General features: G+C 64.3%; 44 protein-coding genes and 1 pseudogene (1 of these 45 running past the window's edge). 18 read left to right on the top strand and 27 right to left on the bottom strand.

The features are described 5' to 3' along the window. Positions 1-3510 carry the 3' portion of a DEAD/DEAH box helicase gene (locus NGM28_RS21105; protein WP_252091303.1) on the top strand. 765 nt of this gene lie to the left of the window's left edge, so 3510 of the gene's 4275 nt are visible here — the last part of the coding sequence; the start codon falls outside the window, past its left edge; the stop codon is at positions 3508-3510. Between the two features lie 83 nt (positions 3511-3593). Here NGM28_RS21105 and NGM28_RS21100 read toward each other — a convergent pair whose 3' ends face one another. After that, positions 3594-3851, bottom strand: a complete 258-nt coding sequence (locus NGM28_RS21100; RefSeq protein ID WP_240064692.1) for a type B 50S ribosomal protein L31 — start codon at positions 3849-3851, stop codon at positions 3594-3596. 178 nt (positions 3852-4029) lie between these two features. Between NGM28_RS21100 and NGM28_RS21095 the strand changes: the two genes are divergently transcribed. Continuing rightward, positions 4030-5649, top strand: a complete 1620-nt coding sequence (locus tag NGM28_RS21095; protein ID WP_252091302.1) for an FMN-binding glutamate synthase family protein — start codon at positions 4030-4032, stop codon at positions 5647-5649. A 176-nt stretch (positions 5650-5825) separates the two neighbouring features. On the opposite strand, the gene NGM28_RS21090 is transcribed toward NGM28_RS21095, so the two are convergent. After that, positions 5826-7244 carry an amino acid permease gene (locus NGM28_RS21090; RefSeq protein ID WP_240064690.1) on the bottom strand — a complete coding sequence of 473 codons (1419 nt, stop codon included), beginning with the start codon at positions 7242-7244 and terminating at the stop codon, positions 5826-5828. A 426-nt stretch (positions 7245-7670) separates the two neighbouring features. Between NGM28_RS21090 and NGM28_RS21085 the strand changes: the two genes are divergently transcribed. The 3 genes from NGM28_RS21085 to NGM28_RS21075 all read left to right on the top strand — a co-directional run bounded on the left by NGM28_RS21085 (position 7671) and on the right by NGM28_RS21075 (position 12319). After that, on the top strand, positions 7671-10793 hold the full coding sequence (locus NGM28_RS21085) for a transglycosylase domain-containing protein (RefSeq protein WP_252091301.1): 3123 nt from the start codon (positions 7671-7673) through the stop codon (positions 10791-10793). Positions 10794-11018: 225 nt separating this feature from the next. After that, positions 11019-11561: a PadR family transcriptional regulator gene (locus NGM28_RS21080; RefSeq protein ID WP_240064688.1), complete on the top strand. Its 543-nt coding sequence runs from the start codon at positions 11019-11021 to the stop codon at positions 11559-11561. Next, on the top strand, positions 11558-12319 hold the full coding sequence (locus NGM28_RS21075) for a siderophore-interacting protein (protein WP_252091300.1): 762 nt from the start codon (positions 11558-11560) through the stop codon (positions 12317-12319). Before NGM28_RS21080 ends, NGM28_RS21075 begins: the two co-directional genes overlap by 4 nt. A gap of 79 nt (positions 12320-12398) precedes the next feature. Here the strand turns inward: NGM28_RS21075 and NGM28_RS21070 are convergent, their stop codons facing one another. Both NGM28_RS21070 and NGM28_RS21065 read right to left on the bottom strand, forming a co-directional pair. Next, positions 12399-13031 carry a Pr6Pr family membrane protein gene (locus tag NGM28_RS21070; protein ID WP_240064686.1) on the bottom strand — a complete coding sequence of 211 codons (633 nt, stop codon included), beginning with the start codon at positions 13029-13031 and terminating at the stop codon, positions 12399-12401. Beyond that, the gene (locus NGM28_RS21065) at positions 13031-13252 is read right to left on the bottom strand and encodes a VF530 family protein (RefSeq protein ID WP_011532490.1); all 222 of its coding nucleotides are present in this window, start codon (positions 13250-13252) and stop codon (positions 13031-13033) included. The genes NGM28_RS21070 and NGM28_RS21065 overlap by 1 nt, the downstream gene beginning before the upstream one ends. A gap of 237 nt (positions 13253-13489) precedes the next feature. On the opposite strand from NGM28_RS21065, the gene NGM28_RS21060 reads away from it, so the two are divergent. The 4 genes from NGM28_RS21060 to NGM28_RS21045 all read left to right on the top strand — a co-directional run bounded on the left by NGM28_RS21060 (position 13490) and on the right by NGM28_RS21045 (position 24937). Further along, complete coding sequence (locus tag NGM28_RS21060) at positions 13490-15547, top strand: TonB-dependent receptor (protein ID WP_252091299.1); 2058 nt, start codon at positions 13490-13492, stop codon at positions 15545-15547. A 223-nt stretch (positions 15548-15770) separates the two neighbouring features. Further along, positions 15771-20906, top strand: coding sequence for a SpvB/TcaC N-terminal domain-containing protein (locus NGM28_RS21055; RefSeq protein WP_252091298.1), 5136 nt, complete (start codon positions 15771-15773; stop codon positions 20904-20906). A 241-nt stretch (positions 20907-21147) separates the two neighbouring features. Further along, on the top strand, positions 21148-22494 hold the full coding sequence (locus NGM28_RS21050) for a carbohydrate porin (protein ID WP_252091297.1): 1347 nt from the start codon (positions 21148-21150) through the stop codon (positions 22492-22494). A 31-nt stretch (positions 22495-22525) separates the two neighbouring features. Next, entirely contained in the window at positions 22526-24937 is a 2412-nt protein-coding gene (locus NGM28_RS21045; RefSeq protein ID WP_252091296.1) for a glucose/quinate/shikimate family membrane-bound PQQ-dependent dehydrogenase, read from the top strand. Between the two features lie 98 nt (positions 24938-25035). On the opposite strand, the gene pcaC is transcribed toward NGM28_RS21045, so the two are convergent. The 9 genes from pcaC to pcaR all read right to left on the bottom strand — a co-directional run bounded on the left by pcaC (position 25036) and on the right by pcaR (position 34843). Then, positions 25036-25428 (bottom strand): 4-carboxymuconolactone decarboxylase, encoded by a 393-nt coding sequence (pcaC, locus tag NGM28_RS21040; protein WP_011532485.1) that lies wholly within the window; start codon positions 25426-25428, stop codon positions 25036-25038. A 10-nt stretch (positions 25429-25438) separates the two neighbouring features. Next, positions 25439-26230 (bottom strand): 3-oxoadipate enol-lactonase, encoded by a 792-nt coding sequence (gene pcaD / locus NGM28_RS21035; RefSeq protein ID WP_252091295.1) that lies wholly within the window; start codon positions 26228-26230, stop codon positions 25439-25441. A 12-nt stretch (positions 26231-26242) separates the two neighbouring features. Then, positions 26243-27595, bottom strand: coding sequence for a 3-carboxy-cis,cis-muconate cycloisomerase (locus tag NGM28_RS21030; RefSeq protein WP_252091294.1), 1353 nt, complete (start codon positions 27593-27595; stop codon positions 26243-26245). Positions 27596-27604: 9 nt separating this feature from the next. After that, positions 27605-28894, bottom strand: a complete 1290-nt coding sequence (locus tag NGM28_RS21025; RefSeq protein WP_252091293.1) for an MFS family transporter — start codon at positions 28892-28894, stop codon at positions 27605-27607. 220 nt (positions 28895-29114) lie between these two features. Continuing rightward, the gene (gene pcaF / locus NGM28_RS21020; protein WP_252091311.1) at positions 29115-30320 is read right to left on the bottom strand and encodes a 3-oxoadipyl-CoA thiolase; all 1206 of its coding nucleotides are present in this window, start codon (positions 30318-30320) and stop codon (positions 29115-29117) included. Further along, positions 30317-31096: a CoA-transferase subunit beta gene (locus NGM28_RS21015; protein WP_252091292.1), complete on the bottom strand. Its 780-nt coding sequence runs from the start codon at positions 31094-31096 to the stop codon at positions 30317-30319. Before NGM28_RS21015 ends, pcaF begins: the two co-directional genes overlap by 4 nt. Next, the gene (locus NGM28_RS21010; protein ID WP_240064679.1) at positions 31093-31953 is read right to left on the bottom strand and encodes a CoA transferase subunit A; all 861 of its coding nucleotides are present in this window, start codon (positions 31951-31953) and stop codon (positions 31093-31095) included. Before NGM28_RS21010 ends, NGM28_RS21015 begins: the two co-directional genes overlap by 4 nt. Before the next feature lie 266 nt (positions 31954-32219). After that, entirely contained in the window at positions 32220-33566 is a 1347-nt protein-coding gene (gene pcaK / locus NGM28_RS21005) for a 4-hydroxybenzoate transporter PcaK (protein ID WP_252091291.1), read from the bottom strand. Positions 33567-33973: 407 nt separating this feature from the next. Next, the gene (gene pcaR, locus NGM28_RS21000; RefSeq protein WP_240064677.1) at positions 33974-34843 is read right to left on the bottom strand and encodes a pca regulon transcriptional regulator PcaR; all 870 of its coding nucleotides are present in this window, start codon (positions 34841-34843) and stop codon (positions 33974-33976) included. 584 nt (positions 34844-35427) lie between these two features. On the opposite strand from pcaR, the gene NGM28_RS20995 reads away from it, so the two are divergent. After that, positions 35428-35637 carry a hypothetical protein gene (locus NGM28_RS20995; RefSeq protein WP_252091290.1) on the top strand — a complete coding sequence of 70 codons (210 nt, stop codon included), beginning with the start codon at positions 35428-35430 and terminating at the stop codon, positions 35635-35637. A gap of 300 nt (positions 35638-35937) precedes the next feature. After that, positions 35938-37410, top strand: a complete 1473-nt coding sequence (locus tag NGM28_RS20990) for an inorganic phosphate transporter (RefSeq protein WP_011532474.1) — start codon at positions 35938-35940, stop codon at positions 37408-37410. 146 nt (positions 37411-37556) lie between these two features. Here the strand turns inward: NGM28_RS20990 and NGM28_RS20985 are convergent, their stop codons facing one another. Next, a complete protein-coding gene (locus NGM28_RS20985; protein ID WP_252091289.1) occupies positions 37557-39032 on the bottom strand; it encodes a helicase HerA-like domain-containing protein in 1476 nt (491 codons plus the stop codon). A 172-nt stretch (positions 39033-39204) separates the two neighbouring features. Between NGM28_RS20985 and NGM28_RS29035 the strand changes: the two are divergent. Next, positions 39205-40221 (top strand): annotated as a pseudogene (locus NGM28_RS29035) (HAMP domain-containing protein); the annotation flags it as partial. Positions 40222-40314: 93 nt separating this feature from the next. Further along, positions 40315-41079, top strand: coding sequence for a methyl-accepting chemotaxis protein (locus NGM28_RS29030; protein WP_373694313.1), 765 nt, complete (start codon positions 40315-40317; stop codon positions 41077-41079). A 147-nt stretch (positions 41080-41226) separates the two neighbouring features. Here the strand turns inward: NGM28_RS29030 and NGM28_RS20975 are convergent, their stop codons facing one another. Further along, the gene (locus tag NGM28_RS20975) at positions 41227-41418 is read right to left on the bottom strand and encodes a hypothetical protein (RefSeq protein ID WP_252091288.1); all 192 of its coding nucleotides are present in this window, start codon (positions 41416-41418) and stop codon (positions 41227-41229) included. A gap of 15 nt (positions 41419-41433) precedes the next feature. Next, a complete protein-coding gene (gene purU / locus NGM28_RS20970; protein ID WP_252091287.1) occupies positions 41434-42285 on the bottom strand; it encodes a formyltetrahydrofolate deformylase in 852 nt (283 codons plus the stop codon). Positions 42286-42583: 298 nt separating this feature from the next. Here purU and mvaT point away from each other — a divergent pair, with 298 nt between their 5' ends. Further along, on the top strand, positions 42584-42961 hold the full coding sequence (mvaT, locus tag NGM28_RS20965; RefSeq protein WP_240064674.1) for a histone-like nucleoid-structuring protein MvaT: 378 nt from the start codon (positions 42584-42586) through the stop codon (positions 42959-42961). Positions 42962-43033: 72 nt separating this feature from the next. Here the strand turns inward: mvaT and sbcB are convergent, their stop codons facing one another. The 3 genes from sbcB to NGM28_RS20950 all read right to left on the bottom strand — a co-directional run bounded on the left by sbcB (position 43034) and on the right by NGM28_RS20950 (position 45397). Further along, a complete protein-coding gene (sbcB, locus tag NGM28_RS20960) occupies positions 43034-44464 on the bottom strand; it encodes an exodeoxyribonuclease I (protein ID WP_240064673.1) in 1431 nt (476 codons plus the stop codon). 62 nt (positions 44465-44526) lie between these two features. Continuing rightward, complete coding sequence (locus tag NGM28_RS20955) at positions 44527-44886, bottom strand: PilZ domain-containing protein (protein WP_240064672.1); 360 nt, start codon at positions 44884-44886, stop codon at positions 44527-44529. A 124-nt stretch (positions 44887-45010) separates the two neighbouring features. Then, a complete protein-coding gene (locus NGM28_RS20950) occupies positions 45011-45397 on the bottom strand; it encodes a tol-pal system YbgF family protein (RefSeq protein ID WP_252091286.1) in 387 nt (128 codons plus the stop codon). Between the two features lie 320 nt (positions 45398-45717). Between NGM28_RS20950 and pyk the strand changes: the two genes are divergently transcribed. Next, positions 45718-47172, top strand: a complete 1455-nt coding sequence (gene pyk / locus NGM28_RS20945) for a pyruvate kinase (RefSeq protein ID WP_240064671.1) — start codon at positions 45718-45720, stop codon at positions 47170-47172. Positions 47173-47270: 98 nt separating this feature from the next. On the opposite strand, the gene NGM28_RS20940 is transcribed toward pyk, so the two are convergent. Continuing rightward, positions 47271-48191 carry an iron-sulfur-binding ferredoxin reductase gene (locus tag NGM28_RS20940; RefSeq protein WP_252091285.1) on the bottom strand — a complete coding sequence of 307 codons (921 nt, stop codon included), beginning with the start codon at positions 48189-48191 and terminating at the stop codon, positions 47271-47273. Positions 48192-48478: 287 nt separating this feature from the next. Here NGM28_RS20940 and NGM28_RS20935 point away from each other — a divergent pair, with 287 nt between their 5' ends. Next, positions 48479-50002, top strand: coding sequence for a fumarate hydratase (locus NGM28_RS20935; RefSeq protein WP_240064669.1), 1524 nt, complete (start codon positions 48479-48481; stop codon positions 50000-50002). 76 nt (positions 50003-50078) lie between these two features. On the opposite strand, the gene NGM28_RS20930 is transcribed toward NGM28_RS20935, so the two are convergent. The 7 genes from NGM28_RS20930 to NGM28_RS20900 form a co-directional block, all read right to left on the bottom strand. Further along, on the bottom strand, positions 50079-50669 hold the full coding sequence (locus NGM28_RS20930; protein ID WP_252091284.1) for a GNAT family N-acetyltransferase: 591 nt from the start codon (positions 50667-50669) through the stop codon (positions 50079-50081). Between the two features lie 167 nt (positions 50670-50836). Further along, positions 50837-51415: a DJ-1/PfpI family protein gene (locus NGM28_RS20925; protein WP_240064667.1), complete on the bottom strand. Its 579-nt coding sequence runs from the start codon at positions 51413-51415 to the stop codon at positions 50837-50839. A gap of 81 nt (positions 51416-51496) precedes the next feature. Continuing rightward, positions 51497-52654, bottom strand: coding sequence for a phospholipase D-like domain-containing protein (locus NGM28_RS20920; protein ID WP_240064666.1), 1158 nt, complete (start codon positions 52652-52654; stop codon positions 51497-51499). 1 nt (position 52655) lies between these two features. Beyond that, on the bottom strand, positions 52656-53237 hold the full coding sequence (locus NGM28_RS20915; protein ID WP_240064665.1) for a YceI family protein: 582 nt from the start codon (positions 53235-53237) through the stop codon (positions 52656-52658). A 44-nt stretch (positions 53238-53281) separates the two neighbouring features. Further along, complete coding sequence (locus NGM28_RS20910) at positions 53282-53578, bottom strand: amidase (RefSeq protein WP_240064664.1); 297 nt, start codon at positions 53576-53578, stop codon at positions 53282-53284. After that, positions 53575-54651 (bottom strand): serine hydrolase domain-containing protein, encoded by a 1077-nt coding sequence (locus NGM28_RS20905; protein WP_252091283.1) that lies wholly within the window; start codon positions 54649-54651, stop codon positions 53575-53577. The genes NGM28_RS20910 and NGM28_RS20905 overlap by 4 nt, the downstream gene beginning before the upstream one ends. A 146-nt stretch (positions 54652-54797) precedes the next feature. Beyond that, positions 54798-55685 (bottom strand): acyl-CoA dehydrogenase middle domain-containing protein, encoded by an 888-nt coding sequence (locus NGM28_RS20900; protein WP_252091282.1) that lies wholly within the window; start codon positions 55683-55685, stop codon positions 54798-54800. Between the two features lie 144 nt (positions 55686-55829). On the opposite strand from NGM28_RS20900, the gene olsB reads away from it, so the two are divergent. Both olsB and NGM28_RS20890 read left to right on the top strand, forming a co-directional pair. Further along, complete coding sequence (gene olsB, locus NGM28_RS20895; RefSeq protein ID WP_240064661.1) at positions 55830-56585, top strand: L-ornithine N(alpha)-acyltransferase; 756 nt, start codon at positions 55830-55832, stop codon at positions 56583-56585. Continuing rightward, complete coding sequence (locus tag NGM28_RS20890; RefSeq protein ID WP_252091281.1) at positions 56585-57367, top strand: lysophospholipid acyltransferase family protein; 783 nt, start codon at positions 56585-56587, stop codon at positions 57365-57367. The genes olsB and NGM28_RS20890 overlap by 1 nt, the downstream gene beginning before the upstream one ends. Positions 57368-57671: the final 304 nt, after the last annotated feature.

Raw genomic sequence — 57671 nt, 5'->3', positions numbered from 1 at the left:
GCAGTGATGGCCACCGATGTCTGGAACCTGGTCTACGACCGCCTCGCCGCCCTGGCCCGCGAGCACCGCACCACCCTGGTGTTCGTCAACACCCGGCGCCTGGCCGAGCGCCTGACCCGCCATCTGGGTGAGCGCCTGGGCAACGACGCCGTGGCCGCGCACCACGGTAGCCTGGCCAAGGAACATCGGCTGGCTGCCGAACAACGGCTCAAGGCCGGTGAGTTGCAGGTGCTGGTGGCCACCGCCTCGCTGGAGCTGGGCATCGATATCGGCGAGGTCGACCTGGTCTGCCAGATCGCCTCGCCCGGGTCGATCGCCGCGCTGCTGCAACGGGTCGGGCGCTCCGGCCACCAGGTCGACGGCGTGCCCAAGGGGCGCCTGTTCCCCACCTCGCGCGACGAGCTGATCGAATGCGTGGCACTGCTCGACTGCGTGCGCCTGGGTGAACTGGACGCGCTGCATGTCCCGCACGCACCGCTGGATGTACTGGCCCAGCAGATCGTCGCCGAAGTCAGCAATCAACCCTGGGCCGAGGCGGCGCTGTTCGACCTGTTGCGCCAGGCCACGCCTTACACCGACCTCGACGCGCGCCATTACCAGGCCCTGCTGCGCATGCTCGCCGAAGGCTACAACGGACGCCAGGGCGTACGTAGCGCCTACCTGCACCGCGACGCGGTGAGCGGCACGCTGCGCGGGCGCCGGGGCAGCCAGCTGACCGCATTGACCAGCGGCGGCACCATCCCGGAGACCGCCGACTACGCGGTGCTGCTGGAACCCCAGGCGCTGAACATCGGCAGCGTCAACGAGGACTTCGCGATAGAGAGCATTGCCGGCGATATCTTCCAGTTGGGCAATGCGTCCTACCGCATCCTGCGGGTCGAACCCGGGCGTGTGCGTGTGGAGGATGCCCATGGCCTGCCGCCGACCATCCCCTTCTGGCTGGGCGAGGCGCCCGGGCGTAGCGATGAACTGTCCGCCGCCGTGGCACGCCTGCAGGCACGGATCGACGCGCATCTGCAACAGGGGGGTACCGACCAGGTGCTCGCCTGGTTGCAAGCCGACTATGTACTGGACGAAGACTGTGCCCGCCAACTGCTCGACTACCTCGGTCGCACCTGGCAGGTGCTGGGTGCCCTGCCCTCGCAGCAGACCCTGGTGATGGAACGCTTCTTCGATGAGTCCGGCGGCACCCAGCTGATCATCCACTCACCCTACGGCAGCCGAATCAACCGCGCCTGGGGCCTGGCCCTGCGCAAGCGCTTCTGCCGCACCTTCAACTTCGAACTGCAGGCGGCGGCCAGCGAAGACGCCATCGTACTGTCGCTGTCCACCAGCCACAGCTTCGCGCTGGATGAGGTATGGCGCTACCTCAACAGCCGCACGGCAGAACCGATCCTGGTCCAGGCCCTGCTCGACGCCCCGCTGTTCGGCGTGCGCTGGCGCTGGAACGCGGCGGTGGCCCTGGCCTTGCCGCGCTACGTGGGCGGACGCAAGGTCGCGCCGCAGATCCAGCGGATGAAGAGCGAGGACTTGGTGGCTGCAGTGTTCCCCGACCAGATCGCCTGCCTGGAGAATATCGTCGGCGAGCGGCAGATCCCCGACCATCCACTGGTCGAACAGACCCTCGACGACTGCCTGCACGAGGCCATGGACAGCGAAGGCTGGCTGGCCCTGCTGCGGCGCATGGAGGCCGGCCAGGTGCGCCTGCTCAGCCGCGACCTGCCGGCCCCCTCGCCGCTGGCCTCGGCGATCCTCAACGCCCGCCCCTACACCTTCCTCGACGATGCCCCGCTGGAAGAGCGGCGCACCCAGGCGGTACTCAACCGGCGCTGGAACGAAGTGAGCAGCCGCGACGATCTCGGCGCGCTGGACGCCGACGCCATCGTCGCCGTGCAGGCCGAAGCCTGGCCGCAACCGGTCAATGCCGATGAAATGCATGAGGCGCTGATGAGCCTGGGGGTGATCAGCCAAACCGAGGAACAGGCCAACCCTGGATGGAACACCTTGCTGGAAGCGCTCTGCAAGAGCGGACGCGCCTGCCGCTTGCAACACCTGTGGCTTGCCCGCGAGCGTCAGAGCCTGGTCATGCCGCTGTATCCCGCCACCCAACCTCAACCCTGCCTGCCACTGCTGCCAGGCTTTGACCAGCACTACACGCCAGACAGCGCATTGGCTGAACTGCTGCGCGCGCGCTTGAGCGGTTTCGGCCCGCTGACCCTGGCACAGATCAGTGCACCACTGGGGCTGGCACCCGGCGACTGCGAGCAAGCCCTCGCTCGCCTGGAAGGCGAAGGCTACGTGTTGCGTGGTCACTTCAGCCCTGGCCAAGGCGAACTGCAATGGTGCGAGCGGCACCTGCTCGCACGTATCCACCGCTACACGGTCAAGCGCCTGCGCCGGGAAATCGAGCTGGTGAGCCTGCAGGACTTCATGCGGTTTCTGTTCGACTGGCAGCACCTGGCGGGTGAAACTCGTCTGCGCGGCCCCCAGGCAGTCGATGAAGTGCTGGGCCAACTGCAGGGCTACCCGTGCGCCGCCGCAACCTGGGAAGCCGAGCTGCTGCCGGCACGGATCAAGGACTACAGCCCACACTGGCTGGACGATGCCTGTCGCAGCGGCCAGTGGGCGTGGAGCCGGCTGGCGACCACGGCCTCGGCCACCACCCTGGGCAGCACGCCGCTGGTGCTGTTGCCGCGCGAGCACCTCGGGCTGTGGCGCAGCCTGGCTCCGACAGCCGATCCCGATCAACTGGGTTCACGGGCGCAACGGGTACTGCAAACCTTGCAAGAACAGGGCGCTCTGTTCTTCGACGAACTGGCCCATGAGGCTCATCTGCTACCCACTGAGCTTGAGGCGGCCCTGCAGGAGCTGGTAGGTGCCGGGCTGGCCAGCGCCGATGGTTTCAGTGGCCTGCGCAGCCTGATCACACCGGCGGCCAAGCGCAGCCCACGCAACAGCCGTCGCGGGCATCCGCCCCTGTCCAGCAGCATGGCCCACGCCGGGCGCTGGGCCTTGTTGCGTCGGAGTGCAGCCTCGGTGGACGAAAGCCAGCGCCTTGAACATGTGGCGCGCAGCCTGCTGCGTCGCTATGGCGTGGTGTGCTGGCGTTTGCTGGAACGTGAAAGCGATGTGCTGCCGCCCTGGCGTGAATTGCTGCGCTGTTATCACCGGCTGGAGGCTCGTGGTGAGATTCGCGGCGGGCGCTTTATCGCCGGGTTGGCCGGCGAGCAGTTCGCGTTGCCGGAGGCTGTGGGGTTGTTGCGACAGGTGCGCAGGCGGGCAGTGGATGGCGCGCTGGTGATGGTCAGTGCCTGCGACCCGTTGAACCTGGTCGGGGGTCTGTTGCCGGGGAGCAAGGTGCCGGCGGTGGGAGGCAATCGCTTGCTCTATCGGGATGGCGTGGCGGTGGCCAGCCGGGTAGCGGGCCAATACCAGTATCTGGTCGAAGCGCCGGCAACCGAGCAAGCACAATGGCATCAACACCTGCTGCGCCAGGCGCCGCCCCTGTAGGAGCGGCTTCAGCCGCGATCACCCGCAAAGCGAGTGCCACACACCGCGCCGCCTGATTCGCGGCTAAAGCCGCTCCTACAGGTTCAGCGCGTGGCCTGGAAGCCGGCAAAGCGCTTGTTGAACCCGGCGACACGCCCTTCCACCGTGGTCTTGCGTTGCTGCCCGGTGTACACAGGGTGCGAGGCACTGGACACATCCAACGCCACATAGGGGTAGGTCTGGCCATCGCTGTGCACCTGGGTGCGATCGGTGTCGACGGTCGAGCCGATCAGGAAGTAGACATCGGCGGCGGTGTCGTGGAACAGCACGGGACGATAGGTAGGATGGATGCCTGCTTTCATGGTGGAGCCTCCTCGGAGTCGAATTGATACTTTATAACATACTATATTGCGAATGATTTTCGATACCCGATTTTTCATATTCGCGCCCCCCTCGAAACTGGCAATGCGTCGCCCAACCGGGCTATGGTCGGGCCTTGCCAGGCCCTGAGCCTGACCGAGCCATCCGCAAGGAACCCGTATGAGCCTGTCACTTCTCAGTCGCTACGCCTTCTTCGCCGCCTGCGTGCTGTTCACCCTCGCCAGCCTGCCATTCCTCGAGCACGACTGGCTGTGGCCCTTCACTTTGGCCACCGGGGTACTCAGCCTGATCGGCGTGTTCGACCTGCTGCAACAGCGCCACGCAGTACGCCGCAACTACCCGATCCTCGGCAATATCCGCTACCTGGTGGAAGGCATCCGCCCGGAAATCCGCCAGTACCTGCTGGAAGCAGACAGCGACGCCCTGCCCTTCTCCCGCGCCCAGCGCTCGCTGGTGTACGCCCGGGCCAAGAACGAAGCCTCGGACAAGCCCTTCGGCACGCTGATCGATGTGTACGAGTCGGGCTTCGAGTTCATCGGCCATTCGATGCGCCCGGCGCCACTGGCCGACCCGGCGAGCTTCCGCGTCACCGTCGGTGGCCCGCAGTGCACCCAGCCGTATTCCGCCTCGATCTTCAATATTTCGGCGATGAGCTTCGGCTCGCTCAGCGCCAACGCCATCCGCGCCCTCAACCAGGGGGCCAAGCTGGGCAACTTCCACCACGACACCGGCGAAGGCAGCATCAGCCCCTACCACCGTGAACACGGCGGCGACCTGGTGTGGGAGCTGGGCAGTGGCTATTTCGGTTGCCGTACCCCCGACGGGCGCTTCGACCCCGAGCGCTTCGCTGCCCAGGCGCAAACCCCGCAAGTGCGCATGATCGAAATCAAGATGAGCCAGGGCGCCAAACCTGGCCATGGCGGCATCCTGCCCAAGCACAAGGTCACGAAGGAGATCGCCGAGACCCGTGGCGTGTTGATGGGCGAAGACTGCATCTCGCCATCACGCCACAGCGCGTTCTCCAACCCCATCGAGATGATGCAGTTCATCGCCCAACTGCGCGAGCTGTCCGGCGGCAAGCCAGTGGGCTTCAAGTTCTGCCTGGGCCACCCGTGGGAGTTCATGGGCATCGCCAAGGCCATGCTGGAGACCGGCATCCTGCCCGACTTCATCGTCGTCGACGGCAAGGAAGGCGGCACGGGCGCCGCGCCGGTGGAGTTCACCGACCATATCGGCGTGCCGCTGCGCGAGGGCCTGCTGTTCGTGCACAACACCCTGGTGGGGCTGAACCTGCGCGACAAGATCAAGCTGGGGGCCAGCGGCAAGATCGTCAGCGCCTTCGACATCGCCAGCGTGCTGGCCATCGGCGCCGACTGGGCCAACTCGGCGCGCGGCTTCATGTTCGCCATCGGCTGCATCCAGTCGCAGAGCTGCCACACCAACAAGTGCCCGACCGGCGTCGCCACCCAGGACGCCCTGCGCCAGCGCGCGCTGGTGGTGCCGGACAAAGCCCAGCGGGTGCTCAACTTCCACCACAACACCTTGCGTGCGCTGGCCGAGATGCTGGCCGCGGCGGGCCTGGAGCATCCCGCGCAGCTGGAGGCCAAGCACCTGGTACGGCGGATCTCGGCGACCGAGATCAAGCTGTTCTCACAGATGCATGTGTTCCTCAAGCCGGGGGAGTTGCTGACCGGCGAGGTGAACGGGCAGTTCTATTCGCGGATGTGGCAGTTGGCGCGGGCGGACAGTTTCGAGCCGCACAGCGAAGCGGCGGCCTGATGGTATTTTGTTTCAACAGATCGCTGTAGGAGCCGGCCTTGCCGGCGAACACCGGCGCAGCCAGGGCCATTCACCGCGGCGCCTGGTTCGCCAGCAAGGCTGGCTCCTACAGAGGGCAAGCTTCCGCGATCATTGCCCCAAAAACGAAGCCCCGGCACTGGCCGGGGCTTCGTTCTTCAGGAGGCGGTACTCGCCACACTTTGCGCCTCTTTCGGCGCCAGGCGGAAGCTGTAGTACAGCGCCGTCAGCAGCACCAGGAACGCCGGGCCGATGTACAGGGCCACGCGGGTATCCTCGAAGTACGCCATCAAGCCCACCACCAGCACCAGGAACGCCAGCGCCAGGTACGAGCTCAGCGGCCACAGCCACATGCGGTACTTCAGCGCGTTGCGCTCGGCAGTGGACAACCCTGCGCGGAACCTCAGCTGCGCCAGCAGGATCATCACCCAGGTCCAGATCGCGCCGAAAGTGGCGATCGAGGTCACCCAGACGAACACCTTCTCCGGCACCAGGTAGTTGGCCAGCACGCCCAGCAGCAGCGCGCCGATCGACAGCAGCAGCGCATTGCGTGGCACACCGCTCTTGGAGGTACGGGCAAAGGCGGCCGGGGCCTGGCCGTTCTGCGCCAGGCTGTAGAGCATGCGCCCGGTGCTGAAGATGCCGCCGTTGCACGACGACAGCGCGGCGGTGATCACCACGAAGTTGATGATACCTGCGGCGGTCTTGATCCCCAGGCGCTCGAAGGTCATCACGAACGGGCTGCCCTGGCTGCCGATCTCGCTCCACGGGTAGATCGACAGGATCACGAACAGCGCGCCCACGTAGAACAGCAGGATGCGCCAGAACACCGAGCCGATGGCCTGGGGGATGGTCTTCTGCGGGTTGCGCGCTTCGCCGGCGGTCAGGCCGATCATCTCCACGCCCAGGTAGGCGAACATCACCATCTGCAGCGACATCAGCACGCCGGTCACGCCGTTGGGCATGAAGCCGCCGTTGCTCCACAGGTTGGAGATGCCCATGGCCACGCCATCGTTACCGAAGCCGAAGGCGATGATGCCGATGCCACCGAGCACCATGGCGATGATGGTGACGATCTTGATCAGGGCGAACCAGAATTCGAACTCGCCGAACGCCTTGACCGCGATCAGGTTGATCGCGCCCATGCTGCCCAGGGCCATCAGCGCCCAGATCCAGCGTGGCACGTCGGGGAACCAGATGCCCATGTAGATGGCCACCGCGGTGATTTCGGCGACACAGGTCACCAGCCACAGGAACCAGTAGTTCCAGCCGGTGAGAAAGCCCGCCAACGGGCCAAGGTAGTCTTGCGCATAGCGGCTGAAGGAGCCGGCGACCGGGTTGTGCACGGCCATCTCGCCGAGGGCGCGCATGATCACCAGGATGGCCAGGCCACCGATGATGTAGGAGAGCATGATGGCAGGGCCGGCCATTTCGATGGCCTTGGCCGAACCGAGGAACAGCCCGACGCCGATACAGGCACCGAGGGCCATCAGGCGGATGTGCCGTTCGCCCAGTTCACGCTTGAGCGGGCCGCCCTGGGCGGTCTCGCCATGGGCAGGATGGTTGCCGACTGGCATAGCAATACAACCTCATTTTGTTATTGGATTTGACCTTCGTGCGGCACCGGCCACGCCGATAGGCGGGGCGTCGTCTTGCCGGGCAGCCTTGTGGGCCGGCCCGCCCACCGTGCGCGTCAGGCGCCGGCAGGGCGAAGGGGTCGAGCAGTATAGGAAGCCATTTGCAGGGCTTTTCACTATATACAGCAGGAAATTTGGCGAGACTCCTCAGGCAAAAAGCCTCGAACGGAGTGGCATCTTCGTCTCGTTCCACCCATTCGCAGGAATGGGGCCGATACCATAGCAACATTGCCGAAGAATGGAAGTCACACCAAAGGCGCATGTCTGCACTGCTTTTTCGAGGCTTCCCACAAATTTTTCACCAACTCCGGCCATTGTCTAAGCTTCAGACAAGCAAGACGAAAATACCTGGCCGGACTCAAGACTATGGGCGCACTGTGGCAATCGGAACCAACCAGAACGGAAGCACCCAAGGCACCCCAGGCTGAAGCCCCTTTGCAAAAATCCCCCCGCCAGCGCCGCCTGTGGTGGCGGCTGATCCTGCTTATCCTGATCGTGGCCATGGTGGCCGTGGGCTTCGCCGCCTGGGACGAGATCCAGACCTCGCGCCTGCAATCGCGCGAGTTCAGCAAGCTGGCCAGCACCCTCACCTACCAGCTCGAGCCCGGCCCCAGCGACGCCATCGTCTACCCCGGCGACGGCCCGTTCGACAAGCGCCTGGGCTACAGCGCGCTGGGCGAGTTCCTGCCGCGGCTGCTCAAGCGCGACTACCTGATCAACCAGCAGGTACGCTTCTCGCCCGCCTTGATGAACTACACCGACCATGGGCTGTTCGTACCCTATGTGGAGAAGATCCAGGCCGGCCTGTCGATCACCGACTGCCGTGGCGACATGCTCTACCAGTACAACTACCCGCAACACCTGTACCCGAACTTCGCCGCGATCCCGCCGGTGATGGTCAACAGCCTGCTGTTCATCGAGAACCGCGAGCTGCTCGACCCGAAGGACCCGCAGAACAACCCGGCGGTGGACTGGCCACGCTTCGCCAAGGCCGCCTACAGCCAGGTGGCCAAGTACCTGGCCCTGCCCGGCCAGTCGGCCGGTGGCAGCACCCTGGCGACGCAACTGGAAAAATACCGCCACTCACCCGACGGGCTGACCGTGTCCGGCGCCGAGAAGATTCGCCAGATGATCTCCGCCAGCGTGCGCGCCTACCAGGGCGGGCCGGACACCACCGAGGCGCGTGAACGCATCGTGCGCGACTACCTCAACAGCGTGCCGCTGTCGGCGGTGCCCGGGCATGGCGAGGTGCACGGCATGGCCGAGGGGCTGCGGGTGTGGTACGGCGCCGATTTCGACCAGGTCAACCAGGCGTTGGTGGCCACCACGACCGACGAGAAGAGCATGGCCGAACGCGGCCTGGCCCTGCGCCAGGTACTGTCGCTGATGATCGCCCAGCGCCGCCCCTCGCATTACCTGTCCAAGGGCCGCATCGAACTGGCCGAGCTCACCGATTCGCACATCCGCGTGCTGGCCGCCAACGGCATCATCGACCGCCCCCTGGCCGACGCGGCACTGGCCAGCAAGGCGATCTACCGCGACTGGGTGGCTCAGCCGACCATCGTGCCAATCATCACCAACAAGGGCATCAGCCTGGCGCGCAACCGCATGGCGGCCATGCTCAACCGCCCGCTGTACGACCTCGACCGCCTTGACCTGTCGGCCACCAGCACGCTGCAGGCCGACCTGAACGTGCAGGTCAGCCAGTACCTGAAGAACCTCGCCGACCCAGCCTTCGCCGCGCAGATGGGGCTGATCGGCGAACGCCTGCTGACCAGCAAGACCACCGACCAGGTGAGCTACAGCTTCACCCTGTTCGAGCGCACCGCCGATGGCTCGCGGGTGCGGGTGCAGACAGACAGCACCAACCAGCCCTTCGACATCAACGAAGGCAGCAAGCTGGAGCTGGGCTCCACCGCCAAGCTGCGGGTGCTCACCACTTACCTGGAGATCATCGCCGAGCTGCACGACAAGTACGCCGGCAAGCCCGCCGCCGAATTGAAGAAAGTGCCGGTGGCCGAACTCGACCGCATCACCCAATGGTCGCTGGAATGGCTGATGCAGAACAGCAAGAACCAGAGCCTGGACGCCATGCTCGACGCGGCGCTGGAGCGCAAATACTCGGCCAACACTGGCGAGGCGTTCTTCACGGGCGGCGGCATGCATGTGTTCAACAACTTCCGCAAGGAAGACAACAACCGCAACCCGACGCTCAAGGATGCCCTGCGCGAATCGATCAACCTGCCCTTCATCCGCCTGATGCGCGACCTGGTGCGCTACGTCACCTACCAGCAGCCGTTCAACCGGGAACCGCTGCTCAGGGATGACAGCGACCCGCGGCGCCAGGAGTACCTGGCCCGCTTCGCCGATCGCGAAGGCACCAACTACATGATGCGGTTCTGGAAGAAGTACCAGCGCAAGACCTCCCAGCAGCGCCTGGACACTTTCCTCGACAGCCTGCGCGTCACTCCGCAGCGCCTCGCCGCCGTGCACCGCTACCTGTTCCCCGAGGCCGGGCAGGAGACCTTCAACGCCTTCGTGCGCGCCCACAGCAAGGGCGACAAGATCGCCATGGCCAAGCTCACCGACAGCCGCCTGGTGGAAATGTACGAGGCCTACGGCCCAGGCAAGTACGACCTGCCCGACCAGGGCTATATCGCCAAGGTCCACCCGCTGGACCTGTGGATGCTCGGCTACCTGCTGAAAAACCCCGGCGCCTCGCTCAAGGACACCCTCAACGCCAGCCGCTTCGAGCGCCAGGAGGTGTACAGCTGGTTGTTCAAGAGCCGCCACCAGGGCGCCCGCGACAGCCGCATCCGCACCATGGTCGAGATCGAGGCATTCACCGACATCCACCAGCGCTGGAAGCGCGTGGGCTACCCGTTCGACCACCTGGTGCCGTCGCTGGCCACCGCCATCGGCAGCTCCGGCGACCGCCCCGCCGCGTTGTCCGAGCTGGTCGGGATCATTCAGAACGACGGCGTGCGCCTGCCGACGCTGCGCATCGACACCCTGCACTTTGCCCAGGGCACTCCGTATGAAACCCAACTGATCAGCGACCCGGACCGTGGCCAGCGGATTCTCCCGGTCGAGGTCGCCCGGGCGCTCAAGGGCGCCATGTCGCAAGTGGTCGACGCCGGTACCGCGCGACGCATCTCCGGCAGCTTCAAGTTGCACGATGGCACGCCACTGGTGATGGGTGGCAAGACCGGCACCGGCGACAACCGCATCGAGAGCTTCGGCGCCGGCGGCCGGCTGATCGGTTCGCGCTCGCTGAACCGCACCGCGACCTTCGTGTTCTACCTGGGCGACAACCACTTCGGCACCCTCACCGCCTTCGTCCCCGGCCGCAGCGCCGAGGCCTTCACCTTTACCTCGGCACTGCCGGTGCAGGTGCTCAAGGGCATGGCGCCGATCCTCATGCCCTACCTGGAGCCCGGTAACCCCAATGCCTGCAAGGCCCCGCAGGTGGCAGCGGCACAACCTTGAGCCATGTCCCTGTAGGAGCCGGCTTGCCGGCGAACCGTTGCATGCCTCGGAATGCGATGGGGCGCGGTTCGCCAGCAACGCTGGCTCCTACAGGGGGGTTGTAGACCCAGCAGCACAGATCGAACAGCTTTTTAGATGATAATCATCCGCATTTTAGGACTTGTCTTTAGATATATCTTGAGTAATATCTTTCGATATATCTAATCAGACAGAGCCCCCAACACCATGCGCGACCACGCCCCCCACGATCCCTTCGAACGCCGCCCCGGCCGGGGCGAGCGCGGCCCGCGGGTCTTCGCCCCCGGCGACCTGAAACTGCTGATGCTGTCGATGCTGGCCGACCAGCCCGGCCACGGCTACGACCTGATCCGCCAGATCGAAAGCCTGTTCGACGGCAGCTACAGCCCCAGCCCCGGGGTGATCTACCCGACCCTCAGCTACCTCGAGGAAGCCGAGCTGGTCACCGGCCAGATCCAGGGCAGCAAGCGCCTCTACGCCATCACCGACGCCGGCCGTACGGCCCTCGCCGAGCAAGCCGTGGCCCTCGACGGCGTGCGCATGCGCATCGAAGTCAGCAAACGCGCCCTGCGCGGCCATGACCGCCCGCCGGAAATCCACGAAGCCGTGGGCAACCTGCGCCACGCCCTGCACATGCACAGCGGCCGCTGGACGCCCGAAGAGATCGAGCGGGTCCGCACCCTGCTCAACGACACCGCCAAGGCCATCGCCTCCGGGCCGGCCGCGACCGTTATGGAGAACACCCCATGAGCGACACCATCCACCGCGTCAACCACGAGATCCGCCAGCGCCACCTGCAGGTGCTGCGGGTCACCGACCTCACCCCGCGCATGCGCCGGATCACCCTCGGTGGGCCGGAGCTGGCGGGCTTCGCCAGCATCGGCAGCGACGACCACATCAAGCTGCTGTTCGCCGCCACGCCTGAAGAGCAGCAGGCCATCGACGCCCGTAGCCTTGGCCGCGACGGCGGCGCCCGGCCGACCATGCGCGAGTACACGCCACGGCGCATCGACCTGGCAGGCAATGAACTGGACATCGATTTCGTCCTGCATGGCGACGGCCCGGCCTCCACCTGGGCGGCCCAGGCGAAGCCCGGACAAACCCTGGACATCGCCGGCCCCCGGGCCTCGATGGTGGTGCCGGACATTTTCGACAGCTACCTGTTGATCGGCGATGAAACGGCGATCCCGGCGATCGCCCGGCGCCTGGAAGCATTGCCGGCGGGCCGACAGGTGCTGGCGGTGATCCAGATCGAGGATGAGCAGGAACGCCAACCGCTGGTGAGCAAGGCGCAGGTCGAGGTGATCTGGGTGCGCCGACACGAGGAAGACCTGCTGGAGCGGGTGCGCCACCTGGCGCTGCCACAGGGCCGGCTGTATGGCTGGGTAGCGCTGGAGAAGGCGCTGACCCGCCAGGCCAAGGCATTGTTGCTGGAAAAAGGTGTGCCGGAAGACGCCCTCAAAGCCGCCGCTTATTGGCGAGCTGATGGCACCGCCGAGGACGAATAAACACCTCGCCCATCTGTGGGAGCCAGCTTGCTGGCGAACCGTTGCAACCGAGGTGTCCGGTTCGCCAGCAAGCTGGCTCCTACAGGTCAGCGGCGCGGCGCCAGCGATCCAGACCCAGCAGCACCAACCCGATCCCCCAGAACCCCGCCAGCACCGCCAAAGCATTGAGCAGCACCTGCCCATACCCCAAGCGCGCCACATCGACGAACGGGTACGGATACACCCCGATCTCATGGCCACGCAGCAAGACGAACCCGAAGTACAACGCCGGGTACAACGCCCACGCCGCCAGGTGCCAAAGCCGCAAACGCCCCTTGGGCACCTCGAACCACCAGTACAGGACAAACAGCACCGGCATCACATCGTGCAGCAGTTCGTCCGCCAGCCACTGCCAGCCCTCGGGCTGCCACAGGTGCCGCAGCAACAGGCTGTAGGCCAGCGCCACCAGCACGATGCTGGCGGCCACGCATGAACTGACCGGCGCCGAAAGGAAAAACCGCCTGGCCGCCGACTCGCGGCCGAACGCGGCATGGCTCAGCACCGCGGCCACCAGGGTGTTGCTGAGCACGGTGAAATAACAGAACAGATTGACCAGCCCGCCCACCAGGCTGGCCTGCTCCTGCCACCGCGCCAGCAGCACCAGGTACAGCTGGATCGTCAGCCCCGTCCAGCCCAGGACGGCCGCCAGCGTCAGCCAGGGGCGGCGCGGCATCAGCCTTTGCGCTGCAGCTTCACATACAGCTGCTCGACCTTCTCCCGCGCCCAGGGTGTCTTGCGCAGGAAAGTCAGGCTCGACTTGATGGTCGGGTCGCTCTTGAAGCAGCGGATGTCGATGCGCTCGGCCAGGCCCTGCCATTGGTAGTGCGCCACCAGCTCGGTGAGGATCTGCTCCAGGGTCTTGCCGTGCAGCGCGTTGTGTTGGGCCGTGCTCATGCCAATGCTCCAGGTTCGGGAAGGTGCGCACATTACACAAGTGTAGGAGCGGATTCATCCGCGATGCGCCGCGCGAGCGGCGCTCGATCATGCAGCCTGCTCAGTACATCGGTGGACGCATCGCGGATAAATCCGCTCCTACAGGTGAAAATGACTGGCGAGCACAGAAAGCATTATGCTGAAATAGATACGTTATAAAGTAACAATAACGTTATCTGCCAAGGAACGTCACTCCCCATGCTGTGCTCCCCTCTGCGCCTCTCCCCCCTCGCCGCCGCGCTGTGGCTGGCCTCCACGTCCAGCCAGGCGGTCGAACTGCAACCCCAGGTCATCACCGCCAACCCGTTGGGCAATGCTCAACTGGCCGCCCCGAGCACCGTCCTCGAAGGCGACAGCCTGCTGCAACAGCAGCACGGCAGCCTCGGCGAGACCCTCAACAAGCAACCCGGCGTCGCCTCCACCTGGTTCGGCCCCGGCGCCAGCCGCCCGGTGATCCGCGGCCTGGATGGCGACCGCATCCGCATCCTGCGCAATGGCGTCGGCGCGCTCGATGCCTCGTCGCTCTCCTACGACCACGCCGTGCCCCTGGACCCGGTCAACGTCGAGCGGGTCGAGATCGTCCGCGGCCCGGCCGCCCTGCTTTACGGCGGCAATGCCATCGGCGGTGTGGTGAATACCTTCGACAACCGCATCCCCGATTCGCCCATCGACGGTATCCATGGCGCCGGCGAACTGCGCTATGGCGGCGCCGACACCACCCGCAGCAGCGCCGGCAAGCTGGAGGCCGGCAATGGCGCATTCGCCTTGCACCTGGATGCCAACAGCCGCCAGTTCAACGACCTGCGCATCCCCGGCTATGCCCGCAGTTCGAAAGTGCGCGACGCCGACGAACCCGGCAGCAAGCATCGCCTGGAGAACAGCGACGGGCGCCAGGACGGCGGCGCGATCGGCGGTTCCTACCATTGGGAGCATGGCTACACCGGCCTGTCCTACAGCCGCTATGACAGCAACTACGGTTCGGTGGCCGAGCCCGGCGTGCGCCTGGACATGCAGCAGGACCACTACGGTTTTGCCTCTGAACTGCGCGACCTCGAAGGCCCCTTCAGCTCGGTCAAGGTCGATGCCGGCTACACCGATTACCAGCATCGCGAGATCGAAAGCGGCGAAGTACACACCACCTTCAAGAACAAAGGCTATGAGGCACGCATCGAGGCCCGCCACCAGCCGCTTGGTCCGGTCGAAGGCGTGATCGGCGCCCAGGTCAGCCGCAACGAATTCTCCGCCCTGGGCGAGGAAGCGTTCGTCCCGCACACCGACACCGACAGCCTGGCGCTGTTCCTGCTCGAGCAATGGCAGGCCACCGAGCGCCTGAACCTGAGCCTGGGCGCACGCCTTGAACACACCCGCGTCGACCCGGACGCCAAGGGCAACGAAACCTTCGCCGGTGCCGACAGCGCCAGCAGCTTCAACGCCTTCAGCCTCTCCTCCGGCGCGGTGTACCAACTCGATTCGGTGTGGGCACTGGCGGCCAACCTGGGCTACACCGAACGCGCACCGACCTTCTACGAGCTGTACGCCAACGGCGCCCACGTGGCCACCGGCGCCTACGAAGTGGGCGACCCGAACCTGAACAAGGAGAAGGCGATCTCCGCCGACTTGGCCCTGCGCTTCGACAATGGCACCCACAAGGGCAGCGTCGGTGTGTTCTACAGCCACTTCCGCAACTACATCGGCTTGATCGGCACCGGCAACCTGCGTGGCGGCCATGACCACGACCATGGCGATGAGGACCATGATCACGACCATGATCATGGCCACGACCACGGCGAGTTCCCCGAGTACGCCTACCAGGGCGTGCGTGCGCGCTTCTACGGCATCGAGGCCCAGGACCGCTGGCAACTGCTGGAGAACCGCTATGGCAGCTTCGCCCTGGAACTGTCCGGCGACTACACCCGGGCCAAGAACCTCGACAGCGGCGAGCCGCTGCCACGCATCGCGCCGCTGCGCCTGAACAGCGGGCTGGTGTGGGAGCGGGATCGCTGGCAGGCGCGAGTCGAAGTGCAGCATGCCTCGGCGCAGCATCGCAAACCGGCCAACGAGACCAGCACCGACGGCTATACCACCCTGGGCGCCAGCGTCGGCTACCGCTTCGATGTCGGCCAGAGCCAGTGGCTGGCGTTCGTGCGCGGCGAGAACCTGACGGACCAGACGGTGCGCTATGCCAGCTCGATCTTGCGGGACATCGCGCCAGCACCGGGCCGCAGTGTCGAGGTGGGGTTGCGCACGACATTCTGAGCGAACGGCACGCCCCCCGTAGGAGCCGGCTTGCCGGCGAACCCAGGCAACGCGCTGCATGGCACCGGCTCTGCCGGTGTTCGCCGGCAAGCCGGCTCCTACGGGGCCTAGCACGCAATCGCAGGGGACTCACCTGGCATTTCTGCCAGTTTTGCAAAGCCGGGTCGCCCCATAGAATCCAGGCAACGTCGTCTTCTGGATGCCATTGCCTTGGAGGTGCCCTGTGCCTGAACAGCCTGCTTCGGTTCCAGAGGAAAGCCGTGCGCCCTTCTATACGCCGCCGACCCTCCCTAAAGGTGGCGGCACGGTCTCGGTGGGCGGCGGCATGCTATCTGCCGGTGGCCCCGACGGCAGCGCCGGCTGGCAACTGCCGCTACCGTCCCCTGCTGGGCGAAGCCTGTCGGCCGCGTTGACCCTGCAATACTCCTCAGGTGGTGGCAACAGCGCGTTCGGCGCGGGCTGGGAATGTCCGTTGCCGGCGGTGTTCGTGATGACCCGGTTTGGTTTCCCCAAGTACGACGGCAATGACCGCATGGTAGGACCATCGGGTGAGGAAATACTGAAAAACGGTGAACCTGGCGACAAAGAGCTGCTGGAGCGCGCGGGCATCAAGGGAGACTACACCGGCACCGCGTGGCGCGCGCGGACCTTCAGCATCGCGGAACGCCTGGAGCATTGGAAACCCGAGGACGATTCGGACCACCCTGGCTTCTGGCTGCACGCTTTGCCGGACAACAGCCTGTCGCTCTATGGCTGGTCACCATCGGCCCGACTGCAAGAGACCGAAGCCCCAGGCAACCCTACCCCGAAACGGGTCGCTGGCTGGTATATCGAAGAGACCCTGTCCTCCAACTGCGACGACCATCTTGTGTACCGCTACCGCAATGAGGATGAAGAAGGCTGCAGCCCTGAGGAAATACAATCCCATCCGAGGGTTGCCAATGTCTATCCGGATACGGTCTACGCCAGATATTTCAACAAAGTCTCGAATTCAATGCTGATCCCCACGGATGCCTTCAAGGAGGACGACTTCCTGGAGTTCGCCCAGTTCTATTACGGTGAATTCGAAACCGGCCCGGACAACCCCCCTCCCCCTCCCCGGACTGAGGACCAGAAGATCGAATGGCCGGTTCGTGAGGATGCCCATTCATTCTGGCGTTATGGTTTTAACGTGCGTCTGCGTCGCCGCTGCCAAGATGTGTTGCTCTGGCGTCGCACGAAGATCTTCAATGGCGATACCGACCCTACACCTGAATGGGTCAGCCACCTTCACCTGAGCCATGACAGCAGCCCGCTGACCAGCCTCCTCAAGTCCGCTGAACAGCTCACCCACGATCCACGTTATCGCATGCCGCCCCTCGAGTTCTGGATGACCCGTCCCGGCCGAAAAATCAAGGGTCGCCAGGCAAACGAGGTGAAGGCCATCGACTGGGATTCCCTGCCCGCCCTGAACGGCTTCTGGCGTGACCGCTGGCAGGTGGCCGACCTCTATGGCGAGGGCATACCTGGCATCTTGTACCTCGACGACGGGGCCTGGTACTACCGCGCGCCACAACGTATGGACAACTCCGCGGGTAAAGACCTTGTCACCTGGAGCGAGGCCGAGCAGCTGGGGTTTCCCATGGGCGTCGCCAACGGCTCCTTGATCAGCCTGAATAGCGATGGCCAGCTGGAATGGCTGGTCATCGCGGATGCCCTGCGAGGGAGTTTCACACTAGCACCGGACGGCACTTGGGGAGCGTGGGTACCGCTGGCAGGAATACCGTCGGAGTATGGTCATTCACATGTGCAAATGGCGGACCTCACTGGCAACAGCCAGGACGACGTCATCTTGCTGAGGCCCTTGGGCCCAAGGGCAGTGCGCCTGTACCCGGCAAACGGTAAGAAAGGTTGGCTGATCTCCGTAGACGGGGATTATCAAGGCAGTGAACCGTTGCCATCGCTGGACAACTCCGAGCGTGGGTTGGTCGCCTTCGCCGACCCGGCAGGCAGTGGCCAACAGCACTTGGTGAGAATCACCGGCAACAGCGTGACCCTGTGGCCGTCGTTAGGTCATGGCAGATTCGACAATGCGCTGAAAATCGAAGGTTTAAATATCGAGAACTTCAACGCCTCGCAGGTATTCCTGGCCGACACCGATGGTTCCGGCACCACGGACATCCTCTACATGCAGTCAAACGGCATCCAGGTATTCGTCAGCCAGTGTGGCAACCGCTACGAAAAAGGCGTGTTCATTCCCGCCCCGGAAGGCGTGATACTGGATAAAGAATGTCGGCTGCAGGTTGCCGACATCCGCGGGCAGGGCACCGCCGACCTGTTGTTGACCCAAAATCACCTTGGCAAAGACAGCCAACCGCGAAGCTGGTTGTACCGTTTCAACGACCATCGCCCCTGGTTGCTGGCCAAGGTGTCCGACAATGCCGGCACCCGCACCCATCTGCAATACCGCAGCTCTGCACAGGCCTGGCTCGACCATAAGGCCGACGTGCTCGCCCGCACCGGAAGGGCGCCCGTGAGCTATCTGCCCTTCCCCGTGCACACGGTCAGCCGGGTGACGACGATCAACGAGATCACCGGGCTCAGCCTGGGTAGCGAAACGACGTACCTCGGAGGCGTTTGGGACGGCCATGAGCGCGAATTCGCCGGCTTCTCAAGGCTGATCCAGCGCGACACCAACGAACAAGCCGAACTGACGGCGGCAGACCTGTCACCACCAAGCCGCACCTGTACCTGGTTCCATACCGGGATCGAGGCACGCGATCTTGTCGCAGAGGGTGCCTTTATCGACATGGACGCACACTTTCCCCAAGCGCCAGTTCGCTTCACCCACTGGACCGGTGGCAAAGAGCAACCCTTGGAGCCAACGCCTTCAGTGCGCCCTTGGTTGTATCGCGCCGTACGTGGCCAGGTGCGACGCATCGAAATTTATGGTGAAGACGGCAGTGAGCGAGCGGACAAACCCTACAGTGTTGTCTCCAGTCGCCTTCAGGTGCGCATGCATGACACCGTCGATGCCGAGCGCCCGGCGGCCTTGGCAAGCCCCGTGGAGGTACTGACCTTCGCCTGCGAACGCATCACCGAAGACCCCGTGGTGAATCAAGCCATCATCCTCGAACAGGACGAGTATGGGAATGTTCTGGAAAGCGCCGCCATCAACTACCCTCGGCTGCTGTCTCCTGCCGCGCTGAAGGAGGAAGATGCGGCGCGGCGCATCTACCCGGCGGCATTGCCCGAAGGTTTGATCACCGCCAGCAGCGATGACCAGCAGTACGACTGCTGGATAAACCTTACCCGTGCAACCTTGCACAACCTGACGAAAAACGGTGACTGGGCGATCGGGCTTCCAGGCTCGACCCGCTCGGATGCCGTGCTCATCCCCAGTTCCGACATCCCTGAAGGCGGATACTCGATAGAGAAATGGCCGGACTTGCCATCGAAATACGCCGACAAATTCACACTGACCGGCTACCAGAAAGTCCTCTGGCGCACAGCCGACGGCAGCGGTATCTCCGGCACCCCATCGATTCCGGCGCTGGTGGCCTATACCCGCACGGCGATGCTGGACGAGGCGTCCATCGAGGCCCTGCAACCCACGTTCGACCTCACCCTGCAGCAACTGGTTACGGACGCACTGGTTACCCCCAAAGCTGACCCTGCCGTTCTGACTCGCGTGCACAAACGACTGCCTGCACCCGATGCAGACGTACTCTATGCGGTACTGATGACCTACCTGAAGCACAGCACACCGTTGGACACAGCGGCCTGCCAGGTGCTGCGCAATGCCTTTAAGCAAATCATCTCCGTTGAAGAGCTGAGCCTGCTGCTGATGACAGCCGACCCCGCCGAACTGCCAGAAGGCCTGCAGGACGCACTGTACAAGCAAAACCGCGTACCGGATGCAGCACTGGCGGATGTGATGCTCTGGTTCGCCGGCCTGGCAGGCACGGGTAGCGATGACATGAACACGCTCTATCTCGCGCTGGCCAAGTCGATCCCCGAACCTGTTTTCTGGCGTTCCGTCTTGGCAGGTTGCCAGGCGGTGGACCAGGCCCCCACCTTGCCGTCCTACGCTCGGACCTGGCTCAAGCATGTCCAAGCGCTGCTTGGCAATCGAGTGCAGGCGGAGTCACTGGAAGACGTGTTGAAGCGCGGGGGCTACATCGCAATGAGCCGACCAGCGGATGCACCGGAGCTGGATGATCCTCATGACCCAGCAGGCCTAGGCGCCCCTGGCATCCCGTTCGAACCCGTAAACAAAGGCACCTATGCCGGGCACCACGGCATCACCCTCTATCACGACGAAACGCATTTCTGGTTGCCGAGGACCGTCCAGGAAAGCACGGTCACCGGCCCTGTTCAGCTGGCGTACACCGCGCATGACATTGCCGTGAACAAGGTGACCGATGCGGCTGGCTTGAGCAGCGAAGTGAAGGCCTATGACTGGCGGTTCCTGACCCCCATCGAAATGCTCGATGCCAATGACAACACCAGCAGAGTCGAGCTGGATACGATGGGGCGAGTCCTGCATACACGTTTTTATGGAACCGAGACCGCAGCCGGCGGGACTGTGCCGAAAAATGTCGGCTACGACCCTGATCTAGCATTCACGCCACCGCTCACCGTCGAAGAGGCCGTGGCACTGAACGGTACCAAGAACGTGCCCGTGGCGCAGGCATTCACCATCGTCGCCGACACCTGGATGCCGCTGGCGCTTCGGGCGGACGGTTCCAGCTCCGATCAGCGCTGCAGCGAACGGGAATGGGAGCGTGACGCCGAGCGCCTGCAACGCGATGGCATTGTGGCGCAACCAACGATGGATGGCCGTGCGCCACCCCACGTCATTCAGATCCAGACCGACCGCTATGACAGCGATCCGGAGCAACAAGTACGCGTACAGGTGATGTTGAACGGCGGCGGCCAAGTGCTGCAGACCGCTGTCCGCCATCCGCCAGGAGACGCCTTTGTCTTCGATACCGAAACCGGTGGGCTCAAGACCGACGCCGATGGCAACGCAGTGACCAAGCACGCGGATGTCCGCTGGGCAGTAACCGGCAAGACGGAATTCGACAACAAGGGCCAACCTGTACGGGTCTGGCTCCCCTTCTATCTCAATGACTGGCACTGGGTGAGCAACGACAGCGCCCGCAAGAAGAACGAAGGCATCTATGCCGATACCCACGTTTACGACGCACTGGGCCGGGAATGCAAAGTCGTGCGAGCGGCCGGCGAAGAGGTTGACGGTGAATGGGCGAATTACGAGCAACGCGTGCAGGCCTACCCCTGGTTCACGGTCGCGGAGGATGAGAACGACACCTGGAAAGATGTGATCGAGCGAGCAAAGCGCAAGCGCGGCCAGTGACAGCTGGAGCGGCAAGGGCTGGCCTGAGATGGCAGCCCTTGCCCGGCACGCCATTGACTGTTACCGCAGAAGCAACAATCCCCTGCGACATTTTGTCTTTTTTTCTTACAACTTCCCCTATATCCTCCCCGCCGCAAGCTGAATCGCTTCACCTGACACCTTTCGCAGCCATTCCCTTTTCGAAAACCCGCGCTTCGTCGCGCTTGCCGTTTCTTCAATAATCAAAAGATAGCGCTATCTCATGTTCCAACTGCCCAAGACCCGTTACTCCAGCCTCGCCCTGGCCACCCTGCTCGGCGGCCTCTCCCCCACCACCGGCGCCAACGAGATGTTCGCCAAGGATTCCCCCTGGATGCTCGGCGACTGGGGCGGCACCCGCAGCGAGCTGCTGGAGAAAGGCTACGACTTCACCCTCGGCTACACCGGCGAGATGGGCAGCAACCTGCACGGCGGCTACAGCCATGACCGTGCGGCGCGCTACAGCGACCAGTTCACCTTCGGCGTGAACATGGACCTGCAAAAGATCCTCGGCTGGCAGGACACCGAGTTCCAGCTGACCGTCACCGAGCGCCATGGCGACAACATCAGCAACGACCGCATCAACGACCCGCGCGTTGGCGGCTTCACCTCGGCCCAGGAAGTCTGGGGCCGTGGCGAGACCTGGCGCCTGACCCAGATGTGGATCAAGCAGAAGTACTTCGACGGCGCGCTGGATGTGAAATTTGGCCGCTTCGGCGAAGGCGAGGACTTCAACAGCTTCCCCTGCGACTTCCAGAACCTGGCGTTCTGCGGCTCGCAGGTGGGCAACTGGGTCGGTGGCATCTGGTACAACTGGCCGGTCAGCCAGTGGGCCCTGCGCGTGCGCTACAACCTGAACGACGAGCTCTACGCCCAGGTCGGCGTGTACGAGCAGAACCCCTCCAACCTCGAGAGCAACAACGGCTTCAAGCTCAGCGGCAGCGGCACCCAAGGCGCGGTAATGCCGGTGGAACTGGTGTGGAGCCCGCGCCTCAACGGCCTGAAAGGGGAATATCGCGCCGGCTACTACTACAGTAATGCCAAGGCACAGGATGTACTCAAGGACAGCAACGGCACGCCGGCCGCCATCAGCGGCGCCGCCTACCGCAGCAGCTCGAGCAAGCACGGCCTGTGGCTGGGCGCCCAGCAGCAGGTGACCTCGCTGGCCACAGACCAGTCCCGCGGCCTGAGCCTGTTCGCCAACGCCACGGTGCACGACAAGAAGACCAATGCCATCGACAACTATGTTCAGGCAGGTGTGGTTTACAAAGGGCCGTTCGATGCCCGCGCCAAGGACGACATCGGTTTCGCCCTGGCCCGCGTGCACGTCAACCCCGGCTACCGCAAGAACGCCCGCCTCATCAACCAGGCCAACGGCCTGGACGACTACGACAACCCCGGCTTCCTGCCCGTGCAGGACACCGAGTACAGCGCCGAACTCTACTACGGCATCCACCTGGCCGACTGGCTCACGGTGCGCCCGAACCTGCAGTACATCCGCCACCCGGGCGGCGTGTCGCACGTCGACGACGCGCTGATCGGTGGCTTGAAGATCCAGAGCACTTTCTAACCCGACCCTTCCATACTACGGAGAACATACGATGAGCACTGACGGTGCCAAGAATGGAACCCGCTGGCTACCACGCCTGATGGGCGTGCTGCTGTTGCTGATGGGCCTGGCCCTGCTGGCCGGCGGCATCAAGCTGAGCCAGCTGGGTGGTTCGCTTTACTACCTGATCGCCGGGATCGGCTTCGCCCTGTCCGGCATCCTGCTGCTGGCCAAGCGCCGCATCGCCTTGGGCCTGTACGGCCTGGTGCTGTTGGGCAGCACCGTGTGGGCGCTGTGGGAAGTCGGCCTGGACTGGTGGCAACTGGTGCCGCGCCTGGCCATCTGGTTCGCCATCGGCGTGGTCCTGCTGCTGCCGTGGGCCCGTCGCCCGCTGCAAGGCCCGGCGTCGAAGCTCAACACCGCCCTGCTCAGCGTGGCCGTGGTGGCCTCCGGCGCAACCGCGGTCGCCAGCCAGTTCACCCACCCGGGCGAAATCCGTGGCGCGTTCACCCGCGATGACAGCGAAATGGGCAGCGCCGCGCCGGCCATGCCGGACGGTGAATGGCAGGCCTATGGCCGCACCGAGCACGGTGACCGCTTCTCGCCGCTGCGCCAGATCACCCCGCAGAATGCCTACCGCCTGGAAGAAGCCTGGCGCATCCGCACCGGCGACCTGCCGACCGAAAACGACCCGGTGGAGCTGACCAACCAGAACACCCCGCTGAAGGTCAACGGCATGCTCTATGCCTGCACCGCCCACAGCCGGCTGCTGGCCCTGGACCCGGACACCGGCGCCGAGATCTGGCGCTACGACCCGCAGGTCAAGAGCCCGACCGGCACCTTCAAGGGCTTCGCCCACATGACCTGCCGCGGCGTCTCGTACTACGACGAGAACAGCTACGTCAGCCGTGACGGCAGCCCGGCACCGAAGGTATCCGACGCCGGCCAGGCCGTGGCCCAGGCCTGCCCGCGCCGCCTCTACCTGCCCACCGCCGACGCCCGCCTGATCGCCATCAACGCCGACACCGGCAAGGTCTGCGAAGGCTTCGCCAACCAGGGCGTCATCGACCTGACCCGCGGCATCGGCCCGTTCACCGCCGGCGGCTACTACTCCACCTCGCCGGCCGCGATCACCCGCAGCCTGGTGATCATCGGTGGCCACGTCACCGACAACGAGTCGACCAACGAGCCGTCCGGCGTGATCCGCGCCTACGACGTGCACGACGGCCACCTGGTGTGGAACTGGGACAGCAACAACCCGGACGACACCAAGCCTCTGGCCGACGGCAAGCTGTACAGCCGCAACTCGGCCAACATGTGGTCGATCGCCAGCGTCGATGAAGACCTCGGCATGATCTACCTGCCCCTGGGCAACCAGACCCCCGACCAGTGGGGCGCCGACCGCACCCCGGGCGCCGAGAAGTACAGCGCCGGCATCGTCGCCCTGGACCTGGCCACCGGCAAGGCGCGCTGGAACTACCAGTTCACCCACCACGACCTGTGGGACATGGACGTCGGCAGCCAGCCCACCTTGGTGCACCTGAAGACCGATGACGGCGTCAAGCCGGCGGTCATCGTGCCGACCAAGCAAGGCAGCCTGTACGTGCTCGACCGCCGCGACGGCACCCCGATCGTGCCGATCCGCGAGATCCCGGTACCGCAAGGCGCCGTGAAAGGCGACCACACCGCGCCAACTCAAGCCCGTTCCGACCTCAACCTGCTCGGCCCGGAACTGACCGAACAGGCCATGTGGGGCGCCACGCCGTTCGACCAGATGCTCTGCCGCATCCAGTTCCGCGGCCTGCGCTACGAAGGCCAGTACACCCCGCCTTCCGAGCAGGGCAGCCTGGTCTACCCGGGCAACGTCGGCGTGTTCAACTGGGGCAGCGTGTCGGTCGACCCGGTGCGCCAGCTGCTGTTCACCTCGCCGAACTACATGGCCTTCGTGTCGAAGATGATCCCTCGCGAGCAGGTGGCTGAAGGCAGCAAGCGCGAAAGCGAGACCAGCGGCGTGCAACCGAATGCTGGCGCGCCTTACGCAGTCACCATGCACCCGTTCATGTCGCCGATCGGCATCCCATGCCAGGCGCCGGCCTGGGGCTATGTGGCGGCCATCGACCTGTTCACCAACAAGGTGGTGTGGAAGCACAAGAACGGTACCACCCGTGACAGCACCCCAGTGCCGATCGGCATGCCGGTGGGCGTACCCAGCATGGGCGGTTCGATCGTCACCGCCGGTGGCGTCGGCTTCCTCAGCGGCACCCTGGACCAGTACCTGCGCGCCTATGACGTGAAAAACGGCCAGGAGCTGTGGAAAGGCCGCCTGCCGGCAGGCGGACAGGCCACGCCGATGACCTACACCGGCAAGGACGGCAAGCAGTACGTGCTGGTGACCGCTGGCGGCCACGGCTCGCTGGGCACCCGCATGGGCGACTACATCATCGCCTACAAGCTGGCTGAATAAGCCCGCCTGAGCGGTGGTGCCCGCACCACCGCATCACGCAACGAGGCCGCTGCCATTCTCTGGCAGCGGCCTCGTTGCGTTTCGGGCCAGCACATCGATCAGCCGCGCGACTCGACTCCCAGCTCGTCCCATACCGATTCCGCCAGGTGGAACGTGGCATTGGCTGCGGGAATCCCGCAGTAGATCGCGCTCTGCATGATCACTTCCTTGATCTCTTCCCGCGTCACGCCATTGTTGGCGGCTGCGCGCAGGTGCAGCTTGAGTTCGTCGTTGCGGTTCATGCCGATCAGCATGGCGATGGTGATCAGGCTGCGGGTATGCCGGGGCAACCCGGGGCGGGTCCAGATATCGCCCCAGGCATGGCGGGTGATCATTTCCTGGAACTCGCCGTTGAAGTCGTTGAGCTTCTCCAGGCTGCGGTCGACATGGGCATCGCCCAGCACCGCTCGGCGCACCTTCATGCCTGCTTCGTAGCGTTGTTTCTCGTCCACGGTCGGCTCCTCAGCGGCTCAGCAGGAAGTCGAGCACGCGGTGGCTGAACGGCGCGCCAGTCTCGACGTTGGACAGATGCGCCGCCGGGAACTCGACGTATTCGGCACCAAGGATACCGGCCTGCATGAAACGACCATGTTCAGGGGTGGTGACCGCATCGGCGGTGCCGGCGACGATCAAGGTCGGCACCTGGATATGGTTGAGCTGGTCACGCAGGTCGGCATCGCGCACCGCGCCACAGTTGGCCGCGTAGCCTGCAGGCGAAGTCTGCGCCAGCATCTGGCAGATGCGCTGGGCCTGGTCCGGCTCGGCCGCGGCGAAGGCCGGGGTGAACCAGCGGGCGATCGAGGCGTCGCGCAGGTCGCCCATGGCCTGCCGGCCGCCCTTGAGCACCGTGTCGATACGGGTGTTCCACACGTCGTCACTGCCAATCTTCGCCGCCGTGTTGCACAGGGTCAGGCTGAGCAGGCGATGGCCGGCGTTGATCGCCAGCCACTGGCCGATCAGGCCGCCCATGGACAGGCCGACGAAATGGGCTTTCTCGATATCCAGGGCATCGAGCAGGGCCAGTACATCGCCGCCCAGTTGTTCGATGGTGTATGGGCCATCGGTCACCAAAGACTCGCCGTGCCCCCGGGTGTCGTAGCGCAGCACGCGAAAATGCTCGCGCCACACCGGGACCTGCGCATCCCACATATGCAGGTCGGTGCCCAGCGAGTTGGACAGCACCAGCACCGGGGCATCGGCCGGGCCGTCGAGTAGGTAATGCAGTTCGCCATCGGCCAGTTGCACGTGCGCCACAGCGGTCTCCTTTCAGGCGGTGAAACGTTGATGTTCGGCCACGGCGCGCGCCACCCAGACGCGGGCCTGGCCAAGGTAATGGGCCGGGTCGAGCAAGCGGTCGAGCTCATCGGCGGACAGCTCGGCGCTGACCTGCGGCTCGTCGCCGAGCACGGCACGCAAGTGACGCTGCTCGGCGACCGCACGCTGGCAGCACTGCTCCAGCAGGTGATGGGCACGCTCGCGCCCCAGGCGCTGGGCCAGGACAATACTGACCGCTTCGGCCAGCACCAGGCCCTGGGTGAGGTCAAGGTTGCGGCGCATGCGCGCAGCATCCATCTCCATGCCTTCGGCGATCACCTGGGCCTGGCGCAGCGCGCCGGACACCAGGCAACAGATCTCCGGCAAGGTCTCCCACTCGGCGTGCCACAGGCCCAGGCTGCGCTCATGCTCCTGTGGCATGGCGGCGAACAGCGTCGAGACCAGGCCTGGCACACGGGTGGCGGCGCCGATCAGCACCGCCGCGCCCACCGGGTTGCGCTTGTGCGGCATGGTCGAGGAACCGCCCTTGCCCGGCGCGGAAGGTTCAAACAACTCGCCCACCTCGGTCTGCATCAACAGGCTGACATCGCGGCCGAACTTGCCCAGGCTGCCGGCGATCAAGCCCAGCACCGAGGCAAACTCCACCAGGCGGTCGCGCTGGGTGTGCCACGGTTGCTCAGGCACGGTCAGCTTGAGCTGTTCGGCCAGCGCCTCGGTCACCGGCAGGGCCTTGCTGCCCAATGCCGCCAGGCTGCCGGAGGCACCGCCGAACTGCAGCACCAGCAGACGCGGGCGCAGCTCCTTGAGGCGTTGGCGATGGCGGGTCAACGCGCCGAGCACACCAGCCAGTTTCATGCCCAGCGTCACCGGTGTGGCGTGCTGCAACCAGGTCCGCCCCACCAACGGCGTGTCGGCATGCTGCAATGCCTGACGGGCCAGGGTGTCGGCCAACTTGGCGAGGTCGCTTTCAATCAGCGCCAGCGCATCGCGCAGCTGCAAAACCAGACCGCTGTCCATCGCATCCTGGCTGGTGGCGCCCAGGTGCACGTAGCGCTCAGCCTCGGGCACGCCGCTGGCGACCACCTTGCCCAGCGCCTTGACCAGCGGGATCGCCGAATTGCCGGCGATGGCGATGGCCTGCGCCAGGGCCTGCACATCGTAGCGCTCGGCCTTGCACGCCGCCTCGATGGCCATCACCGCCGTGTGCGGCACCAACCCGGCGGCGGCCTCGGCGCGGGCCAGCGCGGCCTCGAAGTCGAGCATGCCTTGCAGCCGGCCACGATCGGAAAAGACCTCGCGCATGGCCGGCGCGGTGAAGTAGGCATCGAACAGCTGATTGCTCATGCAATGTCCTTAGTGATCATGGTGCAGGTACGCCGCCTGCTTCGGCAGGCGCAGGCTGAACAGGAAGGCGATCGCCATCATGACGGTCACGTACCAGTAGAAGGTGTTCTCCATGCCCAAGTTTTTCAAATTCAGGGCCACATACTCGGCCGAGCCGCCGAACACCGCATTGGCCACCGCGTAGGCCAGGCCGACACCCAGGGCGCGCACCTGCGGCGGGAACATCTCGGCCTTCACCAGGCCACTGATGGAGGTGTAGAAACTGACGATGCACAGCGCCAGGGTCACCAGCACGAAGGCCATGAACGGGCTGGTGACGGTCTTCAGCGCCATCAACAGCGGCACGGTGAAAATCGTCCCCAGCGCGCCGAACAGCAGCATCGAGTTGCGTCGGCCGATACGGTCCGAGAGCATGCCGAACACCGGCTGCAGGATCATGAACAGGAACAGCGCGCCGGTCATCACGAAGCTGGCGCTCTTGGCGTTCATCCCGGCCGTGTTGACCAGGTACTTCTGCATGTAGGTGGTGAAGGTGTAGAAGATCAGCGAACCGCCGGCGGTGTAACCGAGCACCGTGATGAAGGCGGCGGTGTGGTGTCGGAACAGGCCGCCGATGGTCCCGGCTTCCTTGTCCTGACGGTTCTCGGCGCTGCTGGTCTCTTTCAACGAGCGACGCAGCATCAGCGAGATCAGCGCGGCGATGGCACCGACCACGAAGGGGATGCGCCAGCCGTAGGCACGCAGCTCTTCCTCGGTGAGCAACTGCTGCAGGATCACCACCACCAGCACCGCCAGCAACTGGCCGCCGATCAGGGTGACGTACTGGAACGAGGCGAAGAAACCGCGCTGGCCACGCAGGGCCACTTCGCTCATGTAGGTGGCGGTGGTGCCGTACTCGCCGCCCACCGACAGGCCCTGGATCAACCGCGCCAGCAGCAGCAGGGCCGGCGCCCAGGCACCAATGCTGGCGTAGGTGGGCAGGCAGGCGATGATCAGCGAGCCGAAGCACATCATCAGCACCGAGGTCATCAGCGAATTCTTGCGCCCGTGGCGGTCGGCCAGGCGGCCGAAGATCCAGCCGCCGATGGGGCGCATCAGGAAGCCGGCGGCGAATACTCCGGCAGTGTTGAGCAATTGCACGGTGGGGTTGTCGGAGGGGAAGAAGGCCGGGGCGAAATAGATTGCGCAGAAGGCGTAGACATAGAAGTCGAACCATTCCACCAGGTTGCCCGACGAGGCGCCGACGATGGCGAAGATGCGTTTGCTGCGTTCTTCACCGGTGTAGTAGCTGGAAGTCATGGTGTTTTTCACTCCTGGGGGGTCACTGCAAAGTCTAGACATACCCAGTAACAATCTCGTTCCCCTTCAAGACCTCGATCCCTGTGTAGGAGCGGCCTTGAGCCGCGAAAGGGCTGCAAGGCAGCCCCGGCAATCTTGAAGGGTTTCAGATCCTGGGGCTGCTGCGCAGCCCTTTCGCGGCACAAGGCCGCTCCTACAGGGGACCGTGCCGTGTTCGGGATCAGACCCGCTCGATGGCCAGCGCCAACCCTTGGCCAACTCCCACGCACATGGTTGCCAGACCTTTGCGTCCACCACGCTTCTCCAACTGGTGCAACGCCGTCAGCACCAACCGTGCCCCGCTCATCCCCAGCGGATGCCCCAGGGCAATCGCGCCACCGTTGGGGTTCACCTGCGGCGCATCGTCCGCCACGCCCAACTCGCGCAGTACCGCCAAGCCCTGGCTGGCAAACGCTTCGTTCAACTCGATGACATCGAAATCCGTCACCGCCACGCCCAGGCGCTCGGTCAGTTTGCGTACCGCCGGCACCGGGCCGATACCCATCACCCGTGGCGCCACACCGGCGCTGGCCATGCCTAGCACCCGGGCGCGTGGGGTCAACCCATGTTTCTTCACGGCCTCGGCCGACGCGAGGATCAAGGCCGCCGCACCGTCGTTGACCCCCGAGGCATTGCCCGCAGTGACAGTCTTGTTCGGGCCATTCACCGGTCTGAGCGCGTTCAACGCCTCCAGGGTGGTGTCCGGCCGCAGGTGCTCGTCACGTTCGACCAGAAATTCGCCTTTCTTGTGGGCAATGCGCACCGGCACGATTTCCTCGGCAAAGAACCCCGCAGCCTGCGCGGCGGCTGCCTTCTGCTGGCTGCGCAAGGCAAAGGCGTCCTGATCCGCACGCGAGACCTGGTAGTCGTCGGCAACGTTGTCGGCGGTTTCGGGCATCGAGTCCACGCCGTACTGGACTTTCATCAACGGATTGATGAAACGCCAACCGATCGTGGTGTCCTCCAGCTTCATGTTGCGCGAATAGCCGCTCTCGGCCTTGCCCATGACGAACGGCGCACGGGACATCGACTCGACGCCGCCTGCGATAGCCAGCTCCATCTCACCGCTGGCGATGGCGCGGAATGCAGTGCCAATGGCATCCATGCCCGAAGCGCACAGACGGTTGAGGGTCACGCCTGGAATGTTTTCCGGCAGGCCCGCCAACAGCAGCGCCATGCGCGCAACGTTGCGGTTGTCCTCACCGGCCTGGTTGGCGCAGCCAAAGAACACTTCGTCGAGCTGGTCCCACTGCACGCCCGGGTTGCGCTCGATCAGCGCCTTGAGCGGCACCGCCGCCAGGTCGTCGGCACGCACGCCGGCCAGGGCACCGCCGAAGCGGCCGATGGGGGTGCGGATGGCGTCGCAGATGTATACATCACGCATCAGGCTTCTCCTGCCGTCTGGCCATGGGCGGCGGCGGTGCGGGCTTCGAGGTCGCGCAGGGCGGACAATTCGACTTCACTCGGCGCGGCGGTTTCCTGCACATCGTCGGCGAAACGGATCGCCCAGCCGGTAGCGGCGATGATCTGCTCACGGGTCACCCCCGGATGGATTGCAGTGACCACGAACTCGTGGGTGCCCTCTTCCGGCTCCATGATGCACAGGTCGGTGATGATGCCGACCGGCCCCTCCCCTGGCAGGCCCAGGCGTTTGCGCGAATCGCCGCCTTCGCCATGGCCGACCGAGGTGATGAAATCGAGCTTGTCGACGAAGGCCCGTGGCGACTGCTTGAGGATGATCAGCACCTGCTTGGCGGAGCCGGCGATCTCCGGCGCGCCACCGGCACCCGGCAGGCGGGTCTTCGGCGCGTGATAGTCGCCCACCACGGTGGTGTTGATGTTGCCGAAGCGGTCGACCTGGGCGGCGCCGAGGAAACCGACATCGATACGCCCCCCCTGCAGCCAGTAGCGGAAAATCTCGCCGGTAGGCACCACGGTGTCGGCGGTCTCGGCCAGTTCGCCGTCACCGATCGACAGCGGCAACACGCTGGGCTTGGCACCGATCGGGCCGGATTCGTAGATCAGCACCACGTCGGGCGACGAGGTCAGGCGCGCCAGGTTGGCGGCCTTGGACGGCAGGCCGATACCGACGAAGCAGACGGCGCCGTTGCGCAGGCGGCGGGCAGCGGCGACGGTCATCATTTCGGAAGTGGAGTAGCTCATTGCGCGGCCTCCGCGGTGCTGGCCAGCTTGGCCTGGAATTCATTGAAGTCTGCGGTGCCGCGGATGTAGGTATCGATCCAGGCAGAGAACGACTCACGGTTGCGGGCGATCGGGTCCCAGGCCTGGTAGAAGCGGTTGTCACGCTCGTAGTAACCATGAGCGTAGGACGGATGGGCGCCGCCAGGCACCAGGCATACCGCGCTGAGCGCCCAGGTCGGCAGCACACAGGCGTTCATTGGCGCATTCAGGTCATCGACGATCTCTTCGACGGTGACGATGCAGCGCTTGGCCGCCAGAGCCGCTTCCTTCTGCACGCCAAGGATGCCCCACAGCAGCACATTGCCCTTGCGGTCGGCCTTCTGCGCATGAATCACGGTGACGTCCGGGCGCACCGAAGGCACGGCGGCGAGCACTTCGCCGGTGAACGGGCAGGTGACGCTCTTGATCAGCGGGTTGACCTTGGGCAGGTCGGAACCGGCGTAGGCACGCAGCACTGCGAACGGCAGCCCGGATGCACCGGCGACGTAGGCGTTGGCCAGGTCGGCGTGGCTGTGTTCCTCGATTTCGATCGCATGCGGCCACTGCTTCTCGACGGCATCGCGCAAGCGGTGCAGCGAACCGACGCCCGGGTTGCCGCCCCAGGAGAAGATCAGCTTGCGCGCACAGCCGGCACCGATCAACTGGTCGTAGATCAGGTCCGGAGTCATGCGCACCAGGGTCAGGTCGCGCTTGCCCTGGCGGATGATCTCGTGGCCCGCGGCGGTCGGGATCAGGTGGGTGAAGCCTTCGAGGGCGACGCTGTCGCCATCCTGGATGAACTGCTTCACGGCCTCGTGAAGCGAGAGGATTGCTGCCATTGGAGACTCCTGGTCAGGACGAGTCGGGTCAGTGAGCAGCGGGCCGATGCATCGCTGCGATGGGCCCAGATTAAGGAGGATGCCGGCAGCGTTACAATCCGATAATCGCACTATTGTTCGATTATCGAACGATTTATTACTAGGGTCGACATGTTCTCAACTGTAGGAGCCGGCCTTGCCGGCGAACCAGGCAACGCGGTGGCAGGCACCGGCCATGCCGGTGTTCGCCGGCAAGCCGGCTCCTACAGAGGGTTGTCAGCGCCTGGTCAGGTGGCGTCGGCGTGGCTCACCAACCCCTTAACCACCACCCCTACCGTCGCCAATGCCGCCGGCACCAGCAACGCCGTCAGCACCTGCTCGAAACTCCACCCCAACCCAAGCAAGGTAGCGCCACTCCAGGCTCCCAGAATCGCTCCGAACCGCCCGATCCCGAGCATCCACGACACTCCGGTGGCCCGCCCCTGAGTCGGGTAGAACCGTGCCGCCAGCGAAGGCATGGCCGACTGCGCACCGTTGACGCACATGCCGGCGATCAGCACCAGTGTGGCCAGCAAGGTGATGTTGCCCAGGCTCTGCCCTACCGCATAGGCGAACACACCGGCCAGCAAGTAGAACAGGCCGATCACCGTGTGCGGGTTGAAACGGTCCATGGCCCAGCCCACCACCACCGCGCTGAGCACGCCACCAAACTGGAACAATGCACCGATGAACGCGGCCTGCTCCATGCTCGCGCCGCTGTCACGCATCAAGGTGGGCAGCCAGCTGGTCAGCAGATAGACAATCACCAGGCCCATGAAGTAGGTCAGCCACAACAACAGGGTACCCAAGCCATAGGTTCCAGAGAAGATCACCGCAAACACATTGCGCGTGGCCACTGCCTTCTGCTCCGGCACGCTGAAGCTCGACGCTTGCGCGACCACCGTCGGTGCAATGGGCGCCAGGGTCTTGCGAATCCTGTCCACGCTGCGGTTGCGCACCACCAGGAAACGCGCCGACTCCGGTAGCCAGGCCAGCAGCACAAGCGCCAGCAGCAAGGGCAATACCCCGCCGATCACCAGCAGGCTGTGCCAGCCGTAGGCCGGGATCAACTTGGCGGACATGAAACCGCCACCGGCCATGCCCAGGTTGAAACCACAGAACATGCTGGTCACCAGCAATGACTTGAGCCGCTCGGGGGTGTACTCGGAGAGCAATGTGGTGGCATTGGGCATGCCCGCGCCCAGGCCGAGGCCCGTGAGGAAGCGCAGTACCAACAATTGGTCGACATTACTGGCGTAGGCCGAAGCCAGGCTGAACCCACCGAACACCAGCACTGCCGCCACCAGCACACCCTTGCGCCCGAAGCGGTCGGCCAGCGGGCCGGAACCCAGCGCGCCAAACACCATGCCGATCAGCGCGGCGCTCATCACCGGGCCGAGGCTGGCGCGGTCGATCCCCCACTCCTGGGACAACGCCGGGGCGATGAAACCCATGGCAGCCGTGTCGAGGCCATCGAGGAAGACGATCAAAAAGCACAGGATGACCACCCGCCATTGATAACGGGACAGGGGCTGGTCATTGATGAACGACTGGACGTCGAGGCATTGGCCAACCGTGGATTGCGGTTTGTTCATTATTGTTATCCAGGAAAGAGGCGCAGGCAGGCGACTGCGTAAAAGTAAAAACGCAGGGGCAGGAAACTTCTCGGATAGACAGGCGCTGGATCAGCCTGAGCGCAAAGGCACCGTGCGCGGGTGCGGCCGCGACAACGATAGAGGCGTTTTCATGGGGAGCCCTTCTGGCCTGTTGTTATTGTCGGGTCGGCAAAGCCGACTCGTGCGACAGACATTAATCAGCAGGCGTGGGCTGCGCAATTCATTGGAAACGAGATTGTGCGTTTATCGAACAGGAATACATGTGGGCTGTACAACTTACCTGTAGGAGCGGCTTCAGCCGCGATTACCCGCGCAAGCGGGTGCCAGACACCGCGGTGCCTGCATCGCGGCTAAAGCCGCTCCTACAGATCTTTGCAACCCCATCATCAACCGAACAACTGATGACAGAGATCCCGGCTGGCTGCCAGCAGGATCGGCAGGAAGCGCTGCTCCAGCTCGCTGCGGCTGACCCGCCCTACATGGGTACTGACATTCAGCGCCGCCAGCACCTGCCCGGAGGCATCGTAGATCGGCACGGCGATCGAACGCAGCCCCTGTTCCAGCTCCTGGTCGACCACGCACCAACCCTGCTGACGCACCTGCTGGATACACGCGAACAACGACTCCGGATCGTGCAGGGTACGACTGGTTCGGGCCTTGAGGTCGGCACGCTCCAGATACTCGTGGAGACTGGCGTCGTCGAGGGCCGCCAGGAGAATCCGGCCCATCGACGTGCAGTAGGCCGGCAGCCGCCCGCCCACCGACAAGTCCACCGAGATCAACCGCTCCACCGTGGCCGAGCGGGCTATATAAAGGATATCGTCGCCTTCGAGGGTGGCCATGTTGGCCGCCTCGTGAAGCTGGTCGCTGATCCGGTCCAGGTAGGGTTGGGCCGAAACCGCCAGCGGGGTCGAGGACAGGTAGGCGTGGCCCAGTGTCAGTACCTTGGGCAGCAATGAGTAGGTGCGGCCATCGGTGGTGGCATAGCCCAGCTTGATCAAGGTGTGCAGGCAACGGCGCACGGCCGCGCGGGGAATCTCCGTGCGATGGCTGATCTGGGCGATGGTCAGGTGACGCTTGCGCTCCTGGAAGGCTTGGATCACCGCCAGGCCACGGGCCAGGGAGGTCATGAAGTCCGGATCGCCGGTGAACGCCTGAATGCGCTTGGCCGCCGAAGCCACGATCGGCGGTGCCATGGCAGGCGTCGCGCCCTTTGCAGGTTCGTTCGCCAGGGGGCCGCTGGTTTCTTCGCTCATGGACTCGCCTCAAAAAAAACGCTGGTTCGTGCGATTATCGAACGAACGGCCGATAATCGCAATTGACCGCTGACACTTTTGCTTATACCTTTCCCCTGCCACATGTGGCTTCTTTGGAGAGACTGGTCAGGTACCCACCGCAGAAGTCCCAGGCAACGGCCTCGCCCTCCCGCGAGGCCGTTTTCATTTAAGCGGCTTGAAGTAAACTTCCAGGCCTCAAGACGCTGGAACTTCCTGACGACCGCAGAAGCGAATGCCCACGGCAGTCAATGACAACTTCAGCGACCTTGTCAGTAACAAGTAAAGAACGATAGTCTTCGACTTGGCGGTTGCTATAATCGCCCCGATCGATTGTTCAATTGCACTATTACGGATCCAATCGACCCACCTTCGTCGCTTTCCGACCGTCAGGACCATCGCCTCAGGCATGGCTTGTCCGGTGGTGATCAAAGGCACTTTCCCAGGTTGCCCTTCACTCTCCACCCCGTGTCCTCGCGACGAATCATTTCGTGCCGACGGTGTGCCCACACATTAAGTGTGTCCTTCAACGCCAGCACCAAACTTCAACCTATTCAGGTATTACTGTGACGAAAGAAGAACTGCGCGCGGAACTCGAGCGCCAGGCTGAACGTTACAAGGATGTTTACGGTGGTGAAGTCACCACCTATGCCGCGCAACCCGAACCGGAACGCAAACCCTGGCGCAAACGCGCCACTGTCCGTGACCAGGCCTTTGCCCATGAGCTGGAAAAGATGGAGAAGGAACTGCGCACCGAGGGTGATGAACCTGCATGATGCCATCGCGCCACCGGCGATCGCCCTGATGCGGGTTGAGCGTGGTCGAAACAGCCTTGGTGAAATGGATTCACACAAATTTCATACAAGCGTTTGAAAGCCGAACCAGAATCCACTTACGCATCAAAGCTTTGATTTTTCTAGAAATTGCCGAATTTTCTGCGCACTTTCGACCGCTATCGCATTGCCAGCACCGCCATCGGCAACACCCGTCGCCCTGCCATCGGTCAGCGGCAGGTGCATCGATTGCCATGGTTTTCTGGCATAATCCCGCCCCCCTAAGACCGCCAGAAAACCTTCATGATCGATTTATTCAGCGGACTGGATGCCTGGGTTATCGTGAGCCTGACGCTCGCTTTGACCTTCGTCCTCGCATTCGAGTTCATCAATGGCTTTCATGACACCGCCAACGCGGTAGCCACTGTCATCTATACCAAAGCCATGCCACCGCACCTGGCCGTGTTCTTCTCCGGTGTGTTCAACTTCCTCGGGGTTCTGCTCGGCGGTGTCGGGGTGGCCTACGCCATCGTCCACCTGCTGCCGGTCGAACTGCTGATCAATGTGAACACCGGGCACGGCCTGGCCATGGTCTTCTCGTTGCTGGCCGCGGCCATCACCTGGAACCTGGGCACCTGGTACTTCGGTATCCCGGCCTCCAGTTCGCACACCCTGATCGGCTCGATCCTCGGTGTCGGCCTGGCCAACGCACTGATCAGCGACATCCCGCTGGGCGATGGCGTGAACTGGCAGAAGGCGATCGACATCGCCACGTCGCTGGTCCTCTCGCCAATGGCTGGCTTTGCCGTTGCAGCCCTGGTGCTGCTAGGCCTGAAGTGGTGGCGCCCGCTGTCGAAAATGCACAAGACGCCCGAACAGCGCCGCAAGCTCGACGACAAGAAACACCCACCGTTCTGGAACCGCCTGGTGCTGGTAATCTCGGCCATGGGCGTGAGCTTCGTGCACGGTTCCAACGACGGCCAGAAAGGCATCGGCCTGATCATGCTGGTACTGATCGGTATCGTCCCGGCCAAGTTCGTCCTCGACCTGAACAGCACCACCTACCAGATCGAGCGCACCCGCGACGCAACCATGCACCTGAGCCAGTTCTACCAGCGCAACGCCGCCACCCTCGGCGAGTTCCTGGCACTGGGCAAGGCGCAATCGAGCGACCTGCCGGAGCAGTTCAGCTGCAACCCGCAGCAGACCGAGCCGACCATCGCCGCCCTGCAATCCTCGCTCGCCGGCGTGACCGACTACCGCGCCCTGAGCGCCGAGAAGCGCGTCGAAGTGCGCCGCTACCTGCTTTGCCTGGACGACACGGCGAAGAAGGTCGGCAAGCTGCCAGGCCTGGAAGCCCGCGAAAAGGCCGACCTGGAGAAGCTGCGCAAGGACCTGACCGCCACCACCGAGTATGCGCCGTTCTGGGTGATCGTCGCCGTCGCCCTGGCCCTGGGCCTGGGTACCATGGTCGGCTGGAAGCGCGTGGTGCTGACCGTCGGTGAGAAGATCGGCAAGCAAGGCATGACCTATGCCCAGGGCATGTCGGCGCAGATCACCGCCGCCTGTGCCATCGGCATGGCCAACATCTTCAGCCTGCCGGTATCCACCACCCACGTGCTCTCGTCGGGTGTGGCCGGCACCATGGTCGCCAACAAGAGCGGCCTGCAGGGCGGCACGGTGAAGACCATCCTGCTGGCCTGGGTGCTCACCCTGCCGGCCTCGATGGGCCTGGCGGCCGGCTTGTTCTGGCTGGCGTCCAAGGCCATTGGCTGAGTGACTGCAACCGCATGAAAAAGGCGCCTCAAGGCGCCTTTTTCATGCTTGTCAGCCTGAACCTTCCTGGAAACAACTGACTGCTTGTCGAAGCCGATGTTCGCCGGCAAGCCGGCGCCTACAGGATCGTGCGTACAGCCCTGAAGCTAGCGTTTCTTCCCGCCCAGCAACGACCCCATCAAGCCACGCACCAACTGCCGCCCCAACTGATTGGCCGCCTGGCGCACCGCCGACTTGATCGCCTGCCCCGCCGCACTTTGCAGAAACTCTCCGGCCTTGTCGGCAAAACTGTCTTCATCCGCCTTGGGTTGTGGCGCCGGTTCCACCGGCGCGCCCTTGCGCTGGGTGAGCATTTCGTAAGCTGATTCACGATCGATCGGCTTGTCATAACGCCCCGCCAGAGGCGAGGCGCTGATCAACGCACTGCGCTCGGCGGCGCTTAACGGCCCGATCCGCGACTGGGGAGGTGCAATCAGTACCCGCTGGACGATCGCAGGCGTGCCCTTCTCCTCCAACGTGCCCACCAACGCCTCGCCGATGCCCAGCTCGGTCAGCACCGCCAGGCTGTCGAACGCAGGGTTGGGGCGAAAACCATCGGCCACGGCGCGCAGCGACTTCTGCTCCTTGGCCGTGAACGCCCGCAGGCCATGCTGGATACGCAACCCCAACTGGGCCAGTACGGCATCGGGCAGGTCTCCGGGCGACTGGGTGACGAAATACACCCCCACGCCCTTGGAGCGGATCAGCCGCACCACTTGCTCCAGGCGGTCCTGCAAGGCCTTTGGCGTGCCATTGAACAGCAAGTGCGCCTCGTCGAAAAACAGCGCCAGCACCGGCTTGTCGGCATCACCGCGTTCGGGCAACTGCTCGAACAGCTCGGCCAGCAGCCAGAGCAGGAAAGTCGCATAGACCTTGGGGGCGTCATGCACCAGCCGGCTGGCATCGAGCAGGTGGATGCGTCCTCGACCATCGCCGTCGACCCGCAGCAAGTCTTCCAGTTGCAGGGCCGGCTCGCCGAACAGCGCCTCGGCCCCCTGTTGCTCGAGGGTCGCCAATCGACGCAGCAGGGCTTGAGTGGAGGCGCTGGTCATCAGCGCGCTGTCCTCGCCCAGCAGTTGGGGGTTGTCCTTCAGGTGCGCGAGCAGGGCCTTGAGGTCTTTCAGGTCGAGCAACAGCAACCCTTCGCGGTCTGCCACCTTGAAGGCCGCGTACAGCGCGGCCTGCTGACTGTCGGTCAACTCAAGCAGGTTACCCAGCAGCAAGGGCCCCATGTCGCTCAAGGTGGTGCGCAAGGGATGCCCGGATTGCCCGGCGACATCCCACAAGGTAACCGGGTAGGCCTGCGGCCTGTGGTTCAACCAGGGCATCGCGGCGATACGCTCGGCCACCTTGCCCTGGGGGGCACCAGCGGCGCCGAGGCCACACAGGTCACCCTTCACATCCGCGGCGAACACCGCGACACCCGCATCGCTGAACAGCTCGGCCAGGTGCTGCAAGGTAACGGTCTTGCCGGTACCGGTCGCCCCCGCCACCAAACCATGGCGATTGGCCAGACGCATGGCCTGTGATACGGGCTGGGCATCAGGGCCAGCCCCTACAACCATTTGCGAAGAATCTGACATCTTGCTTCATCCCCTACTCAAGTTCTGCCACCTGACTGCCGATATTTCAAAATGATTCTTCCCAGAAAGACAGTAACAACCCGAAAAGGACTCACGGGAATTGTTGCACTGTTTTCCAGCCGTGCTTTGTGCGAACGACCCGATAACAAAACCTTAGCGGACGCATCACGTCATGAATAAAAGCCTTCGTTTCAGCCACAAGATTCTTCTGGCGGCATCACTGATCGTGATCCTCGCCTTCAGCCTGTTCACCCTCTACAACGACTACCTCCAGCGTAATGCCATTCGCGCCAACCTGGAGAACTACCTGGCTGAAATGGGCGAGTCGACGTCCACGAACATTCGCAACCTGTTCGAGGGGCGGATCAAACTGGTCGAAAACGTCGCCCAGAACCTCGCCCAATCGCCACAAAATGCCGGCGCCCTGCTCGGCCAGAACGCCCTGACCTCAAGCTTCCTGACCATTTACCTGGGCCAGCCCGACGGTACCTTCACCGTGCGCCCCGACACCAAGATGCCCGACGGCTACGACCCGCGCGTACGCCCCTGGTACAAGGATGGCTTGAATGCCAATGGGCCGATGCTCACCGAGCCCTATATCGACATGGCCACCAACAAGATGGTCATCTCGATCGTCGACACCGCCTCGCGCTCGGTCGGCGTGGTCGGTGGCGACCTGGCCTTGGACGGCCTGGTGGAGATCATCAACGCGCTGAACTTCGGCGGCATGGGCTACGCCTTCCTGGTCAACGACCAGGGCAAGATCCTGGTGCACCCGGACAAGAACCTGGTGATGAAGTCGCTGTCGGACCTGTTCCCGCAGAACACCCCACGCCTGTCCGGTGACCTGACCGAGGTCGAGCTCAACGGCCAGACCCGCTTGCTGACCTTCACCCCGGTCAAGGGCCTGCCTTCGGCCAACTGGTACATCGGCCTTTCGGTGGACAAGGACAAGGCCTTCTCGATGCTCAGCACCTTCCGCACCTCCGCGGTGATCGCCACCCTGGTGGCGGTGGTGATCATCATTGCCCTGCTGGGGCTGCTGATCAACGTGTTGATGCAACCGCTGCATACCATGACCCGCGCCATGGCGAACATCGCCGAGGGCGAAGGCGACCTGACTCGTCGCCTGGAGATCCACAACCACGACGAGTTCGGCATCCTCGGGACAGCCTTCAACCGCTTCGTCGAGCGTATCCACGGCTCGATCCGCGAAGTGTCGTCGGCCACCGAGCAGGTCAACGAAGTGGCCCTGCGAGTGATCAGCGCCTCCAACTCGTCGATGAGCAACTCCGACGAACAGTCCAACCGCACCAACAGCGTCGCCGCCGCCATCAACCAGCTCGGCGCCGCCGCCCAGGAAATTGCCGGCAACGCCGCCCAGGCCTCGCAACATGCCAGCTCCGCCCGTTTGCTGGCTGAGGAAGGTCAGCAAGTGGTGCAGCGCAACATCGATGCGATGAATCGCCTGTCGGACCTGATCGTCACGTCAAGCGAGCATATCGAGACGCTCAACAACAAAACCGTCAACATCGGCCAGATCCTCGAAGTGATCACCAGCATTTCCCAGCAGACCAACCTGCTGGCGCTGAATGCCGCGATCGAGGCCGCCCGCGCCGGCGAGGCCGGGCGTGGTTTCGCCGTGGTGGCGGACGAAGTGCGCAACCTCGCCCACCGCACCCAGGAGTCGGCGCAACAGGTGCAGAAGATGATCGAGGAGCTGCAGGTCGGCGCCCGTGAATCGGTCGACACCATGGGCCAGAGCCAGCGCCACAGCCAGGACAGCATGGACATCGCCAACCAGGCCGGCGAACGCCTGGGCAGCGTCACCCAGCGCATCGGCGAGATCGACGGCATGAACCAGTCGGTGGCCACCGCCACCGAGGAACAGACCGCCGTGGTCGACTCGATCAACATGGACATCAACGAGATCAACATGCTCAACCAGGAAGGGGTCGAGAACCTGCAGGCCACCCTGCGCGCGTGCTCGGACCTGGAGCAGCAGGCCGGGCGCCTGAAGCAGCTGGTCGGTAGCTTCCGGATCTGACCTGGAACCGCCTGCGGGCGCTCCCACGGCGAACAGCGTTCGCTGTGGGAGCAAGTGCAGGTCGGCCCTGCCCAGGATAGGGCACAGGATACCCTCTGGCCCGGCTTTGCCGGGCTTCGCCAGCAAGGCTGGCTCCTACGGATCAAGTCATTGCAGTTGCTTGGCAACCTGCCGAGCACAGGGCTCGCCAGAGCAATTCAGCGCATCCCAGAGCTCGGCGGCACCGGGGAACTCGGTGCCGTCTTCATCGCTCAACGCATCAGGATCGAAACGGGCCAGGCAACCCTCGCCCAAGGTGGGCCGCGCCACGGCACCGGCCTTGTCACGTGGGTCTGCCATAGGCCAATGCTCGCCTCAGTTGAACACGACAGTCTTGTTGCCGTGGACCAGCACGCGGTCTTCCAGGTGATAGCGCAGGCCACGGGCCAGAACCATCTTCTCCACGTCACGGCCGAAGCGAACCATGTCCTCGATGCTGTCGGCGTGGCTGACACGCACCACGTCCTGCTCGATGATCGGGCCGGCATCCAGTTCCTCGGTGACGTAGTGGCAGGTCGCGCCGATCAGTTTCACGCCACGCAGGGCAGCCTGGTGATAAGGCTTGGCGCCGACGAACGAAGGCAGGAAGCTGTGGTGGATGTTGATGACCTTTTCCGCGTACGCCTGGCACAGCTGCGGCGGAAGAATCTGCATGTAACGCGCCAACACCACAGCGTCGGCCGCGTATTCCTGAACCAGGCGCGAGACCTCGGCGAACGCCGGCTGCTTGTCCTTCGGGTCGACCGGCACATGGTGGAACGGAATACCGTGCCACTCGACCATGCTGCGCAGGTCGTTGTGGTTGGAGATCACGCAAGGGATCTCGCAGTCCAGCTCGTTGGTGTGCCAGCGGTGCAGCAGGTCGGCCAGGCAGTGCGACTCACGGCTGGCCATCAGCACCACGCGCTTCTTCTGCGCGGAGTCGGTGATACGCCAGGTCATGGAGAACTCTTCGGCGATCGGCGCGAAGGCCTCGCGGAAAGCCTCGATACCAAACGGCAAGGACTCGGCGCGGATCTCATGGCGCATGAAGAACCAGCCGCTCTGTTCGTCGGAGTGGTGGCTGGCTTCGTTGATCCAGCCGTTGTAGAGGGCCAGGAAATTACTGACTTTTGCCACGATGCCGACGCGGTCGGGGCAGGCAATCACCAGTCGGTAGGTGCGCATGAGAAAGACTCCAAGAACTTCGCAAAGGGCCCATTCTAGCGGGCCGCTGGGAAAAACGCAGTATTGATCGACACACTGCGCAGGCCAGCCATACTCCACGGCCGACGCAGGACATACCCCTTCTTTTGACGGGGGGATGAGCCTGTCCCGCATGAATATGTAAATTTTTCTTAACCTAACAGTGGCGCTATCACTCGCCATCATTAATTGATTCAATATTTTTTTATTGTTTACTTGCGAGTATCGGCTGTCTATTATTGCCCTCACTGTCCCCTACACATGAATTAAGGAACGCTCCATGTCCCTGATCAACGAATACCGCGCCACCGAAGAAGCCATCAAGGAACTTCAAGCTCGCCTGGCCAACCTGTCGCAAGACGACAAGCTGAAGAAAGAGCTGGAATTCGAAGGCAAACTGCGCACCCTGATGGGCGAATACTCCAAGTCCCTGCGTGACGTGATCGCCCTGCTCGACCCGGAAAGCAAACTGAGCAAAGCGCCACGCGGCGCCGCCAAAACCACCACTACCAAGCGTGCGCGCAAGGTCAAGCAGTACAAGAACCCGCACAATGGCGAGGTTATTGAAACCAAGGGTGGCAACCACAAGACCCTGAAAGAGTGGAAAGCCAAGTGGGGCGGCGACGTCGTCGAAAGCTGGGCCACCCTGCTGGACTGATTTGCGCACCGCGCTTCAGTTCCAACATCAAGAACGCCGGCACTTGCCGGCGTTTTTGTTTGTCCATTCCCTTCAAATCTGGAAATGCGCTTTGAGTTTGTCGGCATGTGCCTGCCAAGCCTCCAGCACCCTCCGCCCGGCCTCGTCGGCATTGACCAGACTGCTCTGACACGCCACCTCGAAGTCGCCGAGTGTATTGGGAGCTCCCCACTTCGGGTCGCTCAGGCGCTCCCGACAGAACCCATGCCATCGCGCGAGCTCCTGCTCATCAAGCGTGTCGGCAAAGTTGCGCGCGCGGTAGCGGAACAGTAACTCCGGCAAGCGCGGATCATCGAACATCCAATGCCCTTGACCCAATTGAGCGGGATCCGCGCCTCGCACTTGCTCGCATAAGCGCCGGTCGCGATCCCCGAGAAAACCGTCATACAGCTGTTGCTCCGGATCCTCCGTCGGGGCAAAAGCTTCTTCTTCGAAGATAATATCCAGCTTGTCACGCCAGGTTGCCTGCTGATTGGCCAGATGGTCAGCATGCGACTGCAACGTCGACATATCGATCCCCAGCCGCTGCTGATCTTGCGCACGTATTACCGATAACGGCGCCACGACCGGGCAACGATTGATATGTACCAACTTCAACGGCACCGGTAATTCGCCTTCGGCCATGTCTTCACGGCGCGTGTACAAACGCTGACGCAACACTTGTGCACTTTCCTTCAGCAACGGCGCGCTGTCCTGGCCCAGGTCACACACTATCAACGCGTTGCGATTGCGCGGGTGCCAGGCCAGCGGCAACACCACACCGATATAGTTGCGCTCCGCCGAAAAACGACCGGAAACATGTACCAGAGGCTGCAACAGGCGGATCTGCTCCATCACTTTATGTTTGCTACGCAACTGGAACAGCCAGTCATACAACTTCGGTTGCCGATCACGAATCAAGCGGGCCAGGGCGATGGTTGCCCGCACGTCGGAAAGTGCTTCGTGGGCATGGCCGTGGTCAATGCCATTGGCCTTGCTGAGCAACTCCAGGCGCAGACTGGTGCGTCCGTCCTGCTGCGGCCAGACGATCCCCTCGGGGCGCAAGGCATAGGCGGTACGCACCACGTCGATCAGGTCCCAGCGGCTGTTGCCGCCCTGCCACTCGCGGGCGTAGGGGTCGAAGAAATTGCGATAGAGGCTGTAACGGGTGACTTCATCATCGAAGCGCAAGGTGTTGTAGCCCGCGCCGCAGGTACCGGGGCGCGCCAGCTCGGTGTGCACGCGCGTCATGAACTCGGCCTCGCACAGCCCCTGGCTGGCCAGCTGCTGCGGCGTGATGCCAGTCACCAGGCAAGCGGCAGGGTGCGGGAGAATATCGTCCGAGGGGCGGCAGTAGAGGTTGATCGGTTCCTCGATCTCATTGAGGTCGAGGTCGGTACGCACACCGGCCATCTGCAGCGGGCGGTCGCAACGCGGATTGATGCCGGTGGTTTCGTAGTCGTGCCAGAAGATGCTGGAGCTCACGGGGTCTTCCTGTAACAAGGTCGACCAGAGTCTAGCGGGCTGTACCGGGCCTGGGCCAGTGCTCAGGCAGAAGCATTCACGGGGCGGAAGCTGAAGAAGGCACGCAGGGAACGAACGAACTCATCGTATTCCTGGGGGGCCTGCAGCAGCATGAAGCCGGCATCGTAGTGCCCCGGTGTCTCATCTTCGCGGCACCACAGGCAACTGGCGGTGAGGTTGATGAACTGCTGCCCGCCGCCGGCCAGCGGCACGCGCAGTTGCAGCTCGAAGTCCGGCCCGACCAGGACCGGCAACTGGCTGATCAGCATCAGGCCATCTTCGGATGCGTTGCCCAGGTAACCGATCTGCTGGTCGGTGAAGCGGTTGAAGACCTTGAGCACGCAGGGGAGCTGATGGCGTTGGATATGGCGTTCGATGAACATGGTCGCAGCGCGTTCCTGTACCTGGAGCCAGGAAGACAAGGTACTGGCGATAATCGATACAACATGTTTAACAGATTAGCCCAGTCGGCGGCAGCCTCTACATGAAATCATGGAAACCTTGGCATTAACGCCAAGGTGTAGTGTTCACCGGATTGGCCACCGCCGCTTCCGCGCCACGCAGGTGGCCCAGCTTCTCCAGCGTCTGCAGGCGGGCCTGGGCACGATAGGCGTATTCGTTGCGCGGGTACTGCTGGATCAGGTACTGATAAGTCTGCGCGGCATCGACGAAGAGCTTCTGGCGCTCCAGGCACTGGCCGCGCAGCAACGACACTTCCGGGTGGATGAACGGGCGGGCACGGCTGGTGCGGTCGACCTGCGACAGCTCCAGCATCACTTTCGAGCAATCACCGCGGTCGTAGGCGCGGTAGGCGTTGTTCAGGTGATGGTCCATGGACCAGCGGGTGCAGCCGACGACACTGGCCGCCATGGTCAAAACGATCAGGGTGCGCATGGGAATTCTCCTTTGATGGCAGTGTATCGGCGCGTTCGAGAATTTCTCCAGCTGCAAGCTTCAAGCTTCAAGCTTCAAGCTTCAAGCCGCAAGAGGTCAGGCACCGTTCGCCTGCTTGTAGCTTGTAGCTTATAGCTTGTAGCTTGCGGCTTGCGGCTTGCGGCTTGCGGCTTGTAGCTTGCGGCTTGAAGCTTGCAGCTGTCGGTGCAACCGACCGTTCAAACGCCACCCACACGCGTGCACAGGTAGTGCAACGGAACAATGACTACAGCGAGATTCAGGAGTAGCCTTTCGCTGCGCTTCACTATAGGAGTCTGTGCATGTCCATCCGCCGCACCAAAATCGTCGCCACCCTTGGCCCCGCCAGCAACTCGCCGGAAGTGATCGAACAGCTGATCCTCGCCGGCCTGGACGTGGCACGTCTGAACTTCTCCCACGGCACGCCGGACGAGCACAAGGCCCGCGCCCGCCTGATCCGCGACATCGCCGCCAAGAATGGCCGCCACGTCGCGCTGCTGGGCGACCTGCAAGGTCCGAAGATCCGTATCGCCAAGTTCGCCAACAAGCGCATCGAACTGAAAGTCGGTGACACCTTCACCTTCTCCACCGCCCACCCGCTGACCGAAGGCAACCAGGATATCGTCGGCATCGACTACCCCGACCTGGTCAAGGACTGCGGCGTCGGTGACGAACTGCTGCTCGACGATGGCCGCGTGGTCATGCGCGTCGAGACCGCCACCGCAGATGCCCTGCGCTGCGTGGTGATCGTCGGCGGCCCGCTGTCCGACCACAAAGGCATCAACCGCAAAGGTGGCGGCCTGACCGCCCCGGCCCTGACCGAAAAAGACAAGGCCGACATCAAGCTGGCCGCGGAAATGGACCTGGACTACCTGGCCGTGTCGTTCCCGCGTGATGCCAAGGACATGGAATACGCCCGCAAGCTGCGTGATGAAGCCGGCGGCAGCGCCTGGCTGGTGGCCAAGATCGAGCGCGCCGAAGCCGTGGCCGACGACGAGACGCTGGACGGCCTGATCGCCGCCTCCGACGCCGTGATGGTGGCCCGTGGCGACCTGGGCGTGGAAATCGGCGACGCCGAGCTGATCGGTATCCAGAAAAAAATCATCCAGCACGCCCGCCGCAACAACAAGGCGGTGATCGTGGCGACCCAGATGATGGAGTCGATGATCCAGAACCCGATGCCGACCCGCGCCGAAGTGTCCGACGTGGCCAACGCCGTGCTCGACAACACCGACGCGGTGATGCTGTCGGCCGAAAGCGCCGCCGGCGCCTACCCGATCGAAGCCGTACAGGCCATGGCGCGCATCTGCCTGGGCGCTGAAAAGCACCCGACCAACCAGAAGTCCAGCCACCGCCTGCACACCACCTTCGAGCGCTGCGACGAGAGCATCGCCCTGGCGGCCATGTACACCGCCAACCACTTCCCGGGCGTCAAGGCGATCATCGCCCTCACCGAAAGTGGCTACACCCCGCTGATCATGTCGCGCCTGCGTTCGCACGTGCCGATCTTCGCCCTGTCGCCGCACCGCGCAACGCAAGCGCGCGCCTCGATGTTCCGCGGCGTCTACCCGATCGCCTTCGACCCGGCTTCGCTGCCGGCCGACAAGGTGAGCCAGGCGGCGGTCGACGAGCTGCTCAAGCGTGGGCTGGTGGCGCAAGGTGACTGGGTGATCCTGACCAAGGGCGACAGCTACCACACCATCGGTGGCACCAACGGCATGAAGATCCTGCACGTCGGTGATCCGCTGGTCGGCTGACCCCGCATTCGCCGGCAAGCCGGCTCCTACGGATACTGTGTATCACCCGTAGGAGCCGGCTTGCCGGCGAAACGGCCAGCACTGCTCACCGAGAAGCGTCAGGCATGCTCGGTGAACACATCCGCCAAGACCTGATTCCGCGGCACCCCGGCAATGAACAGCCGCCGCGCAAACCGCTCGACAGTCCCCGGCGCCCCGCACACCAGCGCCATCGTCTGCCGCGATGACAGCCGCAACCCCGCCAGCGCTTCTTCCAGCTGATCCGCCAGCACCAGTTCGACACTCACCCCCGTCATTTGCGACAACGGCTCGACCAGGTAATGCCCTGCCTGATCACGAGCCACATGCAGCACCCTGATCTCCCCTTGATGCCCCTGGCGCAATGCCTCGCGCAGGATGCCCCACAAGGGTGCAAGCCCGGTACCCGCCGCCAACAGCCAGAGCGGGCGAGCGTGCCAGTCCGGGTCATAGTGCAAGGCGCCACCGCGCAATTCGCCAAGCCGCAATGTGTCGCCCACCTGTAGCTGCCTGGCCCGGTCACAGAATGCGCCGGGGCGACTGCAATCGATGTGCAACTCCAGGAAGTCCTCTTCCCCGGGCAGGCTCGCCAATGAGTAAGGCCGCGCGACATCACCGCACCACAACACCAGGTGCTGCCCGGCCTGGTAGCGCAATGGCCTTTCAGGTTGCAGGCGCAGGCGCAGCACATCGCCGAACCAGGCCAACTCACGCACCCATGCAGGCAACCCGTCACGCTGTGGGTCGAACAAGGCCACCCGCAGGTCGCCGCTGACCGAACACTGGCAGGCCAGCCGCCAGCCTTGCTTGTGCTTGTCCGCCGCCAGCGCCTCGGGCTTGGCGTCGTCGGGCAGCCCTTCCAGGCAACGCACCAGGCAGGCGTGGCAACTGCCGGCGCGGCAGCTGTAGGGCACGGCGCAGCCCGCGTCGTTGAGCGCGTCGAGCAGGTTGCTGGCGGCCGGCACTGTCCAGCGGTGTTCGCCCACGCATAGTTCAGGCATGTGTTCTCCGGAGAGAGGATTCGAGATCGGTTCGCCGGCAAGCCGGCTCCTACGGGGTTGGGGTCGTTCTTTTCTCATTCTACGGCGCCAGCAAGAAGGATGCCCGCGCCCTGCCGACCTTGGTCCAGACCACGTGCAGGTGTTTCCCACGGCGGGGCACGGTATACTGCCGCGCCTTTTTTGTGCCGGCCCGACCAGCCGGCGCCTTGCCAGGCGTTCCTGACATACAGGTGTGCACTGTCGGAATGCCTTTTCGAATGTTCCCGTCTTTAAGAGGAGCGCGCTGCATGACCGTGATCAAGCAAGACGACCTGATTCAGAGCGTCGCCGACGCCCTGCAATTCATTTCGTACTACCACCCCGTCGACTTCATCCAGGCGATGCACGAGGCCTACCTGCGTGAAGAGTCGCCCGCCGCGCGCGACTCCATCGCCCAGATCCTGATCAACTCGCGCATGTGCGCCACCGGCCACCGCCCGATCTGCCAGGACACCGGTATCGTCACCGTGTTCATCCGCGTTGGCATGGACGTGCGCTGGGACGGCGCCACCCTGAGCGTCGACGACATGATCAACGAAGGTGTGCGCCGCGCCTACAACCTGCCTGAAAACGTCCTGCGCGCCTCGATCCTGGCCGACCCGGCCGGTGCTCGCAAGAACACCAAGGACAACACCCCGGCGGTCATTCACTACTCGATCGTCCCCGGCGACAAGGTCGAAGTCGACGTGGCCGCCAAAGGCGGTGGTTCCGAGAACAAGTCGAAGATGGCCATGCTCAACCCGTCCGACTCGATCGTCGACTGGGTGCTCAAGACCGTCCCGACCATGGGCGCCGGCTGGTGCCCGCCGGGCATGCTGGGCATCGGCATCGGCGGCACCGCCGAGAAAGCCGCGGTGATGGCCAAGGAAGTGTTGATGGAATCCATCGACATCCATGAGCTGAAGGCCCGTGGCCCGCAGAACCGCCTCGAAGAGATCCGCCTGGAGCTGTTCGACAAGGTCAACCAGCTGGGCATCGGCGCCCAGGGCCTGGGCGGCCTGACCACCGTGCTCGACGTCAAGATCATGGACTACCCAACCCACGCCGCCTCGCTGCCGGTGTGCATGATCCCCAACTGCGCCGCCACCCGTCACGCCCACTTCGTACTCGATGGCTCCGGCCCGGCCGAGCTGGAAGCACCGTCGCTGGACGCCTACCCGGAAATCGTCTGGGAAGCCGGCCCGAGCGCCCGCCGCGTCAACCTGGACGACATCACTCCGGAAGAAGTCGCCAGCTGGAAACCGGGCGAGACCATCCTGCTCAACGGCAAGATGCTCACCGGCCGCGATGCCGCGCACAAGCGCATGGTCGAAATGCTCAACCGTGGCGAAGCGCTGCCGGTCGACCTCAAAGGCCGCTTCATCTACTACGTCGGCCCGGTCGACCCGGTCGGTGACGAAGTGGTAGGCCCAGCCGGCCCGACCACCGCCACCCGCATGGACAAGTTCACCCGCCAGATCCTCGAACAGACCGGCCTGCTGGGCATGATCGGCAAGTCCGAGCGTGGCCCGACCGCCATCGAAGCGATCAAGGACAACAAGGCCGTGTACCTGATGGCCGTGGGCGGCGCCGCCTACCTGGTGGCCCAGGCCATTCGCAAGTCGAAGGTCCTGGCCTTCGCCGAGCTGGGCATGGAAGCGATCTACGAGTTCGAAGTGAAGGACATGCCGGTCACCGTCGCGGTGGACAGCAAGGGTGAGTCGGTGCATATCACCGGCCCTGCGCTGTGGCAGAGCAAGATCGCCGAAAGCCTGGCGGTGGAAGTGAAGTAACAGCACCTTCCCGCTGAAAGAACCGCTCCGTCTGGGGCGGTTTTTTTTGCTCGCGATCTGCAGCCCAGGTTGCGCCTTACACCGGAAGTGCCTTGAGCCAGAAGGATAGGATCTTGGTGGACTGTTCCTGCTCGTCCAGATCCCGCCAACGCTGGGACGTGCGCAACGACGGCTCCTGCAAAAAGCCCCGGTTTCGCCAGAAACCATGCAAGGGCCGATAGTCCAATGGGCGACGTGGGTGCCCGGCCGGGCGTTCGACCGTACAGAACGCGCAATAGTCGAATTCGGCAAGCTTGTGGGCGTAGGATTCGCGTTCGATGAAGAACCGTACCCCCAGGCCCCGCCCCCGATAGGCAGGCAGTACTGCCGACTCACCGAAGAAGTAGATCGAATTCGGGTCCTGCCCTTGGGCCAGGAACGGTTGCTGGAGCTCGACGGCGGCGTCGACCAGCGGCTGGCCGCAGGACGCGCCCACTACCTGGCCGCCGTCGATCGCCAACACCACCAGGCTGCGTCCGGATTCGGCGTAGACGGACAAGGCATCAGCTTCATCCTGCTCGACACCGTCGTACAGGTAGGGAAACTCGCGGAACACCGTCAGGCGCAGTCGAGCGAGGTCATCGAGGTAAGGCGCGATGGCGGCGCCGTGAAGCAGGCGGATTTCCATGCGGGGCGTTCATCCAGTCGATGTGAGAGTCGCGCTCGGCCAAGCCGGGCCTGAGTGAAGACCCTAACATCCGCCTCTTGCGTGGCCCTTTTCCCTGCGCGACAGGTATTTCTCCATCACCGCTGTCATCCCGCCTGGAATGGGAGGTCAGCACCTCCCATTCGCGATTATCGAGGGATCTTCCCCAGAACCTTCAGAAACGCAGCCAACCATGCGGGATGCGCAGGCCAGGCCGGCGCTGTGACCAGGTTGCCATCCACATGGGCCTGATCCACGGCGATATCGACGAAACGCCCGCCCGCCAGGCGAACCTCGGGAGCGCAGGCTGGATAGGCGCTGCATTCACGTCCCTCCAGCACCCCGGCCGCGGCCAATAATTGCGCGCCATGGCAGACCGCCGCGATCGGCTTGTCCGCCTTGTCGAACGCCCGGACCAACGCCAGCACTCGCTCGTCCAGACGCAGGTACTCCGGTGCCCGTCCACCCGGGATCAGCAAAGCGTCATAGCTTTCGGCCCGCACCTGCACGAAGTCGAAGTTCAGGGCGAAGTTGTGGCCGGGCTTCTCGCTGTAGGTCTGTTCGCCTTCGAAATCGTGGATCGCGGTGCGCACGGTCTGCCCCGCGACCTTTTCCGGACACACCGCGTGCACGGTATGGCCGACCATGCGCAAGGCCTGGAACGGCACCATGGCCTCGTAGTCCTCGACGTAATCACCAACCAGCATGAGAATCTTCTTCGCCGTCATCGCATCCACTCCTTCCTTTGCATGGGAACAATCCCAGCACGATAGTCCGCTTTGACGACAAACGATATACGCCGCAAGTCGCTAGTCGCGTCGGTCCAGCCAGTTGGCCACCACCCGGTCGAGCCAGCCCCACAGGCGTTGCTGGAAGCGGCGCCACAAGGGCCGGGCATGCCAGCGCGCCAGGTCGACTTCCTGGCTGAGGGCGAAGTCCCGTTCGAAGCTCGCCGTCACGGCGTGGGTCAGTGAGGGGTCGAGCGCTTCAACGTTGGCTTCGAGGTTGAAGCGCAGGTTCCAGTGATCGAAGTTGCACGAGCCGACGCTGACCCAGTCATCCACCACGGCCATTTTCAGGTGCAGGAAGCACGGCTGGTACTCGAAGATCCGCACGCCGGCACGTAACAAGCGCGGGTAGTAGCGATGGCCGGCATAGCGCACGGCCGGGTGGTCGGTGCGCGGCCCCGTGAGCAGCAGGCGCACATCGATACCCTTCTGCGCGGCGCGGCGCAGGGAGCGGCGCACGCTGAAGGTGGGGAGAAAATACGGCGTGGCCAGCCAGATACGCCGCTGGCCGCTGTTCAGCGCGCGCACCAGGGCGTGCAGGATATCCTTGTGCTGGCGCGCATCGGCATAGGCCACCCGGCCCATGCCCTGGCCCTGTGCCGGCACCTGGGGCAGGCGCGGCAGGCCGAAGCCTTCCGGCGGGCGCCAGGCGGTACGGCGCTGGTTGGCGTGCCACTGGCGATCGAACAGCAGTTGCCAGTCGGTGACCACCGGCCCTTCCATGCGCACCATCACTTCATGCCAGTCGCTGGTGGCCTCGCCCGGCGTCCAGAATTCGTCGGTGACACCGGTGCCACCCACCGCCGCCCAGCGCTCGTCAACCAACAACAACTTGCGGTGATCGCGGTAGAGGTTACGCAGCCCCCGGCGCCAGCGCAGGCGGTTGTACCAGCGCAGGTAAACGCCTGCCTTCAGCAGACGCTCACGCAGAACGTTGGGAAATGCCAGGGAGCCATAGTCGTCGAACAGGCAGCGCACCCGCACACCGCGCCGCGCCGCCTGCTCCAGGGCCTCGACCACCGCCTCGGCGCAGGCGCCACCCTCGACCAGGTACAACTCCAGGTCGACCTGGAATTCGGCGCGGGTGATCGCCAGGAGCATGCGCGGAAAGAACTCGGGGCCGTCGACCAGCAGCTCGAACTGGTTGCCATCGCGCCAGGGGAAGACCGGCCCCGGCATGTCAGCGGGCGGTGAAGATCAGTACCGCGCTCACCGGCACCGACGGGTTGATCGACTTGAGCCCGGCCAGCTTGCGCAGGTTTTCCAGGCCCGGCAGCAGGCCAAAGTCGGCGGCGCGCAGGACTAGTGGCTCCAGTGTCACCACCTGGAAGCGTCGCTCATCCAGGCGGGTAGCCAGCAGCAAGGTGTTGTAGTCGTGGGTCTGGCCGTGCAGGGTGACGCTCACCGGCAGGCGCAGTTCCAGCTGGGCGCCGTTGGCCAGGTCGTTGATCGGGCGCAGGTCGATCTGCGCCTGCACCTTGCCTTCGGCGAAGCGCTCAACCTCGAACAGGCCGTCGCGCATGCGCTCGTCACGCAGCGGGATGCCGCTGCTGATCGAGTCCATCTCGATGGTTACTTCGGCGCCGCCCTTGCGGTCGACCTTGCCATGCAGCACCAGGAAACGGCTGACTTCGGCGATATTGCCGTTCTTGCCGGTGACGAAGGACAGCCTCGAGGACTCGCCGTCCAGGTGCCAGTTGGCGTGGGCAGGCAGGCACAGGGCGAGCAACAGTGCGGGCAGCAGACGGGACGCTTTGAACATGTGAAATCCTGTGAATCAAGGCCGTCAACCTTACCCGCCAGGTTTCACGGCAGCAAGCGGCAACCTTCGCGCGCGCCCAGCCAGGCCGCCTGGTTGCGCCGGCCCAGGCCCTCGGCGGTCACCTGGTGCCGGGCAGTGTCCTCTTCGAGCAGGCCCAGTGGCAGGTACTGCTCCACATAGCCTCGGCAGTAGGTTTGCTCGAAGCCCATGACGAAGCGGCAGGAACAATACTCCTTCGCCGAATAGGCCGAGAGGATGCCGGGGAAGTCCATCAGCGCCTGGCGCTCGTACCAGGCCCAGCCCAACAGCGCGAGCAGCAGCACCAGCAAGGCCTTCTTCATGCACCCTCCCCGGCCAAGGCCGCCAGCACCCGCTTGAGCAGTTCGTTGTGGCTGAAGCTGGCGTCGCGATCATCGGCGTAGCGCACGATCACCAGCTTCTGTGCCGGCAGCACATACAGTGCCTGGCCCCAATGGCCCAGGGCGGCGAAGGTATCGACCGGCACATCCGGCCATGGCGCAGGCTTGCCAGGCAACGGCAGGTTCAGCCACCAGTGGCCTCCCGGGTTGGCCTCGCCGGGGAGAGGCTCGGCCTGTGTGAACAGGGTTCGGTTGAACGCCACCCAGTCTGCCGGCAACAAACGGCGCTCGCCCCAGCGCCCGTCGCGCTGCATCAGCAAGCCGATGCGCGCCAGGTCACGGGCGCTCAGATAAAGGTAGGAAGAGCCGACGTAGGTGCCAGCCCCATCGCGCTCCCACACGGCACTGGTGATGCCCAGTGGCGTGAACAGGGACTGCCAGGGGTAATCGGCGTAGCGGCCCGGTTCGAGCATGCCACGCAGGGTGGCGGCCAGCAGGTTGGAGTCACCGCTGGAATAGAGGAAGCGCTTGCCTGGAGGGCTGTCGGCGGGCATCGCTGCGGTATAGCCCGCCATGTCGCCACGGCCTCGGGTGTAGAGCATCGCCACGACCGACGACTTCAGCGGCGCGTACTCGTAGTCCTCCTGCCAGGCCAGGCCGCTGGCCCAGTGCAGCAGGTCGGCGATTCGCAGCCCGGGGTGCGCCTGCAAGGCCGGAAAGTAGCGAGACGCGGGATCGTCGAGGTGGAAGCGTCCCTCGCCATAAGCCACGCCCATTAGCGTGGCCAGCACGCTCTTGCTCACCGACCAGGTCAGATGCGGGGTGTCGACGCTGGTAGGCGCCGCGTAACGCTCATGGAGGATGCGACCATCGCGGATGATCAGCAGTGCGTCGGTACGAATGCCGCCACGCGCTGCGTCACGTGGCGCGAAGGCGTAGGTGTCGACAGGCTGCCAGTCGAAGTGGGCTTCGTCGACCGGCCATTGTGCCGTGGGCCAGACTTCGGCCCAGGCAGGGCCAACAGTCATGGCCAGGGCAAACAACAGTGCCTTCATGGGGAACGCCTGCATGGGGCTGCTTTGCAGCCCATCGCGGCTGAAGCCGCTCCTACAAGGACCGCGCAAAACCTGTAGGAGCGGCTTCAGCCGCGATGGGCCGCACAGCGGCCCTGATTCAAAGGATCACCCAGCGTCCCAGCCTTTCATGACAATCCAGCGGCAGTCCAGGCTTTGGCCAGGCGCTTGTCGCGGGCAGCGGCGGCCAACGCCAGCACCCCCTGGTCACGCTGCCACAGCTGCGCCCAGTGCCCAGGTCCGGCCGCCAGGGCCTTGTCGATCTCGCCACGCAGCCCCTGGAACTGGGCAAACAACCCGCCCAACAGCAAGTGACAGGCAACGCTGTCGGGGCATTGCCGACTGCCCTCGGCGCACCCAGCCAGCAGGCTGACCAGACGCAGCCGCAGATCCTGCGGCCAGGCGCATTCCTGCGCGACGCCATGCAGCCAGCCCACCAGGGCGGCGAGTACATACAGGTCCTCGAGGGAACGGAAGGGCTTGACGTAGGCATCCCAGCCATCACCGGCCAGCAATTCACACGCCGCGTCCTTGAGCAACAACCGGCCGTGACCAACCTCTGGCATCAGCGGCAGCGTCGGCAAGGCTTCAAGGGTGACGCCGTGCTCCCCCGGATAGACCACCGCCAACTGCAACCTCGGCGCCTCGCCCTGCCCTTCATTGCGCGCCGCCACCAGCAACCATTCAGCTTCAAGGCCAGCGGTGACGAAATCCTTGCTGCCGGTCAGGCGCAGCCCGTCGAGCCGGGTGTGCATGTCGGCCGGGCGCACGCTGCGCCGCTCGGTGGCGCACAACGCGCCGAGGCTGGCCGGCGCGCTGGGCCAGAGCACCCGTAGCGCGGCCTGGTAACCCAGCAGGAAAGCCAGCCCTGGGGTGGCCATCGCCCGTCCACCGAGCACCGCCAGTTCGAACGGGGCGACCGTGCCGCGGCGTTCGAGCACGGCCATGTAGGTTTCGCCCAGGGTCGCTGCCAAAGGCAGGCGCAGGGGGTCATTGAGTCGTTGCAACCAGGCCATCGGGCGCTCCTTGTGGGCTGGCGGAAGGGGTGTCACGCAAGCATCACCAAAGATTCACAGGGGTGACACCACGCGTACCTAGGCTGACTTTGCACAACAAAGCCGACCGGCCGCAACCCTTTGGCTGGCTTATGGAGACTCGCAATGACTCGGATCGCTCGCTCTGGCGACAACAGCACTGAACGCCGTCTGCAAGCCGAACGCCTGGTCGGCGCCGCGGCCCTGCAGGAAGCACAAGCCCTGCGTTTCAAGGTGTTCAGCGGCGAATTCAAGGCCAAGCTCAAGGGCGCCGAACACGGCCTGGACATGGACGACTACGACATCCACTGCCGCCACATCGGCGTGCGCGACCTGGCCACCGGCCAGCTGGTCGCCACCACCCGTCTGCTCGACCACCAGGCCGCCAGCAGCCTGGGGCGCTTCTACAGCGAAGAAGAGTTCAGCTTGCACGGCCTGCTGCAATTGCAGGGCCCGATCCTCGAACTGGGCCGCACCTGCGTCGACCCGGCCTACCGCAACGGCGGCACCATCGCCGTGCTCTGGGGGGAGCTGGCCGAAGTGCTCAACGAAGGCCGCTACAGCTACCTGATGGGCTGCGCCAGCATCCCCATGCAGGACGGCGGCGTGCAGGCCCACGCGATCATGCAGCGCCTGCGCGAACGCTACCTGTGCACCGAGCACCTGCGCGCCGAGCCGAAGAACCCGCTGCCCACCCTGGCCCTGCCGAACAACGTCATCGCCGAGATGCCGCCGCTGCTCAAGGCCTACATGCGCCTGGGCGCGAAGATTTGCGGCGAGCCGTGCTGGGACGAGGACTTCCAGGTCGCCGACGTGTTCATCCTGCTCAAACGCGACGACCTCTGCCCGCGCTACGCCCGCCACTTCAAGGCGGCGGTCTGATGCGGCGGCTGCGGGCCAGTGCCCGCCTGCTGCGGCTGTGCCTGGTGCTGGTGCTGGGCCTGGTCATGGCCAGCATCATTGCCCTGGGCGAGCGCCTGGGGCTGAAAGCTTCCATCGAACACCGCCAGCGCTGGACCCGTCTGTTCATGGGGCGCCTGGTCGCCGCCCTGCCCTTCGAGGTGCGCATGGTCGGTGCCCTGCCGCAACGGCCGATGCTGTGGGTGTGCAACCACGTGTCGTGGACCGACATCCCCCTGCTCGGCATGCTCACCCCGTTGTCGTTCCTGTCCAAGGCCGAGGTGCGTCACTGGCCGGTGGCCGGCTGGCTGGCCGAGAAAGCCGGGACGCTGTTCATCCGCCGCGGCGGCGGCGACGCCCAGCGCCTGCGCGAGCAGATTGCCGGCCAGCTGGGGCAGGCTCGTCCGCTGCTGATCTTCCCCGAAGGTACCACCACCGATGGCCGCAGCCTGCGCACCTTCCATGGCAGGCTGCTGGCCGGGGCCATCGACCAGGGCGCGCCGGTGCAGCCAGTAGCGATCCAGTACCTGCGGGCGGGCGAGCCCGACCCGATCGCGCCGTTCATTGGCGAAGACGACCTGGTGTCGCACCTGATGCGCCTGTTCGGGCATGACCGGGGCGAGGTGGTGATCCACCTGATGCCGCCGATCAGCAGCGCAGGCATGGAACGCGCGGCGCTGGCGTTCCAGGCGCAGCAGGCTATCCAGCTGGCGTTGTTCGGCGTCGAGGAAATCAAGCCCCGCCGCCAGGCCAAGGCCGCCTGAGCACCGGTCAAACAACTCGCCCCGTAGGAGCCAGCCTTGCTGGCGAAGGCCACACCGCGGTCCAGCGTCGGACCCGGTTCGCCAGCAAAGCTGGCTCCTACAGAGGCCTCAGGGTTTCCCCCAAGGCCGAACCACCCCCGCCTTAGTATCATTTCGCCCTCACGGATCACCCGGGACCCCAACGTCCCCCGCCTAGGAAGGCCCTTTCACGATGTCTGCCGCACCCGCCGATGCCGCGCTTACCACGCGCGAAATCCAGATCGCCATTGCCCCCCTCGACACCCTCCTCAGCGAAGACCTCGGC

This window comes from Pseudomonas sp. MWU13-3659 (genome assembly GCF_023757525.1).
GTDB lineage: Bacteria > Pseudomonadota > Gammaproteobacteria > Pseudomonadales > Pseudomonadaceae > Aquipseudomonas > Aquipseudomonas entomophila_E.
Note: the sequence above shows the minus strand (reverse complement) of the source record. Positions and strands in the feature narration are given on the sequence as shown.

What these genes read in the sequence shown, in the direction of transcription:
- NGM28_RS21100 (WP_240064692.1), bottom strand. Translation starts at nt 3,851, where the DNA reads ATGAAAGCAGGCATCCATCCTACCTATCGTCCCGTGCTGTTCCACGAC.
- NGM28_RS21095 (WP_252091302.1), top strand. Translation starts at nt 4,030, where the DNA reads ATGAGCCTGTCACTTCTCAGTCGCTACGCCTTCTTCGCCGCCTGCGTG.
- NGM28_RS21090 (WP_240064690.1), bottom strand. Translation starts at nt 7,244, where the DNA reads ATGCCAGTCGGCAACCATCCTGCCCATGGCGAGACCGCCCAGGGCGGC.
- NGM28_RS21085 (WP_252091301.1), top strand. Translation starts at nt 7,671, where the DNA reads ATGGGCGCACTGTGGCAATCGGAACCAACCAGAACGGAAGCACCCAAG.
- NGM28_RS21080 (WP_240064688.1), top strand. Translation starts at nt 11,019, where the DNA reads ATGCGCGACCACGCCCCCCACGATCCCTTCGAACGCCGCCCCGGCCGG.
- NGM28_RS21075 (WP_252091300.1), top strand. Translation starts at nt 11,558, where the DNA reads ATGAGCGACACCATCCACCGCGTCAACCACGAGATCCGCCAGCGCCAC.
- NGM28_RS21070 (WP_240064686.1), bottom strand. Translation starts at nt 13,031, where the DNA reads ATGCCGCGCCGCCCCTGGCTGACGCTGGCGGCCGTCCTGGGCTGGACG.
- NGM28_RS21065 (WP_011532490.1), bottom strand. Translation starts at nt 13,252, where the DNA reads ATGAGCACGGCCCAACACAACGCGCTGCACGGCAAGACCCTGGAGCAG.
- NGM28_RS21060 (WP_252091299.1), top strand. Translation starts at nt 13,490, where the DNA reads ATGCTGTGCTCCCCTCTGCGCCTCTCCCCCCTCGCCGCCGCGCTGTGG.
- NGM28_RS21050 (WP_252091297.1), top strand. Translation starts at nt 21,148, where the DNA reads ATGTTCCAACTGCCCAAGACCCGTTACTCCAGCCTCGCCCTGGCCACC.
- NGM28_RS21045 (WP_252091296.1), top strand. Translation starts at nt 22,526, where the DNA reads ATGAGCACTGACGGTGCCAAGAATGGAACCCGCTGGCTACCACGCCTG.
- NGM28_RS21030 (WP_252091294.1), bottom strand. Translation starts at nt 27,595, where the DNA reads ATGAGCAATCAGCTGTTCGATGCCTACTTCACCGCGCCGGCCATGCGC.
- NGM28_RS21025 (WP_252091293.1), bottom strand. Translation starts at nt 28,894, where the DNA reads ATGACTTCCAGCTACTACACCGGTGAAGAACGCAGCAAACGCATCTTC.
- NGM28_RS21015 (WP_252091292.1), bottom strand. Translation starts at nt 31,096, where the DNA reads ATGAGCTACTCCACTTCCGAAATGATGACCGTCGCCGCTGCCCGCCGC.
- NGM28_RS21010 (WP_240064679.1), bottom strand. Translation starts at nt 31,953, where the DNA reads ATGGCAGCAATCCTCTCGCTTCACGAGGCCGTGAAGCAGTTCATCCAG.
- pcaK (WP_252091291.1), bottom strand. Translation starts at nt 33,566, where the DNA reads ATGAACAAACCGCAATCCACGGTTGGCCAATGCCTCGACGTCCAGTCG.
- pcaR (WP_240064677.1), bottom strand. Translation starts at nt 34,843, where the DNA reads ATGAGCGAAGAAACCAGCGGCCCCCTGGCGAACGAACCTGCAAAGGGC.
- NGM28_RS20990 (WP_011532474.1), top strand. Translation starts at nt 35,938, where the DNA reads ATGATCGATTTATTCAGCGGACTGGATGCCTGGGTTATCGTGAGCCTG.
- NGM28_RS20985 (WP_252091289.1), bottom strand. Translation starts at nt 39,032, where the DNA reads ATGTCAGATTCTTCGCAAATGGTTGTAGGGGCTGGCCCTGATGCCCAG.
- NGM28_RS29030 (WP_373694313.1), top strand. Translation starts at nt 40,315, where the DNA reads ATGAGCAACTCCGACGAACAGTCCAACCGCACCAACAGCGTCGCCGCC.
- NGM28_RS20975 (WP_252091288.1), bottom strand. Translation starts at nt 41,418, where the DNA reads ATGGCAGACCCACGTGACAAGGCCGGTGCCGTGGCGCGGCCCACCTTG.
- purU (WP_252091287.1), bottom strand. Translation starts at nt 42,285, where the DNA reads ATGCGCACCTACCGACTGGTGATTGCCTGCCCCGACCGCGTCGGCATC.
- mvaT (WP_240064674.1), top strand. Translation starts at nt 42,584, where the DNA reads ATGTCCCTGATCAACGAATACCGCGCCACCGAAGAAGCCATCAAGGAA.
- NGM28_RS20955 (WP_240064672.1), bottom strand. Translation starts at nt 44,886, where the DNA reads ATGTTCATCGAACGCCATATCCAACGCCATCAGCTCCCCTGCGTGCTC.
- NGM28_RS20950 (WP_252091286.1), bottom strand. Translation starts at nt 45,397, where the DNA reads ATGCGCACCCTGATCGTTTTGACCATGGCGGCCAGTGTCGTCGGCTGC.
- pyk (WP_240064671.1), top strand. Translation starts at nt 45,718, where the DNA reads ATGTCCATCCGCCGCACCAAAATCGTCGCCACCCTTGGCCCCGCCAGC.
- NGM28_RS20940 (WP_252091285.1), bottom strand. Translation starts at nt 48,191, where the DNA reads ATGCCTGAACTATGCGTGGGCGAACACCGCTGGACAGTGCCGGCCGCC.
- NGM28_RS20935 (WP_240064669.1), top strand. Translation starts at nt 48,479, where the DNA reads ATGACCGTGATCAAGCAAGACGACCTGATTCAGAGCGTCGCCGACGCC.
- NGM28_RS20930 (WP_252091284.1), bottom strand. Translation starts at nt 50,669, where the DNA reads ATGGAAATCCGCCTGCTTCACGGCGCCGCCATCGCGCCTTACCTCGAT.
- NGM28_RS20925 (WP_240064667.1), bottom strand. Translation starts at nt 51,415, where the DNA reads ATGACGGCGAAGAAGATTCTCATGCTGGTTGGTGATTACGTCGAGGAC.
- NGM28_RS20920 (WP_240064666.1), bottom strand. Translation starts at nt 52,654, where the DNA reads ATGCCGGGGCCGGTCTTCCCCTGGCGCGATGGCAACCAGTTCGAGCTG.
- NGM28_RS20915 (WP_240064665.1), bottom strand. Translation starts at nt 53,237, where the DNA reads ATGTTCAAAGCGTCCCGTCTGCTGCCCGCACTGTTGCTCGCCCTGTGC.
- NGM28_RS20910 (WP_240064664.1), bottom strand. Translation starts at nt 53,578, where the DNA reads ATGAAGAAGGCCTTGCTGGTGCTGCTGCTCGCGCTGTTGGGCTGGGCC.
- NGM28_RS20905 (WP_252091283.1), bottom strand. Translation starts at nt 54,651, where the DNA reads ATGAAGGCACTGTTGTTTGCCCTGGCCATGACTGTTGGCCCTGCCTGG.
- NGM28_RS20900 (WP_252091282.1), bottom strand. Translation starts at nt 55,685, where the DNA reads ATGGCCTGGTTGCAACGACTCAATGACCCCCTGCGCCTGCCTTTGGCA.
- olsB (WP_240064661.1), top strand. Translation starts at nt 55,830, where the DNA reads ATGACTCGGATCGCTCGCTCTGGCGACAACAGCACTGAACGCCGTCTG.
- NGM28_RS20890 (WP_252091281.1), top strand. Translation starts at nt 56,585, where the DNA reads ATGCGGCGGCTGCGGGCCAGTGCCCGCCTGCTGCGGCTGTGCCTGGTG.